A 55,727-nucleotide genomic window follows, 5' to 3' on the forward strand; every position below is an offset into this window, starting at 1 on the left:
CGGCATGGGCCTCGGCATGAACGCGCGTGCCGCGCTCATCACGCGCGGCCTTGCGGAAATCACCCGCCTTGGCATTGCGCTCGGTGGCCGCCTCGAAACCTTCATGGGACTGGCAGGCGTCGGCGACCTCATCCTGACCTGCACCGGCGACCTGTCGCGCAACCGGCAGGTCGGACTTGGCCTCGCACAAGGCAAGAAGCTCGATACCATCGTCGCTGAACTGGGCCACGTCGCGGAAGGTGTGCGCTGCGCGCAGGCGGTGCGTTCCCTCGCGCGCACTCACGGCATCGACATGCCGATCGCCGATGCCGTGGCCGCGGTACTGTTCGATGGCGATTCTCCGCGCGAAATGATGGAGCGGTTGCTGTCGCGCGATCCGCGCATCGAATCGGCCTGATCAGATGCCTGTTTGCGGCGGCTCTTCGCCCGGCTTGCGCAGGATCGTCATCAACAGACATGAATCCTCCAGCGCATTCAGCGCGTACGGCACATTGCCCTTGAGATAGAGCATCTCGGCCGCCGACAGGACTTGCGTCGCGTCGTGCGCCTGCACCTCTACCGAACCTTCAATGCACTGGATCGTGATTTCTCCCGCGATACGATGCTCGGGCACCGACCTTCCCTTCGGCAGCACAACGCGCATAACCTCGAGTTCATCGGTTCTGAGCAGCGCGGTGGACGGAGTCTGCGGCAGCTTGGCGCCGAGCGGACGGATGTCGATCTTTTCGCCGGAGGTGGCATGGTGCAGCGACATGGGCGGTCTCCTTGCTTCAGTATTTGCCAGACTGCGCCAGCACCATGTTTGTTCCACCGTTCATGGCCGGCATGCCCTTGAGAGGAATCCTTTTGTCGGTGGAAATTTCGCCGTCGACCATCAGCGACAGATAACGCAGGCAACATACCCGCAGGAACGAGGTGAAGTTGTCGACTTCGCCGCGGTATTCGACCAGTTCGTCGTACAGCTTCGTGATCAGCTGGTTGACGCTCATGCTGTCGCGTGAAGCGATTTCTTCCAGCGCATGCCAGAACAGGTTTTCCAGCCGGATCGAGGTCACCGCACCATGCAGGCGGATGGAGCGCGCGCGGCATTCGTACAAGTGGGGATCGGCCTTGACGAAGATTTCACACATGGGAGCTCCTGCGGGTAGTCATTGCCTCGTTATAGCACGATCTCCGTACCCAGCAATTTGAGGAATTGCGCAATCCATGCGGGATGTGCCGGCCAGGCCGGAGCACTGACGATATTGCCGTCGGTTATTGCTGCATCCACTGCGATGTCCGCGTAATGCCCGCCTGCCTGCTCGACTTCCGGCCGGCATGCCGGGTAGGCAGAACAGCGCTTGCCTTCGAGCACGCCTGCAGCGGCAAGGATCTGCGCGCCGTGGCAGATCGCAGCGATCGGCTTTTTCGCCTGGGCGAAATGGCGCACTGTCTCCAGCAGGGTGGGATTGAGTCTCAGGTATTCCGGGGCGCGACCGCCGGGGATCAGCAGCGCATCGTAGGACGCCGGTTGCACCGCCTCGAAATCATGCGTCAGCGTGAAGCGGTGTCCCGGTTTTTCGGAGTAGGTCTGGTGCCCCTCGAAATCGTGGATCGCGGTGATGACAAAATCGCCCGCCTTCTTGTCCGGGCAAACTGCGTGGACCTCGTGGCCCACGGCCCGCAAGGCCTGGAACGGCACCATGATCTCGTAATCTTCACCGAAATCGCCGACCAGCATCAGGATGTTTTTTGCAGCCATGATCTTTTGCCTCCTTCAGATTGTAAGGAGAGCCATTGTTCGCCTTGCGGCGCGCAAACGGGTAATCGCCGGTTACTACAGGAACGCGGCATCCGCATGAGACATGGATAATGCGTCCTTCGCCACCACATTAACCAAAGCGACCCGAATGCATGAGCCCTGCAATGATGCGCATCGGGAAATATTTCCTCCTATCTACACGGAAACATCGGCTATCTTCGACGAAATTTTGTGCCGTGCAGCACTTTTTCCGTGCGGTGCTGTCGTACCCGCTTTGACTATCCGGATGTAAGCAGCTTGCGCTGGGGCAAGCCGCCACCGTCCCTTGGCCTTATACTAATGTTCATTTGTCATTCTCGAAAAGAAACTTCCATGACTGCACATCTTGCCTTTTCGCCACGTCGCAAGCTTGCCAAGGCCGTCAGCCGCGGCTTTACCCTGATTGAAATCATGGTGGTCGTTGTCATCATGGGTATTCTTGCTGCACTGGTGGTGCCCAAGCTGATGGGTCGCGCTGACGACGCGCGCATTACCGCTGCAAAGCAGGACATCGCGACGCTGATGCAGGCGCTCAAGCTCTACAAGCTGGACAACCAGCGTTATCCGACGACCGAGCAGGGCTTGCAGGCACTGGTCGCCAAGCCGACTTCCGGGCCTGCCGCCAACGGCTGGAAGAGCGGCGGCTATATCGACAAGCTGCCGAAGGATCCGTGGGGCAATTCGTACCAGTACCTGTCCCCCGGCGTAAAAGGCGAGGTCGATATTTTCTCCTATGGTGCCGACGGACAGCCGGGCGGTACCGGCAACGACGCAGATATCGGTTCGTGGGATCTCTAATCCAGGTTTCTTTCTCCAGTACCAGGCCTGCGAGCCGCGTCGGCAGGGCGCGCGGTTTCACATTGCTTGAATTGCTGGTGGTCCTCGTGATCGTCGGCATCCTGATGGGCGTGGTCGCGTTCAATGCCATGCCTGGGGAACACCAGGTCCTGCAGAATGACGCGCAACGCATCGCCCTGCTGATGCAGCTTGCGCGCGACGAAGCGATTGTGCGCAACCGGCCGATCGCCTTCGAGGCCGATACCGATCATTACCGTTTCCTGATCCGTGATGGCGAGAAATGGGAGCCGATGTCGCAGGATGAGCTGCTGCGCGAGCGGGAATTCAAGCGCGCGCCGATATCCCTGTCCATCAGTCCGCCGGTCGCGGCACAGACCAATCCGTTGCGCATCGTGTTCGGCCGCGAACCGGTCGACAAGCCCTTCGTGCTGACGCTGGCGACTGCCGATACCAGTGTTGCGGTGCGGGCCGACGGCATCGGTCATTTCACGGTGGAGTGACGCCATGCGCCGTTCATCCAAAGGATTCACCCTGCTTGAAGTGCTGGTGGCGCTGTTCATCGTCGGCACCGCGTTGGGAGCGAGCCTGCGCGCGGTGGGCAGCCTCACGCAGAACAGCAACGGCTTGCGCGCATCGATGATGGCGACCTGGTCGGCCGAGAACCGGCTGGCGCAGATTCGCCTGGCACATGAATACCCCGCCTTCGGCAAGCGCAGCTTCGATTGCTCGCAGGGCGATTTGCGCCTGACCTGCGAGGAAGAAGTGTTCGCCACGCCGAACCCGTTTTTCCGGCGCGTCGAGGTCAGCGTCTACGATGCCGACAACATGGAACGCCGCATCATCAAGCTCGCCCAGGTGGTGTCACAGGGATGATGATGAATGCAAAACGCAAAGGATTCACGCTGGTTGAACTGCTGGTCGCCATCAGCGTGCTCGCCATCGTCGCCGTGCTGGGATGGCGCGGCCTCGACAGCATCATTCGCGCCCGCGTCGCACTCAATGCCGAACTGGAGGAAACACGCGGCCTGCAGCTTGCCTTTGCGCAGATGCAGAGCGATTGCGGAAACATCGTGGCGCAAACCACCATCGGCGCGGGACGCCAGTTCCTCAACGTGCAGCCGGGACGGCTCACGCTGGTGCGTACCGTGTTTGCCGAAAACCAGCCGTCGCGCATCCAGGTCGTCAACTACCGGCTCGACAATGGCACGCTGACGCGGCGCGAGTCGCTCGCCACGCGCGATCTCAAGGAGCTGGACACCGCGTGGAAGGCGGCCACCAGTAATGGGGAGGTCGGCCCTCCGGTGGTGCTGAATTCCGACATCGGTGCCATGACGATCCGCGTCTGGAAGGCCGATACCGGATGGACGAACGATGCGAGCGTGCCCGCGCTGCCTGCTGCTGCAGCAGCACCGGGCGCGAGCCCGGCGCCCGCTGCACCGAGCGGCGTGGAAGTCTCGCTGCAATTGCGCGATCGCACTTCCAGGCTGGTCAAGATTTTCCTGCTGGGGCCGGCATGAGAAAACCGAAAAGGCGCCCGATCAAGCGCGAACGCGGCGTGGCCGTCATCACGGCACTTCTGCTGACGACGCTGGCCATCACGATCGTGGCCAGCCTGTTCTGGCAGCAGCAGGTGCAGGTGCGGTCGATCGAGAACCAGCGCCTGCAACTGCAGAAGCAGTGGATCCTGCGCGGCGCGCTGGACTGGACGCGATTGATCCTGCGCGAGGACAAGCGCATATCTCCGACCGTCGACCACCTGGGCGAACCGTGGGCTGTGCCGCTGGCGGAGACGCGACTGGACCAGTATGTGGAGAATGCCCAGTCGGCTGGCGATGTGCCCGACGCTGCATTGTCGGGTGGCATCATTGATGCGCAATCGCGCTTCAACCTGACCAATCTTTGCCCGCCCGGCGGGCCGGTCGATCAGGAAGAGGTGGCGACGTTTAGCAGGTTGCTCAGCAATGTCGGGCTGAATCCGGGACTTGCCCAGGCCACCGCAGATCTGATGCTGTCGGCTCTCGCGCCAGCGGCGGCGGGCTCGACGACGCAGGCGCAGCCGGTGACGATTGCCTATGTCGATGACTTGCTTGCAGTTCCCGGCTTCACGCCGGAGATGGTGGCGAAGCTGAAGGATTTCGTTGTCGTGCTGCCAAAGAAGACGGAGATCAATGTTAATACTGCTCCGCCCGAGGTATTGGCCGCCAGAATTGCTACACTGTCACTTTCGGAGGCGGCGACGCTGGTTTCCCGGCGGGAAAGCGCATGGTTCAAGACCCAGAATGAGTTCACCGAGCAGTTGCCGAAGCAGACGACCGTCAAGCCCGGGTCGATATCGGTCAATACGAACTATTTTCTCGTCAACGGCCGGGTCCGCCTGAGCCGCGCGACGATGGAAATGCAGGCCTTGATCGATCGCTCCGGCAGGAATCCCGAGATTCGCTGGATACGAGAAAACTAAGAAAGAGATATCTTGAGCACACTGTATATCCGCCTGCCGTCGCATGCCGCCGCAGAAAGCCTGCAGCCCGGCATGCCTTTGTACTGCGAGTATGCGTCGGCGAGCAACAGCGGTGCCGTCGAGCGCGAGGGCGTGGCGGCCTTGTCCGAACTGTCCGAGCCGGCAGGCAGGGCGCAGCGCGTCGTGCTGCTGCTGGCGGCCAGCGATGTCACGCTGCTGCGCGTGAAGATGCCGCCACTGACCGGCGCGCGCCTGAAGGCTGCCTTGCCCAACCTGGTGGAAGACCAGTTGATGAGCGATCCGTCGGAGTGCATCGTCGTCGCCGGCGACATGCATGAAGGCGTGCGCACCGTCGCGGTGGTGCAGCGTTCGTGGATGGAGATCCTGAACAGGACCCTGCAGGGGCTCGGCGCGCGCAACGTGTCGGCCCTGCCTGCGCAACTCTGCCTGCCGCTGCAGGGCGAAGCGGCGAGCGCGGCCGTGGCCGAGCGCGGCACCGATGCTGATATCGCCGTACGCCTGGCCGAGCAGGATGGCATCGGCCTGTCCATCGCCGCTGATCAGCCCGAATCCGTTGCCTTCGAGGTGCTGCAGGCGGTGAACGCCGTGGTGCCGCACGGGCCAGTCACCCTGTATGTGCCGCAGTCTCGCGTCGTCGATTACAAGGAATCGCTGAACATCGCTCCGCCGCTGCAGGAACGCATCGCCATCCATGCCGATAACTGGCAGCGCTGGATTGGCGGCGCCGCCAAGACCTCGATCAACCTGATGAGCGGCCTGGGCGCCACCGCCGGCCCCGGCTTCGACTGGCGGCCCTGGCGCTGGCCGCTGGTCTTGCTCGCGGCCGTGCTGCTGATCAATATCATTGGCCTGAACGTCGATTGGCTGCGCATGAAACGCGAGGCCGACGTGCTGCGCACCGGCATGATCCAGACTTACAGGTCGGCCTTTCCAAAGGAAACGGTCATCATCGATCCGCTGGCGCAATTGCGGCAGAAGCTGGCGGCTGCGCAACGCGAATCCGGGCAGGTTGCCCCGGATGATTTCCTCGCACTGGCCGCCGCCGTTGGAGAAGCGTTGACCAGCGCTGGAAAAAGCGGCACCGTCGTCGCCGGTCTCGAATACCACGACCGCGGCCTGACGGTGAAGCTCAAACCCGATGCCAACGTCTCGATCGACCAGGTCAAGGGCGCGCTTGCCGCGCGCAATCTATCGGTTTCGCAGTCAGGCACGGGCACGTGGCTGGTCAGGAGCGGCAAATGAACGCAACAAGCTCATTGAGCGGGCTGAAGCAGTCGCTGTCGTCATTCTGGAGCGAACGCAACAAGCGCGAGCAAAACATGCTCCTCGCGGGCATCATCGTGGTCGTGCTTGGCCTCGTTTACGCTTTGTTCATCGACCCCGCGCTCGGCGGGCGCAAGGACCTGGAAAAGAAACTGCCGGCGCTGCGCCAGCAGGCAGCGGAGGTGCAAACGCTCGCCAGGGAAGCATCGACCACAACGCCCAAGACCGGCGGCATCGTACCGGCGATGACCAAAGAAAGCATCGACGCATCCCTCGGACGCAACGGATTGAAAGCGCAGAATGTCGCGGTGACGGGTGAGATGGCCAAGCTTCAGCTGAACAATGCCTCGTTCGCCGGCGTGGTCGACTGGCTACTCGACATGCAGCGCACCGCGCGGGTGTCCGTGGTGGATGCCAACGTGGAAGCGCAGGCACAACCGGACACGGTCAACGCCAGCCTGACCTTGCGTCAGCAGAAAAGCGAGCAGTCGCAATGAGGCAAAATCGTCGTCAAGGCTGCGACAGGATGGAGATCCCGTGCGCCGCTTGCTGATATGGTTGCTCGCGGGCATTGCGACCGTCCTGCTGACGCTGGTCGTGTTTTGCCCCGCGGCATGGATGGCGTCGATCGTCGAGAAGCAGACCGGCGGTCGCTTGACGCTTGGGGATGCGCAGGGCACTCTATGGCGCGGCTCGGCTTTTATTGGCGGCGCGCCGAGTGGTGCCGATCCGGTGACGCCGCTGCTGCCGGGGCGGTTTGCATGGCGCCTGTCGCCGATGGTCTTGCTGGGGCAGGTTGATCTGCATCTCGAGAATCCGGCGGCGCTGTCGCAGCCGGTGACGATCGCAGGAAGCTGGTACCAGTGGCAGGTCAGTCCGTCGAGCGTGCTTCTGCCGGCGGAGCGACTGGCAGGGCTGGGTGCGCCGCTGAATACGATCCAGCCCTCGGGCGAGATGCATCTGTCGTGGACACCCTTGCAGGTGACGCGGCAGGGTGGGGCACTGGAAGTGAACGGATCGATGACCTTGTTGATGAATGACATCGCCTCGCGTCTGTCTCCGATCAAACCGCTGGGGAATTACCAACTGATAATGGATTGGCGCGGCCGGCAGGCGCAACTCGTATTGAAGACATTGCGTGGGCCCATGCTATTGAGCGGCACCGGTGCGCTGACGAACGGACGCTTGCAGTTTTCAGGAAAGGCAGAAGCAGAAGCAGGACAGGAAGACAGGTTGGCAAATCTCTTGAATTTGCTGGGACAACGCCGAAGAGAAGGCGATAAGAATGTTATCGCGCTAGAGTTCAAATGAAAAAAAATCAATCAGCAGAAACATTGGCAAGCCAGACAGGATGGCGCCGGCTCGGAGCAACCGCGCTGTTGTTGTGCGCGATCACCACCAGCGTGCCGCCCGTCCTTGCGCAGGATCCTTCGTCCAGCCAGGCGACCCTGAATTTCGTCGGCGCCGACATCGAATCAGTGATCAAGGCGATCGGCCACTACACCCGGACCACGTTCATCATCGATCCACGGGTCAAGGGCGCCATCAACCTGGTATCGGAGAAGCCGGTCACCAAGCCGCAGGCGCTGGAACTGCTGTCCTCGGCACTGCGCCTGCAGGGCTTCGCGATGGTCAAGATCGACGGCTATACCAAGGTCGTGCCGGAAGCCGACGCAAAGCTGCAGGCAGGCCCGACAAAGCCCTCTGAAGTGCGCGGTGACCAGATTGCGACGCAGATCTTCCATCTCAATTACGAATCGGCGAACAATCTCGTGCAGGTGCTGCGCCCGCTGATTTCGCCGAACAACACGATCAACGTCAATCCGGGCAACAACAGCATCGTCATCACCGACTATGCGGACAACCTGAAGCGGCTCGGGCGCATCATTGCCGCGCTCGACACGCCGGCGGTGGGCGACATGGATGTGATCCCGGTGAAATACGCGATCGCCACCGACCTCGCATCGACCGTCAATCGCCTGGTGGAGCAGACCGGCGTGGCGGTACCCGGCGGCGACGCAGGCCGCCTCGCAGTGCTGGCTGATCCTCGTACCAATACGCTGATCGTGCGTGCGCCAACCGTTGCGCGCGCCAACCTGGCGAAATCCCTGATTGCCAAGCTGGACCAGCCGACCGCACAACCCGGCAATGTGCACGTGGTCTACCTGAGGAATGCTGACGCGATCCGCCTGGCGCAGACCCTGCGCGCCGTGGTCGCTTCGGACACCGCCGCGCAGTCGGCGGGCACCACCACGCCGCAGCAGCAGCAACCGCAGCAGCCCGCGTTTGCTGCCGGCCAGCAGGGGCAGCAAGGTCAGCTCGGCCAGGGTGCGCTGTCGCCGTCGACGCCCACGCCGACCTCCCTGCCGACTGGCGGGCCGGCCGGCTTCATCCAGGCCGATCCGGCGACGAATGCGCTGATCATTACCGCCAACGAATCCGTCTATCGCAATTTGCGCGCCGTGATCGACCAGCTCGATGCGCGCCGCGCGCAGGTCTACATTGAATCGCTGATCGTCGAGGTAACGGCGGACAAGGCCGCCGAGTTCGGCGTCCAGTGGGCGGGCCTGAGCGGCGACGCGACCAGCAACTATCGCGTGGGCGTGGCCAGCGGATTCAACACGGGCGGGAACAATCTCATCAACCAGGCGATCTCAAAGGCGACCACCGGCAACCCGACAGCGCCCGGCAACGGCATCAACATCGGCATCTTCCGCCAGATCAATGGTTCGCTCACGCTGGGTGCGCTGGCCCGCGCGCTGGAATCGGAAGGCAATGCCAACATCCTATCCATGCCGAACCTGATTACGCTCGACAACGAAGAAGCACGCATCATTGTCGGCCAGAACGTGCCATTCATTACCGGCACGTTCACGACCGCCGCATCCGGCGCGCAGAATCCATTCCAGACCATCGAGCGCCGCGACGTCGGCCTGTCGCTGCGCGTGCGGCCGCAGGTGTCGGAAGGCGGCACCGTCAAGATGGCGATCTACCAGGAAACATCGGATATCCAGACCACCAGCAAGGCATCGGACATCGTGACCAACAAGCGTTCGATCGAAACCAATGTGCTGGTCGACGACGGCGAGATCGTCGTGCTCGGCGGCCTGATCGAGGACCGGGCCTCCGACAATGAGGAAAAGGTGCCGGGCCTGGGCGACATTCCGGTGGTCGGCAACCTGTTCAAGTATCGCAACCGCAGCGGCAAGAAGACCAATCTGATGGTGTTCCTGCGGCCGACTGTCATCCGCACCAGCGAGCAGAGCAATCTTGTCTCGGGGGACCGGTATGACTTCATCCGTAATGTGCAGATGAGCACGCAACAGGCGCCATCGGCCGTGCTGCCGACCGCCAAGGTGCCGGTCCTGCCGCCGCTCGAGAACGGCCGCCCCGTCGGCGGTTCCCTGCTGAGCGTGCCGCCGCGCCCCGAGCAGCCGCAACAGCAGATGCCGCAACAGGCGCCGCAAATGCCGCCCGCCGGCACGCCGGCAGCGCCGCCGCCCCTATCCCCTGACCAGAATCGAAACACACAGTAATGAGCAACACCATGACCGACGCCCGCCTCCTGCCCTACGCATTCGCCCGCGACCATGCGCTGCTTGCGCGCCGCAGCGAAACGGCCAGCAATGCCGTTGAGGTGTGGGTGTCGGACGCCACCGTTCCTTCCGCAATCGCGGAAGTCAGCCGCCGCTTTGGGCGCGTCAAGCTCAAGTCTTTGCCGCGTGAAGACCTTGAAGCCGCGATCGCCAAAGCCTATGCCAGTTCCGCCGGTGACGCGGCGCAGGTGGTCGACGAAGTCGAATCCGACCTCGACCTGAACAAGCTGATGCTCGACCTGCCGGCCATCGAAGACCTGCTGGAATCGGCCGACGACGCGCCGGTGATCCGCATGATCAACGCGCTGCTCACGCAGGCCGTGCGCGAAGGCGCATCGGACATCCATATCGAGCCTTTCGAGCAGGTTTCCGTCGTGCGCTTTCGCATCGACGGCGCACTGCGCGACATCGTGCGGCCGAAGAAGGCGATCCACGCATCGCTGATCTCGCGCATCAAGATTATGGCGCAGCTCGACATCGCCGAGAAGCGCCTGCCACAGGACGGCCGTATCACGCTGCGCATCGGCGGCAAGCCCGTCGACGTGCGCGTCTCGACCTTGCCCACCGGCCACGGCGAGCGAGCGGTGCTGCGTCTTCTCGACAAGGAAGGCGGACGGCTCGACCTGAGCCATCTCGGCATGAGCGCCGAGGTACAGGCGACATTCGACGAGCTGATCAGTCAGCCGCACGGCATCGTGCTGGTCACCGGGCCGACCGGCTCGGGCAAGACGACCACGCTGTACGCCGCGCTGTCGCAGCTGAATGCACCGCAGACCAATATCCTCACCGTGGAAGACCCGATCGAATACGAGTTGCCGGGCGTTGGCCAGACGCAGGTCAATCCGCGCATCGACATGACCTTCGCGAAGGCACTGCGCGCGATCCTGCGCCAGGACCCGGACATTATCATGATCGGTGAAATCCGCGACCTGGAAACCGCGCAGATCGCCGTGCAGGCCTCGCTCACCGGCCACCTCGTGCTGGCGACGCTGCACACCAACGACTCCGCATCGGCGGTCACGCGTCTGCTCGACATGGGCATCGAGCCTTTCTTGCTGTCATCCTCGCTGCTCGGCGTTGTCGCTCAGCGACTGGTGCGCAAGCTGTGCCCGGTGTGCCGCCGGCATGACGGGCATGAATGGCATGCGGTCGGTTGCGACAAATGCGGCCATACCGGTTACCAGGGGCGCGTTGGCGTGTACGAGTTGCTCGTGACCACCGACGAAATCCGCGCGCAGATCCACGATCGCACTTCGGAAGCGGACATCCGCGTCACGGCGCAGAAAAATGGCATGCGCACGATGCGCGAAGATGGCGAGCGCTGGCTTGCCGACGGCACCACCACGCAGGCCGAATTGCTGCGTGTCACGAAAGAGTAAGCCATGCCGGCATTCCGCTACGAAGCCGTCGATGCCGCAGGCGCCACCAAGAAGGGGGTGGTGAACGCCGACAGCGCGCGCGCCGCGCGCTCCGACCTGCGCTCGCAGGGTCTGGTGCCGATCATGGTGGATGCCATCGCCACCCAGGTCGATGAGCTTGGGCGGGCGAAGAGCCGCGCCTTTGGCGACCGCCTGTCGACCACGGAACTCGCGCTCTTCACGCGCCAGCTTGCCAGCCTGCTGGAAGCCAGCCTGCCGCTGGAGCAGGCCTTCACAGCCCTGCTGGAGCAGGCCGAGCGACCTTATGTGCGCGACCTCGTGGCATCGATCCGGTCGGAACTGATGGGCGGCTCGTCGCTGTCCGATGCGCTTTCACGGCATCCGCGCGATTTCGCCGACATCTACCGCGCGCTGGTCGCCTCCGGCGAGCAGATCGGCCAGTTGTCGCACGTCCTGTCGCGCCTGGCCGACTATATCGAGCGGCGCAATGCGCTGGTGCAAAAGGTGCGGCTCGCTTTCACCTATCCCGCCATCGTGACCGTCGTGGCGTTTTCGATCGTGATCTTCCTGCTTACCTACGTGGTGCCGCAGATCGTGTCGGTGTTCGCCAACACCAAGCAGAAGCTGCCGCTCCTCACGGTGATCATGCTCGCGATTTCCGATTTTGTGCGCAGCTACGGGTGGATCGTGCTGATCGCCGTGATTGGCGCCTTGTTCGCATGGCGCACCGCATTGAAGAATCCGGACGTCAAGTATCGCTGGCACCGCTGGCTGCTCAATGCACCGCTGTATGGCAAGTTCGAGCGCAGTCTGAACACCGCACGCTTCGCCAGCACCCTCGCCATCACGACCGGCTCAGGCGTGCCCATCCTGCGCGCGCTGCAGACCAGCCGCGACACGCTCTCGAATGTCGCCATGCGCGAGCAGGTCGAGGAGGCGACCAGCAGCGTGCGAGAAGGCGTAAGCCTGGCGCGGGCGCTGTCCGCGCACAAGCATTTTCCGCCGATGCTGATCCACATGATCCGCGCCGGCGAAGTGACCGGCGAATTGCCCCAGATGCTGGAACGCGCATCGAATGCGCAGGAACAGGACCTGGAACGGCGCGCGATGACAATCGCCGGCCTGCTTGAACCGGCATTGATCCTGGTGATGGGCGTGGTGGTGTTGCTGATTGTGCTGGCTGTGTTGATGCCGATTATCGAAATCAACCAGCTCGTGCGGTGATAAAACAATGAAAAAAGGAATGTGATGAAGCGCTTGCCGCTTGCTGCGAGTTTCCTGCTGTTCATCGCCTTGTGCGCATCGGCCGCGTATTGGGCGATGCAGCTGTTCAAACCGCCAGTGCGTCCGGTCGCGGCGCCGCCGCGCGCCGCCGTTGCCGATGTGCGTCCGGAAGCGGCGGCATCCCTGTTTGGCGGCCGTTCCGGGCCGACGGCGGTTGCCAGCAATTACCAGCTTCGTGGCGTCATCTTCTCCGGCAGTCCGCACGACAGCGTTGCGATCCTGAGCGTGGATGGCAAGCCGGCGCAGGCAGTGCGGGTCGATGCGGAAGTGGCGCCCGGCGTCAAGATCAAGGAAGTGCACCGCGAATATGTATTGCTGTCCGATGGCGGCGTCACCAAGCGCGTGGACTTGCCGGAAAACGCAAAAGGGCAGGGCGGTCTTGCGATGGCACCTGCACCCACACCTGGCAGGAACGGTGCCGCGCCGAACCAGTCGCCGGCCATCGGCCGTCCTCCGCAACTGACGCCACCTCCCGCAGCGACGCCGGCAGCGCCGGCACCAGCCACACCGACAACAGCGCCGCCGACGGTGGTAGTCAGCCCGCCGCCGTCCCAGGGTACGACGTCGAGTGGTGGTGTCACGGGAAATGCCGCCGCACCTGCCGCGATACCCACACCGGTGCCCGCTATCCCCGCGCAGCCCGTGCCCCAGGGCACCGCCGCTGCACCGGCGACGCCTGGCACAAGCAATCCGCTTCAGTCAGGCACGGCAGTGCCGCTTGCCCCGGCAACGCCGATGTCGCCGCCCCAAAGCTATACCCCCTTCACCGGCCAGGTACCTCCCGGTACTCCCGGCCCGAATACGCCGCTACAGAGTCGTTGATCGCCGTCCAGCCTCAAAGGACCGGCACGGCACACTGAGAGCGCCATCAGCCGACGACGGTGAACCAGCCTCAGTCGCCAGATTCGCCGATCACCTTTTTCAGCAAACGCTGATGCAGTTGACGTTGTGCCGAAGCTGATTTCCGGTGTGATCCGGCAACGCGCTGTTTCGCCGCCAGCGCAATCGGATTGCGCGGCTTGAGCGCCCGTTGCGAGGGTTCGACCCGGATGATCAGCTTCTGACGTTTCGAGAGTGCCTTGTTAGCCATGATGCGAGGTGCAAGGCCGACGGTCACGCCTGCCTTGCCTGGAGTTACAGCACGTAGCGCGACAAGTCTTCGTTGTCGGACAGCGCGCCGAGTTTGTCGTCAACATACGCGGTGTCGATCGCAATGGTCTTGCCCGAGGATTCGCTCGCCGAATACGAGACTTCTTCCAGCAGCTTTTCCATCACGGTATAGAGGCGCCGCGCGCCGATGTTTTCGGTTTTTTCATTCACCGAATAAGCGATTTCCGCCATGCGCTGGATGCCGTCCTGCGTGAACTCGATCTTCACGCCTTCCGTATCCAGCAGGGCTTCATACTGCCGCGTCAGGCAGGCGTCGGTGCTGGTCAGGATGCGCTCGAAGTCAGCGATCGACAGCGATTCCAGTTCGACCCGGATCGGGAAGCGGCCCTGCAGTTCGGGAATCAGGTCGGAGGGCTTCGCCAGGTGGAAGGCGCCCGATGCAATGAACAGGATGTGATCGGTCCTGATCATGCCGTACTTGGTATTGACGGTCGTGCCTTCCACCAGCGGCAGCAGGTCGCGCTGCACACCGGCACGCGAGACGTCGGCGCCGCCGACTTCCGAACGGCTGGCAATCTTGTCGATCTCGTCGAGGAACACGATGCCGTTCTGCTCGACGTTGGCGATCGCCTTCTGCTTCAGGTCGTCGTCATTGATCAGCTTGGCTGCCTCTTCCTCGATCAGCAGCTTCAGCGCCTCCTTGATCTTCACCTTGCGCTTCTTCTTGCGCGTCGCGCCCAGCCCCGAGAACATCGTCTTGATCTGCTCGGTCATTTCCTCCATGCCGGGCGGCGCCATGATTTCCATGTGTGGGCCGGCATCGGCCACTTCAATTTCGATCTCGCGATCATCGAGCGCGCCTTCGCGCAGGCGCTTGCGGAAGGTCTGGCGCGTGGTATTGCCGCTCTGCTCGCCTTCCGACGGGCTGGGCGTGGCGCTGAAGCCGAAGTCGCGCGCCGGCGGCAGCAGGGCGTCGAGGATGCGGTCTTCCGCCGCGTCTTCGGCGCGCGTGCGCACCTTGCGCATTTCCGACTCGCGCGTCTGCTTGATGCCGATGTCGATCAAGTCGCGAATGATGGTATCGACGTCGCGCCCGACATAGCCGACCTCGGTGAACTTGGTCGCTTCGATCTTGATGAAAGGTGCGTCGGCCAGCTTCGCCAGGCGTCGCGCGATTTCGGTCTTGCCCACGCCGGTCGGGCCGATCATCAGAATGTTCTTCGGCGTGATCTCATGGCGCAGCGGTTCCGCCACCTGCTGGCGCCGCCAGCGGTTGCGCAGGGCGATCGCGACCGCGCGCTTGGCGCGCGCCTGGCCGACCACGTGCTTGTCCAGTTCGGAGACAATCTCTTGGGGAGTCATGTTCATGATGGATGGTGGACGCGTCGCGGCGCGTCAGTCGAGGGTTTCGATGGTATGCGACAGATTGGTGTAGATGCACAGTTCGCCGGCAATCGTGAGCGCTTTCTTCACGATCTCGACCGGCGACATCTCGGTGTTTTCCTGCAGGGCCTTGGCAGCGGATTGCGCGTATGCACCGCCGGAGCCAATGGCGCCAATGCCGCTTTCAGGTTCCAGCACGTCGCCGTTGCCCGTGATGATCAGCGTTGATTCACGGTCGGCCACGAGCAGCATTGCCTCGAGGCGGCGCAGGATACGGTCGGTGCGCCAGTCCTTGGCCAGTTCCACCGAGGCGCGCATCAGGTTGCCCTGGTGTTTCTCCAGCTTGGCTTCGAAGCGCTCGATGAGGGTGAATGCATCGGCCGTGCCGCCGGCAAATCCCGCGAGCACCTTGCCTTGGTACAGCTTGCGCACTTTGCGCGCCGTACCTTTCATCACGATATTGCCGAGCGTCACCTGCCCGTCGCCGCCGAGTGCAACGACGTTGCCGCGCCGGACGGACAGGATGGTCGTACCGTGGAATTGTTCCATGCTTGCCTCTGAAGTGAAAGTTGTTGTGCAATCTCACTGCAAATAAGGGCTGGGTGCCGGATTACAAGTAGTGTAGCTGACAGATCGATAATCGCCAGCTTGCGGGAGCGAAACGTCACGTGGGGCCCGGCGCATCTGCGACTGGGCTGACATCTGGATGGAAGGGGATCAGTTCTTGCGCGGGTGGACGCGTACCGCGCCGTTGAGGCCGATCACGCTGAAGAGTTCGGCGACCAGGTGGTTGACCTGATGGAATTCGATGGCCTTGCCGTTGCCGCAGAACGGCGCGAGCCCGGTCAGCAAGCGTCCGGCTGCATTGAAATCGACGCGCGTCACGCGCGAGCAGTCGACAATGGCAGGGCTGTGCTCGTCCGAAAAGGCTGCAATCGCCAGGATCAGGTTATCGATCTTTCCCTGGACCAGCGCCGGCATCATGAAGACATCCGCAGTCCCGGCGGCGCCGGACGGCGCCTCCGCTGCTGCTGTTGTGACCTTGTTGCGCGGCGCGACAAAGGCAGGCGGCGATACTTCGAAGGTGACGCAGTAATCGATGCTGGTTTCCTCGAAATCCTTTTCGCGGTTCAGCAGGCGCAAGATCTCCAGCAGCAGCAGCCAGGAGTCCTCGGTGTCGTCGCGGCGCCCCACTTCCAGAATCGCCCGGATCTTGTCGGCCAGCTCCGGCGCACCGACGAGAATCAGTTCGTGCCCGGATTTCTGCAACCTGTTCAGCGCGCCGAGCAGCAGGCGGCAGCCGGCGGAATCGACTTCGCTCACGCGTGCGAATTCGAGGCGCAATGCGCGATTGCTTTCCGCGAGCTTCTGTATGCGGTCGATCAGTTTGGTGCAGCCTTCGTCGAGTTTGCCGGAGAAGCTGACCATCGGCGTCGACTTCGACGGCGCTGCCGTGTCATGCGCATCCTGTTTGCCAGTGCTGACCCAGGCCGGAGGCGAGGTCTCGAACTTGTTCGCATATTCGATCGACAGCTGTTCGAATTCCATTTGCCTGCCGAGGATCTGGTAGAGGTCGAACAGCATCCACCATGCATTGCGCGTGACGCTGCCGAGATTGTCCTCGGCCACCGCGGCGCGCAACATCTGCTCGACCATGTCCGACTGGCCGTTGGCATACAGGATGGCGGCTTCCTCGACGACTGCCGTGGCTTCGGAAGCAGGTGCGGCGACGTTGTCGACCGCGGTTTCGCCGCCCAGCAGGAATTCAGTGGTCGTGCCGAATTCGTCGGGAGCCGGCTTCGGCGCAGGGGAGGGAGTCGGACTGGCACTTGGCTTCGCTTGACCACGCTGCTTCTGTTGCACTGGCGCTACGGGCTGGGTTCGGGGTGCAACGGTGTGCGGACCGGGAATGGTCGTTTTGCCGAGTTGGGTCGTCGTCACGTTGACGAACTCGGAGGACATTTCCGATTCGATCGCGTCGATTTTCTGCGCAGTCGCCAGTGCGGCCTGCGCATCGCGCCTGGCAGCCTGTGAGCGCCCGGTCGTCTTGCCCGTGTCCGGGCGCGACGAGCTTGCCTGGCGTTTTGCGCGAGAAGCGTCCTTCTCGGCTGGATTTGCCGGCTGCGCCCCCTTCTTGCCGAAAAGCGAAAAAATCCCCACGTTTTCCCTGAGCTGATTATTGTTGGGTTCGCCCGGTGACAGCAGCGGAGCCCGTTTTGTATTTAGACCGTCTATCAAATACTACTGCACCACCAGTCTCGGAACCGCGATGCTCGTCGCCCTTGCAGGACGCGCACTGTCCAATGCGCTGTGTCGTATCACCGTCGAACCGCAAGCTGTTCGATACCTCGGCTACCCCCTCACGTACGACTGCACTTCTTCGTTCGGCCTTGGGCCGCTCGCTGCGTAGGTTGATAGGCGCTTTTAAAGGTAACACAAATCTCGCACGGACTTGTCATTACAACGGCTGGGTGAGGGTTTGTCAAACGTTGTGGATTTTTCCACTACAGGGAAGGACGAATTGTGTGTCGCAGGCTGCCGCGCGGAACGCGGATTACGTGCCCGTAAAAGCAAACAAGCGTACGTTGCGATGCATCGTACGCTTGTTTCGAATGGGACAAGCCCGGCTGCCCGGGCCTCGGAGGATCAATCCCCGTACAGCTTCTGCTTGAGTTCGCGGCGTTGCTGCGCTTCTAGCGACAAGGTCGCGGTCGGACGTGCCAGCAGGCGCGGAATGCCGATCGGTTCGCCGGTTTCTTCGCACCAGCCATATTCGCCGGCGTCGATGCTGGCAATCGACTGTTGCACCTTCTTCAGCAGCTTGCGTTCGCGGTCACGCGTGCGCAGTTCCAGTGCATGCTCTTCCTCAATCGTGGCGCGGTCGGCAGGATCGGGCACCAGCACGGTTTCGCGCAGATGCTCGGTCGTTTCACCTGCGTTCTTCAGCAGTTCCCGCTCCAGCGCTTGCAGTCGCGCCTTGAAGAAGGCCAGCTGCGCTTCATTCATGTAGTCCTTGTCGCTCATCTTGAGGATTTCCTCTTCGGTCAACAAGGTGCCGTCAGCAGGTGCGGCAGGGGTCGGTTTGGTTGTTTTGGTAGCCACTTCGCTTACTTTCGAAACTACGGATTTTTCCATTTTATCCATTAATCCGGCACTTGCATTGTTACCGCTCATAGAAGGACCGGATGCCTCCTTGGAACCCGGAGCCGAGGCTGTAGTGCGTGATGCCGGCTTCGACTCCGCTGCTCCCCTGGCCGCCGTCGGGGGGGTGCTTTCGAAGGTTGCGCGTACTGGTGCAGCTGCCGCTTCCTTCGTCACCGTATCCCGCGAGGCGGATTTTTCCGCCGGCGTGGCGGCGGATTTTACACTGCTTTTTACCGTAGGTTTGCCCGGTTTGGCAATCGGCTTTGTTGCAGCCGTGGTGGTCTTCGAAACTGTCTCGGACGCGTTAGTGGTGGTTTTCGGTTTGCTGGCAGCCGTTTTGGTCGCAGGCTTGCTGGTGGAGGCAGTGGAGCTCTTGCTCTTTGTCGCGGCAGTTCCCGCTGCTCCCTTGGCGCTCTTGGCCGCTGCGCTTTTTGTGGTGGACCTTGTACCGGTTGCGCTCATGGTTTCCTCGTAAAAAAAACCGCTCGACCTCTCGACCACCCGCCTGAAATCCGCTCAACACCCCCGCTTTCGTGCGGGCTCGAATCGTGTCGGGCGGTGCGTGCGACAATTTTTCACGCATATTGCCAAACGACTACCTCCGCTGCTTGAACCTGGATCAAACATTAGTTTATACCAAACACTGTTCCAGTCCGCGAATAAAAGTTTCGGCTGGAAGATTTTTCCCGATGAACACCATTTTGCTGCCGCGCGGCTCGTCTTCCGGCCATTTCGCGCCGATATCGGTCCCCATCATCTGGTGCACGCCCTGGAACAGAACCTTGCGATCCGCGCCATCCATCCACAGCACACCCTTGTAGCGCATCATGCGCGGGCCGAACACCTGCACCAGTCCGCCGAGGAATTCATCCAGCCTGGCGGTATCGAACGGCCGGTCGCTCCTGAACACGAAAGCCGCGATATCGTCAGAGTGGCGCGAATGATGGTGGTCGTGATGCTCGTGGTGGCCATGCTCATGGCCGCAATGTTCGCCGCATTCGTGATGACCGTGCTCATGCTCTTCGGCAGCGAGGAAGTCCGGATCGATTTCGAGCTTGTCGTTCAGGTTGAAGCCGCGCAGGTCGAACACTTCGCCAATCGGCACCTGGCCGAAATCGGCCTTGCTGACCGGCGCGCGCGGATTGATGCGCTTCAGGCGCGCCACCAGCGTATCGACTTCATCGCTGCTGACGAGATCGGTTTTCGACAGCAACAGTTTGTCTGCAAATCCGACCTGCCGCTGCGCTTCCTCATGTTCGTCCAGTTGCTGCATCGCGTGGCGGGCATCGACGACGGTGATGATGGCATCGAGCATGTAATGCGATGCGACTTCGTCGTCCATGAAAAAGGTCTGCGCTACGGGGCCGGGGTTGGCCAGGCCGGTGGTTTCGATGACGATATGGTCGAAGCTCAGCTCACCCGCATCGCGCTTTTGCGCCAGTGCGCCGAGCGCGAGGATCAGGTCGCCGCGCACGGTACAGCAGACGCAGCCGTTGCTCATCTCGACGATCTGTTCGTTGCTTTCCTGGACTAGGATCTCGTTGTCGATGTTCTCTTGCCCGAATTCGTTCTCGATCACCGCGATCTTGTGGCCGTGCGGCTCGCGCAGGATGCGGTTGAGCAGGGTGGTTTTCCCGGCGCCGAGGAAGCCGGTCAGTATGGTGGCGGGTACCAGTTTCATGTGCTTGCTTGTCTATCAATGGGCGCACTCGGCGCACCATCCTTTAATGGTGAATTCAATATCGTGGCTCTGGAAGCCTTTTCCAAGTGTCTCGTGTAAGGCATCCTGCAGCATCCCCGCCTGGCCGATGCTGTCCAGGCAGAACACCTTCGCGCAGCGGGTGCATTTGAAGTGGCCGTGCTGGACATGCTTGTCCTGTTGCGTCGTGCCATGCTCGGCGCCCGCGCTATAGCGGAACACACGGTCGTCGCTGGCGATCTTGTGCGCCAGCCCGGCGTCGGTCAGGCAGTCGAGTGCGCGGTACAGCGTGACGCGGTCCATGTCGGCGAAGGCGTCCTGCACGTCTTGATGGCTGACGGCGCGCTGCGCGTCGAGCAAGGCCGCCAGCACCTTCACCCGGGCAGCGGTAATGCGTACCGCCGCGCCACGCAGTTGGGCTTCCGCGAGCGCCATGGAATCCGGCATGTTTTTTCTGGATGCCGCCGCGCTTTGTGCGGCCGGCCTGGCTTTGCTGCTCATTGAAACGATGCAATGAAAAACATGAGCCGGAGATTATGACCCAGTTTCGTAATCCAGCTGAAAAAATTGACGATGATGCAATTTAAATGCTGTCAGGGTTTGTGCAACATCAAACCCTTCAGATACTCGCCCTCGGGGAAACTGGTCGTCATGGGATGATCTGCGCCGGCGGACAGGCGCTTGAGGATGTGGGCATCCACCTTTGCATCGTTGGCAGCGCCAGCCACGATCTTCTGGAACAGGTCGGCGCTGATCGCGCCCGAGCAGGAATAGGTGAACAGGTAGCCGCCCTCGCGCAGCAGCTGGAAGCCGAGCAGGTTGATGTCCTTGTAGGCGCGCGCGGCGCGATCAACATGATCCGGCGACGATGCGAACTTCGGCGGATCGAGCACGATCAGGTCGAAGGACTTGCCTTGCTCGCGCAAGGAGCGCAGCGTCTTGAAGACATCGGCGTCCCACCATTCGGCCCGGGACGTGTCGAAGCCGTTGAGCTCCATGTTGCGCTTCCCGACCGCCAGCGCCTCGCCCGAGGAATCGATCGAGATCACGCTCTTTGCTCCGCCCTTCAGCGCTGCCAGCGAGAAGCCGCCGGTGTAGCAGAAACAGTTCAGCACGTCGCGCCCCGCGGCATGCTCCATGACCAGCCTGCGGTTGTCGCGCTGGTCGATATAGAAGCCGGTCTTGTGACCGGTCTTGATGTCGACCGCATAGCGCACGCCGTTTTCCGTTACCGGCGTTTCCGCACCGGGCTCGTCGCCGGCCAGCACGCCGGTCACCAGCGGCAGTCCCTCGCGTTCGCGCACCGACGCGTCCGAGCGTTCGTAGACATTCGGGCAGCCGGTTTCTGTGACCAGCGCCTGCACGATCGCAACTTTCCACGCCTCGACGCCGGCCGACTGGAACTGGCAGACCAGCCAGCCCTGCTTTCCGCCGTACCAGTCGACGACGAGCCCGGGAAATCCATCCGCCTCGCCGAAGATGACACGGATCGCATCCGTGTCGCGCACGCTCGCCATGCGATAGACAATCGCCTTCTTCACGCGGCGCTTGATCAGCGCATGGTCGATCGGTTCATTCTCGTTGAAGCTCCAGACGCGTGCCCGGATCTGCGATTTCGGGCTGAATGCGGCGCGCGCCAGGAATTGCCCGGATGAAGATTGCACCAGCGCCGTCGCGCCAGGCTTGTTCTTTTCTTCCGGTTTGCCCTCGATGCGGTCGATCGCGGTCGGAAAGATCCAAGGATGACGGCGCAACAGGCTTTTTTCCTTGCCGGGCTTGAGGGTGATGGTAAGCATGAGGTAAGTCCAGGATAGAGGATGTCCACGGAAAACACGGAAGGCGCGGAAATTTTCATAGAATCATTTTTCCGTGTCTTCCGTGCTTTCCGAGGATTACTAAGTTTTTTTCTTCGCGCGCGGATGGGCGGCATCATACACCTCCGCGAGACGCTGGAAGTCGAGCGAGGTGTAGATCTGCGTGGCGGCAATCGACGCATGGCCGAGCATTTCCTGCACCGCGCGCAGGTCGCCGGAGGATTGCAGCACATGCGATGCAAAGGAATGGCGCAGCACGTGCGGATGCACGTGGGTCGGGATGCCGAGTGCCTGCGCGTGCGACCTTAGCCTCAGCTGGATGATGCGCGACGACACGCGCGTGCCGCGTCCGGTCAGGAACAGCGGATGCGGATCCGCTTTGACGAGCGTGTCGCGCACCGCCAGCCAGGCCGCGATTGCCTGCAGCGCGGGCTGGCCGACCGGCACCTTGCGCTGCTTGCCGCCCTTGCCGGTGACGCTCACTTCCGCTTCGTCGAAGTCGATCCAGCCAGCCGATGCGTAATTGCCTTCCTTGACGAAGCGCACATCGAGGCCGGTCAGCTCTGACACGCGCAGGCCGCTCGAATAGAGCAATTCGAACATCGCACGGTTGCAGAGCTGGTCGGGCGAGTTGGCATCGCGGCCGGGGCTGCCTTCCGCCACGACGCGCACTGCGTCATCTGCCGAGAGCGCTTTGGGAAGTGGCTTGCTGCGCTTCGGCGCCTTCACGCCTTCCACGGGGTTGGCTGGCAGGATTTCCTGTTCGGACAGCCACTCGAAGAATCCGCGCCAGGCGGACAATTTGCGCGCAATGGAGCGCGCATTCAGGCCTTTAGCATGAAGCTGCGCAGCGAATTTGCGGACATGAAAATGCGAGAGGGTGGCGAGCGCAGGCTTGTCGGAAAGCGCGTCCGTCATTGCGACCAGTTCCAGCAGGTCGCGCCGGTAATTGCTGACGGTGTGCGGCGAAAGCTTGCGCTGCGTTTCCAGGCTATCGAGATAGCTTGCAATGCGGGCGTGATTGGTTGCGGCGGTCACGCTGGGGATGCTGTTTAGTCAAGCAGGCAGGTCATCGCTGCGCTGGCGGTCTCGCCGATCTTCGAGAGGTAGTCGGTTGCCATGTCGGCCGTAAAACGATGGGGCTCAGGTGAGCCCAGCACCAGCAGGCCGAAAGCTTGTGGAGCATCGATGGTGCGCAGCGGCAGCATGGCGATCGACTGGATGGATTCGGCATCGTCGATCCAGGACGCCGCTTCGAAAGCCTGGTTCGGGCCGCAGTAGGGCGCCGTCAATCCGTTGCAGAAAATCCTGGCATCCTCGGAGACTTCCGAAGCGAACCAGGTATGGGAATATTCCTCGGCCACGCCCCAGATGCGCACGGTGGCATGCGGCACCGCGAAGATCGTCCGCAGGCCGTTGATCAGGGTGTGCGGCATGTCGACATCATTGCGCGCCAGCAGCAGCGAACGCGTCCACTGCAGGAACTTCTGCGTGATGGCGTCGTTTTCCTGTGCGATGCGCAGCAGTTCCGCCAGCCGCAGTTCCAGCGACTTGATCTTGTCGCGCAGGACTTCCATCTGCCGCTCCTGCAGCGAAACGGTGCGTCCGGCCACGGGGCTGGTGAGTTTCACCCGTGCCAGCAGCTCGCTGTGTTCCTCGAAAAATTCAGGATTGTCCGACAGGTAGTCGGCGATGGCGGCGGAGTCCAGATATTGGGTCATGTGTGTCGGTGAATGATGGCGGGCACAATCAGCCGTGATTTTAACCGACAACCTTCCGCGTGCGTCGCCAATATTGATGCGCTGCAAATACTGCAAAAAAACAGGGCCGCATGGGCGGCCCTGCGATGAGTCGTCGGCAAGCCGTCCGCGGCATGCCGCGGACGGCGCTTCTACTCAGAACAAGTGGCGAATGCCGATGTTGAATGCCTTGTCGCCGGTACCGGCCTCGGTCGCGTTGCCAACTGTGAACGCGGCGCCGTTGTCGTTCGTGATCCGCGCGTACGAGGTGTACAGATTGGTACGCTTGGAAACCGCATGCGTGTAGCCGAGCGCCCACTGACGCGCGTCGCGGTTCAGGGCCGACCTGTCATCGCGGCGGATGTAGGACGCGAGAACCTTGCCCGGGCCGATCGGTGCGCTGGCGCCGATCATGTACTCGCGATTGTCGGCAGCGCCGAAACCGCGATCCTTCTGGAACGCTGCATGGACCGCCGCAACACCGAAGTCCCATTTGCCGCCGATCATCGAATTGCGCTGGTTGTCGGCTCCGGTCGGGTCTTCCGAGCGCTGGTGGACCAGTTTGATGACTGCCGGGCCGTTGGCATAGCCGATTGCCGCGCCCCACTGGCGATTTGCCTTGTTATTGCCAGGAACTTCACCGAATCCGTAAGCGAGCTCGCCGTTGAATCCGCTCCAGTCGGGCGAGGTGTACTTGATCGCGTTGTTCATGCGAATGCCGCTCGGACTACCGGCGGGGCCACCTGCCGGTCCGCCTGGGAACAGGTTTTCGATATTGCCGGCGAGACCGGTGCCGAACGGGTCCACCTGATCGAGGGCGGTGTGCAAAGGCGTGTATTGGCGGCCGAACAGCAGGTTCCCCCAATGGCTGCCCACGCCGACATACGCCTGGCGTCCGAACAGGACTCCGCCCTGGCCGGACGTCCCCGAGTCAACATTGAAGCCCGCCTCCAGCACGAACTTCGCGGACAACCCGCCGCCCAGGTCTTCATTGCCTTTGAATCCCAGCCGCGAACCGTTCTGCACGCCACTGGTCAATTTCGTCACGTTTCCCGCCGGGCCACCACGCTCGTTCACAATGCCGGCATCGACGATACCGTAAATGGTGGTGGACGTCTGAGCGGAAGCGGCGCTCGCAATGGCGCCAAGTACAGCAAGTACGATGAGTGACTTTTTCATTTTGCTCTGTCCTTTTTAAAAAGTTTGCTGAATATCCGCATGAACCGGATAAGCCAACAGTAAGTGCTAGTCCAAGCAAAGTGGACAGAGTGGTTACAGAGCTTGCAACTGCTTGACCAAAACGGGAAAAGCCGTGGTTGATTGTGGTTTTTTTGTTACGTTTTTCGCTGGAAATTCAATTATCTTCAGGCAATTTCTTTCAATTTACATCAATTATCGAGAAGAACATCTATTTTGTGTTTTGGCTATCGGGGTTTGACCTGCCTCAGCCGTTAACTGCCTTTTCTACGGAATACTGGGTAAGGGTAGTTTCAAAATTGACAATGTCACATGGCGAATCGCGAGGAATTATTGATTATCCGCGCCGCGCGCGCCGGTCAGGCGGCGGCACAGTTGAAGTTGGGAAAGCGTTACCTTTTCGGCGGTTCGGGGCTGCCCAAGAGCCTCGCGACGGCGCTCTACTGGCTGGATCGTGCCGCGCAGCAAGATGAGCAGGATGCATGGCTCCTGATCGGGCGCCACGTTCCCTACGAGACTGTCCGGCAGGCAACGCATCCGTCCAAGCTCTACGTCTGGTACGAACGGGCCTTTGATGCCGGGGTGGCACAAGCCGGCCTGGTGCTCGCCAAGCTGGTGCTGGGGCAAGTTGATGGAGCGGTCAGTGAGGCGATGCGCGAAAAGGCGATGCGCGCATTGCATGCGGCGGCGCAGGCCGGGATCGCCGAGGCGCAGTGGCTGCTTGCGCAATCGATCGGCCATGGCGATGGGGTTGCCATGGATCAGGCGAGGCCCGAGGATGACACGCATCGTGCAGCCGATGACAAGGCCATGCGCGAATGGGCGGTGCGTGCGGCCAATAGCGGCGTGGTCGACGCGCAATATGCGCTGGCCGAACACGCGTGGGCAAGCGGAAATCGCGACGAGTTTCTGCGCTGGGCGCATCCGCTTGCCGAGCGTGTTGTCGATCGTGCCGACGCGGCGACGCTCGCATCCAGGAACGACATCAGCATCGTGACGCGCTGTGCCCAGGCGCTATTCGATTCCGGTGCGTTCAGGGCCGACATTCCGCGTTTCCTGGAGTTCGCCTCACAGGCCGGCGACAGCGGCGCGCAACGTTCGCTGGGGCTCTGGATGGCCCGCATGGATGTGAGCGGCAAGCGCATGGACGCCATTCCCGGGCCGGCGAATTACAAGAAGGCAATCCGTTGGCTGCAAGCGGCTGGCCAGCAGGGCGAGGCCGATGCCTGGTTCGCGCTTTCGCGGATTTTTCTCAAACCGGAATGCTCGCAGCGCAACCTGACGGATGCACGACGCTACCTGGAACGGGCCGCTCAGGCGGGATGCGGCGCGGCGCAGATGGAGTTGGGGCTCCAGTTGTGGCGTCATCGGCGCGAGGATGGCTTGAACGATGTGCAGGCTTTGGCATGGTTGCAGAAGGCTCAGTCGCAAGGCATCGCGGAAGCGCAGCCACTGATCGACAGGATCGCAACCCGCCCGGAACCCGAGCCATGGGCTCAGACCCTCCTGGGCAGCCTTACGCGCGAGATGTCCGACCTGTATCCGCAGCTTGCCGCACGTATTGAACTGGCCGCGCTATTCGGACTGTCGCGCACGGAGGCGCTGCTGATCGACCCGAAAACCGCAGACCATGGACATTGCCTCGTGGTGGATATCCGCGCCCAGCATCCGCACAGCAAGCGCAGGCTGATCCAGGTTCGGAATGCCGGCGACCGCCGGGCGCTGGATCGGCTCGTCGCGATATTCGAGCATGTCGCCAGCGGCCCTGACGGACCGGAGGGAAATTACCGGCAGCGTCTCTATCGCTTGAAGATGCTTGAACACCGCTGACTGCGGCCATCTACCCAAGACCGAAAGCAGGGGGAGCGGCAGCGCCATGCCGCGTTGGTGCCGTATTGGTGTTTATGCCCGACGGCCGGACATCAGACCGTGCGTCAGATCTCGCATCAAATCTCGCATCAAATCTCGATTTCGCCCTCGAATACGCTGACGGCCGGACCGGTCATCATTACCGGTGAGCCATTGCCGGCCCAGGCAATCGAAAGTTCGCCGCCGCGCGTCGTTACCTTGACCGGGGAATCGAGCAGGCCGCGGCGAATGCCGGCGACGACAGCCGCGCAGGCACCGGTGCCGCAGGCGAGCGTTTCGCCGGCGCCGCGTTCGAAGACCCGCAACTTGATCTGCCGACGATCGATGATCTGCATGAAGCCCGCATTGACCCGCTTCGGAAAGCGCGGATGATGCTCGATCACGGGGCCGTCGCGCTCCACCGGCGCGCCGTCGGCATCGTCGACCACCTGTACCGCGTGCGGATTGCCCATCGAGACGACCGAAACCCAGATGGTGTTCCCGTTGATGTCCAGCGGCCAAAGGGTGTCCTCGCCTTCGCGCCAGCCTTGCACGCCGGTCGCGTCGAAGGGCACGCGTTCCGGTTCGAGTACGGGAGCGCCCATGTCGACGGTAATACGGCCATCCGCTTCCAGCGTCGGTTCGATCACGCCTGCCATGGTCTCGACCCGGATCGCGCGCTTGCTGGTCAGGCCCTTGTCCGTGACGAACTTGACGAAGGCGCGCGCACCGTTGCCGCATTGCTCGACTTCGCCGCCGTCCGCGTTATAGATGCGATAGCGGAAATCCACGCCGGCCGTGCGCGGTTTCTCCACCACCAGCATCTGGTCCGCGCCCACGCCGAAGCGGCGGTCGGCAAGCAGCTTCCATTGCGCCGGCGTGAAGTCGATGTGCTGATTGATGGCATCGATGACGACGAAATCATTGCCGGCACCGTGCATTTTGGTGAATTTGAGTTTCATGCGGAAATTATATCGGTTCAACCATAAAAGCCCGGTTCGCCTTCTGGCCTGGTCTTGAATCGTTTGTGCGCCCAGAAATATTCTTCGGGGTTTTCGAGGACGCGCTCTTCAATGAAGGCGTTCACGCGGCGCGTCGCGGCGCCAATGTCTTTGCCGGGGAAATCTTCCCAGGCCGGATAGAACCGGATCTTCCAGCCCTTGTAGTTCGGCAGAAAGGTTGCAATGACGGGAATGACCTTGGCGCTGGTGGCAGCGGCAAGCCGTGCCGGCGCCGTCAGCGTGGCGGCCGGTACGCCGAAAAAGGGCACGAATTCCGCGTCCTTCGCGCCGAAATCCATATCGGGCAGCATGAAGAACGGCAGCCCCTCACGCATGGCGCGGATGATCGGCTTGACGCCTTCGCCGCGCGAGAAGATCTTGACCGGACGAAAACGCGAGCGTCCCTTGCGCAGCGCTTCGTCGAACGCCTTGTTTTGCTGCTTCGTATAGATCGAGCACGCCGATGTTTCCATTGCGATCGACACGCCGGCCACGTCGAGGCAAACGAAATGTGGGCAGAGCAGGATGGTCGGGCCGGCGTGCATGGCTGCCAGCGGCATCTCGGGCTCGACGCGGATGAGGCGTTTCAGCCGCGCCTCCGACGCCCACCACAGCACGGAACGCTCGAGCACGCTGCGGGCATAGGCCTGGAAATGCTTTTTTGCGATCCGCGCCCGCTCTGCTTCGGAAAGATGCGGCAGGCACAGGCGCAGGTTGGTCAGCGCGATCTTGCGCCGGGAGGAGACAAGCGCGAACAGCAGCGATCCGACGGCCTCACCGAGTCGGCCGAGTAGCGGCAATGGCAGCCAATGCAGCAGCCACATGAATCCAAGAACGAATCTCATTTGCTTCCTGTAGGGACGGGCGGCGCGGCGACGCCTTCCGGCACCTTGTAGCGGTTATAGCTCCAGAAGTACTGGGCAGGGCAGCGCGCAATCAGTTTTTCCATGGCGGTGTTGATGGCACGCGCCTGTTGTTCGGGTGTTTCGCCCATCGGTTCTTCGAACGGGATGAAACGTATCAGGAAACCCGCGCCGTGCGGCAGGCGTTCGGCGTAGGTCAGGAGGATGGGCGCGCCGGACAGCTGGTGCATCTTGGCCGGCAGGGTCATGGTATAGGCAGGTTTGCCGAAGAAATCGGCCCACACGCCTTCGCCATTCTGCGGCACCTGGTCGGGCAGCACGCCGATCGGCCCGCCCGCGCGCAGGACCTTCAGCAGGGTGCGCACGCCGGACAGCGTCGCCGGTGCCAGTCGCAGATCGCCGCGGGCGCGCGCGCCCTCGATCAGCGGCTTCAATGCGCTCTTGCGCGGCGGGCGATACATGACCGTCAGGGGTGTTTTTGTCGCCACATACTGCGCGGTGATTTCAAAGCATCCGAGATGCGGCGTGAGGAACACGATGCCGAGCTTGGCATCGATGGCATCCTGTACCAGTTGCCAGTTCTCGATCCGGACGGACTTGAGAACGCGGTCCTGCGGCGCGCACCAGATGAATGGCAGCTCGAGGATGTTTTTCCCCGCCTCGCAAATTGCCGACGATAAATGGTTGCCAAAACCCGCACGGGTCATGTTGTCTTTGAGCCGGCGGCGATAGGAAGGGGCGGCGAGGTAGACCAGCCAGCCCAGCGCCGACCCAAGAGCATGCAATGCTGACAATGGCAGGACTGACAGCAGGCGGAAAAGAGTGACGAGCATCAAAAAGCGATGAGAAATTTGGCGATTTTTTTCCAGACGCGTAAAATAACACAACGTGCGGTATCCCAGAGATACAACACGATTATCCGCCGAGTTAACAGACAACTTGCGAGGCGGTCTACAAATATCGCTAAAGCGTCGCAGGCTCATGGATTGGCCGCGACACGGTCAACAATAATTTTCAAAGGAGCCTGCGATGTCAAACGAATACCTCTTTACCTCGGAATCCGTTTCCGAAGGCCATCCGGACAAAGTCGCCGACCAGATTTCCGACGCGATCCTCGACGCCATCCTTACGCAAGATCCGAAAGCGCGCGTCGCCGCCGAAACCCTGTGCAATACCGGCCTGGTTGTGCTCGCCGGCGAGATCACCGCAAATGCGAACGTCGACTACATCGGCGTCGCGCGCGACACCCTCAAACGCATCGGTTACGACAATGCCGACTTCGGCATCGACTACAAGAGCTGCGCGGTCATGGTCTGTTACGACAAGCAATCTCCGGACATCGCACAAGGGGTGGATGAAGGCCGTGGCCTCGACCTCGACCAGGGCGCCGGCGACCAGGGCCTGATGTTCGGCTATGCGTGCGACGAGACGCCGGAACTGATGCCGGCCGCCATCTATTATTCGCATCGCATCGTCGAGCGCCAGTCGCAACTGCGCAAGGACGGCCGCCTGCCCTGGCTGCGCCCGGATGCGAAATCGCAGGTCACGCTGAAGTATGTGGACGGCGTGCCGGTTGCCATCGATACCGTGGTGCTGTCGACCCAGCACAGCCCGGAAATGACACACAAGCAGATCGAGGAAGCGGCGATTGAAGAAATCATCAAGCCGGTCGTGCCGCAGGAGTGGCTGAAGAATACCCGCTACCTGGTGAATCCGACCGGACGCTTCGTCATCGGCGGCCCGCAGGGCGACTGCGGCCTGACCGGCCGCAAGATCATCGTCGATACCTACGGCGGCGCAGCACCGCACGGTGGCGGCGCGTTCTCCGGCAAGGATCCTTCCAAGGTCGATCGTTCGGCAGCCTATGCCGGCCGTTACGTCGCCAAGAACATCGTCGCCGCCGGCCTGGCCAAGCGCTGCCAGATCCAGGTGTCTTATGCGATTGGCATCGCCAAGCCGACTTCGGTCATGGTCACCACCTTCGGCACCGGCAAGGTCAGCGACGAACAACTGGCGGAACTGGTCAAGGAGTTGTTTGATTTGCGTCCGAAAGGTATCGTACAGATGCTTGACCTGTTGCGCCCGATTTATGCGAAGACGGCGGCTTACGGTCATTTCGGCCGTGAGGAGCCGGAATTCAGCTGGGAGCGTACCGACAAGGCGGCTGCACTGCGCGCTGCGGCGGGGGTGTAGAAGGGCCCGGAACGCCGTGGCTCTTTCAATAAGGTTTTTGATGACGAAGTTTCTACGCCACGCCACAGCGTTCCTCGCAGCGGCAATCAGCTTTTCCGCACTTGCGAATACACCGAGCGTCAGTCCGGCGAAACCGGCTGACTGGTGCAAGCTGCTGACGCCGCGCCTGCCAGGCGTCTCCCTCGCTGCCTGCCAGCGCAGCGCTCTGATCCCGACCGGCGCGCATTCGCGCAATGGAATTCCCATCCTGATGCGTTCGATTCCCGCTGCCAGAAAGGGCAAGCATGGCGAGCCGGTTCGCGTCCTGCTTCTCGGCGGGATTCATGGCGACGAACTGACCGCGTCGGCCATCGTGTTCCAGTGGACGCAGTGGATGCAGTCACAACCCGCCCAGGAGTTCAGCTGGCATATCGCTCCGGTCGTCAATCCGGACGGTTTGCTGGCTCGCAAACCCCAGCGGGTCAATGCCAATGGCGTTGATCTCAATCGTAATTTTCCAACACCCGGCTGGGAAAAGGATGCGCAGCGCTACTGGGCCAAGGTGACCGGCAGCGACCCTCGCCGTTTCCCCGGCCAGTCGCCCTTGTCCGAACCGGAAACCCGCTGGCTGAACGACGAAATGGAGCGTTTTCGCCCGGACGTGATCATTTCGGTGCATGCGCCGTTCGGCGTGCTGGACATGGATGGCCCGGCCAAGGCTCCGCACCGGTTCGGCCGGCTGTATTTCAGTCGAGTGGGCGTCTATCCGGGCTCGCTCGGCAACTACGGCGGCCTGCACAAGAACGTGCCGGTGATCACGATCGAACTGCCGAATGCCCTGGCCATGCCGCCACAGGCCGAAGTGCAGCGTATCTGGCAGGACATGCTCGTCTGGATCGGGCGCAGCGTGTCGCCGCAATCGAAAAAGACGGCCGCGTTATCAGTCCAGCGGACTGCCGCAACTGCCGCGCTGGCGGCGCATTAAGATATAATTACCCGTTCCAAGGAGCGTTGCAGCACGGTTTTCCCATGACCGTGTCAGGCTTGGATGATGTACGCAACGGCGCTCACGTTACTTTTTTCTATTTTTTCAAGGAAAGGAGGGCGTGATGAGCGCCGTTATCTCTCAAACTTCCCAGGACTTCTTTGTCGCCGATCTCAGCCTGGCCGATTGGGGCCGCAAAGAGATCAAGATTGCCGAAACCGAAATGCCCGGCCTGATGGCCATCCGCGAGGAATTTTCTGCCTTGCAGCCGCTCAAGGGCGCGCGCATCACCGGTTCGCTGCACATGACCATCCAGACCGCCGTGCTGATCCAGACGCTGGAAGCACTGGGCGCGCAAGTGCGCTGGGCCTCCTGCAACATCTACTCCACGCAAGACCACGCCGCCGCCGCGATCGCTGCCAATGGCACGCCGGTCTTCGCCTTCAAGGGCGAATCGCTCGACGAGTACTGGGATTTCACGCATCGCATCTTCGAATGGCCGGACGGCGGTTATTCCAACATGATCCTCGACGACGGCGGCGACGCGACCCTGCTGCTGCATCTCGGCGCGCGCGCTGAAAAGGACATCAGCGTGCTGGCCAATCCGGATTCCGATGAGGCGACCTGCCTGTTCAATGCGATCCGGAAGAAGCTGTCGACCGACCCGACGTGGTACTCGAAGCGCCTCGCACAGATCAAGGGCGTAACCGAGGAAACCACGACCGGCGTGCATCGCCTCTACCAGATGCACAAGGAAGGCAAGCTGGCCTTCCCGGCGATCAACGTCAACGACTCCGTCACCAAATCCAAGTTCGACAACCTGTACGGCTGCCGCGAATCGCTGGTCGACGGCATCAAGCGTGCCACCGACGTGATGATCGCCGGCAAGGTCGCCATCGTCGCCGGCTATGGCGACGTGGGCAAAGGCTCGGCGCAAGCCCTGCGTGCCTTGTCGGCACAAGTGTGGGTGACGGAAATCGATCCGATCTGCGCCTTGCAGGCGGCGATGGAAGGCTATCGCGTGGTGACCATGGAGTACGCCGCGGAGCATGGCGACATCTTCGTCACCTGCACCGGCAATTACCACGTGATCACGCACGAACACATGAAGCGGATGAAGGACCAGGCCATCGTCTGCAACATCGGCCACTTTGACAACGAGATCGAAGTCGCTGCGCTGCGCCAGTACACCTGGGAGAACATCAAGCCGCAGGTCGACCATGTCATTTTCCCCGACGGCAAGCGTCTCATCCTGCTGGCGGAAGGCCGCCTGGTCAACCTCGGCTGCGCCACCGGCCATCCGTCCTACGTGATGAGCTCTTCCTTCGCCAACCAGACGATCGCGCAGATCGAGCTGTACACCAATACCAGTGCTTATCCGGTCGGTGTCTACACGCTGCCCAAGCACCTCGATGAAAAAGTCGCGCGCCTGCAGCTGAAGAAGCTGAATGCGCAGCTCACCGAGCTGACCGACGAGCAGGCCGCGTACATCGGCGTGAAGAAGGACGGCCCGTACAAGGCTGACCACTATCGTTACTAATCCGACGGCGCCTCCCATGTGGAGGCGTTTTGCGTCGCGAAGCAAGGCTGGCAGGATGTGAAACGAGGCGTTCGCGCGCCTCGTGGTGTGCGCATACTCTGATGAACCGAAGGGAGGCTGACCATGCGTTTACTCATTACCTGGCTGATCAACGCCGCTGCGCTGTTTGCATTGCCCTACCTGATGCAGTCGATCCGTGTCGAGAGCTTCGGCACCGCGCTGGTCGCCGCGCTCGTGCTCGGGCTGGTGAACACGCTGATCCGTCCGATCCTGGTGCTGCTGACCTTGCCGGTCACGGTGCTGACGCTCGGTCTGTTCATCTTCGTGATCAATGGCCTGCTGTTCTGGGCCGTCGCCAATTTCATCAGCGGATTCCAGGTTGCCGGCTTCTGGTCGGCGGTCGGCGGCGCGATCCTGTACAGCCTGATTTCGTGGGCGCTGTCTTCGCTCCTACTTAAATAAAATGAAGCAAAACAATTTCAGTATCGAGTTTTTTCCGCCCAAGACACCCGAGGGTGTGGAAAAGCTGCGTGCGACCCGCACCAAGCTGGCGGAACTGAAGCCGAAGTATTTTTCCGTGACCTTCGGTGCCGGCGGTTCGACGCAAAAGGGTACGCTGGAAACCGTCCTCGACATCCGGCGTGAAGGCTTTGAGGCCGCACCGCACCTGTCCTGCATCGGCAGCTCGCGCGACAGCCTGCGCGCCATCCTGAACGACTACAAGTCGCACGGTATCCGCCGGCTGGTGGCGCTGCGCGGCGACCTGCCGAGCGGTTACGGCGCAATGGGCTATTCATCCGGCGAATTCGTCCATGCAAACGAACTGGTGGAATTCATCCGCGCCGAAACCGGCGACTGGTTCCACATCGAAGTGGCGGCCTATCCGGAAATGCATCCGCAGGCAAAGTCGCCACAGGACGACGTGCAGAACTTCGTGCGCAAGGTGAAGGCCGGCGCAAACGGAGCGATCACGCAGTATTTCTACAACGCGGACGCCTACTTCCGTTTCGTGGAAGAAGCGCGCAAGGCCGGTGCCGACGTGCCCGTCGTTGCAGGCATCATGCCGATCACGAATTACTCGCAGCTGATGCGTTTCTCGGAAATGTGCGGCGCCGAGATTCCACGCTGGGTGCGCCTGAAGCTGGCCAGCTTTGGCGACGACACCGCCTCCATCAAGGCCTTCGGGCTGGACGTGGTTACTGCCTTGTGTGAACGCCTGCTTGCCGGCGGCGCGCCAGGTTTGCATTTCTACACGCTCAATCAGGCCGTTGCCACGACCGAGATCTGGCGCCGGCTGGAAGCCTCATCCGCGCGCTGATCTGCGCTATCGTCCAGGGCGTTCGGCGCTACCTCGCCAAACGTCCTGGCTTTCTGCTCAATCCGTAATCATCCTGTCCATCGGCACATCGTAGGGATCTGCTTCGAAGCGTGTCCGCTGGCAGGCATAGGCAATGCCGACGGCGAGCGGGCGCGGATCTTCCGCCAGCGTACGGTCATAAAATCCGCCGCCATAGCCGAGGCGGTAGCGGTTTGCGTCGAAGCCGACGCAGGGAATCAGCAGCGCCTCCGGACGCACTACCTCGCCAGACACGGGTACTGGCACGCCGAAATCATCCTTCGTCAGCGTATCGCCCGGCGCCCAAGCGATGAACGTAAGCGGCGCATTCTTCGCGGTGACGATCGGAAGGGCGAATTTCGCGCCGAGCGCGTTCAGTTCAGCGTAGGCGTCACGCAAGTCAGGTTCCGCGCGCAGCGGCATGTAGATACCCAGACAAGACGGCCTGTCCTGTTTCCACCACGCGATGACCCGCCCGGCAATCACCTGGTCGCGGCTGCGGCGAACTTCCGCATCAATTGCTTGTCTGCATGCAAGCAGTTCACGCCGCAGGTCGGCTTTTTGCACAGTGTTGTCAGGCATGGTTTTATCGCGATGTTCTCGACTTCACATGCTATCCTACAAATGTAAAGTCAGTGTCAGTCCGTATCAGATAAGGCGTTATAGATGTTTCCCGTGAAATGGATTGCCGGTATTGCGCTCGCAGCAGCTTCGGTGGTTCTGGTTGTGCCCGTTGCCGAGGCGAAAAAGAGGGCTGTTGCCGTTTATGCCACCGATGACGATGTGTTCGTTGCATTACGCGAAGCCGCGCGAAACGGCGACGCTGCGCGCGCGGAGGAGCTTGCTTCCCGACTTGGCAATTATGCCATTCCTTCCTATGTCGAATACTTCCGTTTGCGGCCCCGCATCAATAGCGCGCCCGAACAGGAGATCCGCGGATTCCTGAGTCGATGGGAAGGTACGGCAATCGCCGATCGGCTGCGCAACGACTGGCTGCTGGAACTGGGCCGCGCGCGCAACTGGGCGCTGTTCGATGAACAATATCCGCAGTTCGTGCTGAACGACGACACACAGGTGAAGTGCTATGCCTTGCTGTCCAAGGTGGAGAAGGGGCAGAACGTCGCCGACGAGGCGCGCGCACTGCTGGTCGCGCCGCAGAACTATGGCGAAGCCTGTGCATCGCTGATCTCCACGCTGGTGCAAAACAACCAGTTCACCGCGGATGATCTCTGGGCCCAGGTGCGCCTGGTGGCGGAATCCGGTTTCGGCGGCACGATCCGCCGCATCGCGCCGGTGACGGAAGTGAGTGAAAAGCTGCTGATGCAGGCGCTGGACAAGCCTGACGCGGTGCTGGCGAACGGCCCCGGCAACGGACGCCCTTCGCATGAAGTGTTTCTGGTTGCACTGGGGCGTAGCGCGAAGAACAATCCCGATCATGCGGTCAAGGCGCTGGTTGCCGCTTCGGATCGCTTGAGCGAACGCGAACGCGCATTGGGCTGGGCGCAGATCGCCTTGCCGACCTCGTTCAAGCTCGCGCCGGATGCGGTCGTGTACTGGCATCGCACCGAGGGCGCGCCGCTGTCGATCGACGGCTATCAGTGGAAGGCGCGCATCGCGCTGCGGGCGGGCGAGTGGAAACTCGTCAAGTCCGCCATCGAGTCCATGCCGGCCTCCTTGCGCAAGGATCCCGCGTGGGTCTACTGGCTGGGCCGCGCGCAGCTTGCGGAGGGTAGCAAGGAAGAGGCGCAGCCGCTGTTCCAGTCGATCGCCAATCAGACCAATTTCTACGGCCAGCTCGCGCTGGAAGAGCTGGATCAGAAAATCGCCATTCCGCCGCGGGCCCAGCCGGTGACGGCGGAGGAAATCGCGCCGATGGCGGATAACCAGGGCTTCCGCCGCGCGCTCAAGTTCTTCGACCTGAACATGCGCTTCGAAGGCTATCGCGAATGGAACTGGGAACTGCGCAAGATGAACGAACGCCAGCACCTCGCCGCCGCCGAGTTCGCACGGCAGAAGAATGTGCTGGACCGCATGGTGAACACGTCCGACCGCACGAAAACGGAGTTCGACTTCACGCAGCGTTTCCCGTCGCCGTTCCGTGACGTGATGGTGGCCGCGACGCAGAAGCTCGGCCTCGACATGGCCTGGGTTTACGGCCTGATCCGGCAGGAGTCGCGCTTCATCATGACCGCGAGATCGCAAGTCGGTGCGTCAGGCTTGATGCAGATCATGCCGGGCACCGCGCGCTTTGTTGCACGCAAGATCGGTATGGGGGATTATTCACATGGACAGGTGAATGACATCAATACCAACATCACCCTGGGCACGAACTACCTGAACATGGTGTTGCACGATCTGGATGATTCGGAGGCGCTGGCAACGGCTGCCTACAACGCCGGACCGTCACGTTCGCGCGCATGGCGTTCGACGCTGACGCGCGCGGTGGAAGGAGCGATCTTTGCGGAGTCGATTCCGTTCAATGAGACCCGCGATTATGTGAAAAAAGTGCTGTCGAACGCGACCTATTACGCGGCGCTGTTCGAGAGCAAACCGCAGTCGTTGAAGGCGCGTCTGGGAATGGTGGCGCCCAAGGGATTTTCTGCAAGCGATCTGCCTTGACGCGAGCAGCGACGGAGCGGAGCTGATTCTGCAAGCATCCGATGATGCGCGGGCGTGCGGCCTGCGCATTGCCGGACGCATTAATCAAGAAAGGCTCTGGCAATGGAAATCCAATCCGTTCTGATCCTCGGTGGCACCGGTTTCATCGGCAGCCACATCGTCGCCAAACTCGCGGAAACCGAATGCCGCGTGACGGTGCCGACACGACGAGAATCTCACGCGCAGCATCTGCTCCTCCTGCCCGACGTGGAGCAGGTCGTCGAAGCCAACGTGCATGACGACAAGCAGTTGCGCGACCTGATCCGCGGTCAGGATGCGGTGATCAACCTGGTGGGCATTCTGCACGGGCGGCCGGGCAATTCCGGAAGTTCGTACGGGCCTGACTTCGCACAGGCCCATGTTGAATTGCCGAAGCGGATCATCGCAGCCTGCGCCGAACTCGGTGTGCAGCGTTTCCTGCACATGAGCGCGCTCGGCGCCGACCACAACGCACCCTCGATGTACCTGCGCTCCAAGGCAGACGGCGAAGCAGCGGCATTGTCCAATCCCGCCGTGAAGACGACCGTGTTCCGGCCGTCGGTGGTGTTCGGTGACCAGGACCATTTCCTCAACATGTTCGCCTCGCTGCAAAAGCTGCTGCCCTTCATGCCACTCGCCAGTCCGGATGCGAAATTCCAGCCGGTGTATGTCGAGGACGTGGCGCAGGCGTTCGTCACCGCGCTGTACGACGAGCACACAGCCGGCAAGGTCTATGAGCTGGCAGGGCCGAAGGTCTACACCCTGCGCGAACTGGTGGAGATCGCCGGCAACTATGCCGGCCATCCGCGTCCGGTCGTGGGCATGCCGCATTCGCTGGCACGCCTGCAGGCGTGGATCCTGGAACATCTGTCGGGCGATCCGGCCATTTCGCGCGACAACCTTGATTCGATGAAAGTCGACAATGTCGCGCACGGACCGATGGCGGCAGAGCTCGGCATCGAGCCCACGCCCCTGGAAGCCGTGGCGCCCTATTACCTGCGCGGCCTGCAGCCGCACCTCCCGGTGCACGCCACGCACGTGTCGCACTGACCCTTCCGTTGCCGCAATACCTGCGTGACTTTGCCGGTTTGGCAAAGTCACGCAAAAGCTTTATCCTCAAACGTTTCCGTGCGACGCTGCACGGCGCGGCCCGGCTTCGCCTGGAGTGAAGCCGCGCCAATCCATTCCCGGTCTGCAGGTTCATGAGAGATGACCAGGCGGACAACATTCAAACGACAGGATGAAGCATGCAAAGCACAGAACTCGATCCGACCCTCTCCCAGACCCTCGACGCCGCGAAGAAATCCGGCCTCAAGCTCGTCATCGGCAACAAGAATTACTCGTCCTGGTCGATGCGCCCCTGGGTGGCGATGACAGCGTTCGGCATTCCTTTTGAGGAAATCCGGGTCGGCCTCGACCGGCCGGATACCTCGGCGCGCATTGCGCAGTATTCCGCCGCGGGACGCGTCCCGGTACTGATCGACGGGGAGACGACGGTGTGGGATTCCCTGGCGATCTGCGAGTATCTCGCCGAACAGTTTCCGGACAAGGGCTTGTGGCCGCATGACGTAGCGGCACGCGCCACGGCGCGCTCGATCTGTGCCGAAATGCATGCCGGCTTCACGGGCCTGCGCACGGCGATGTGGATGAACATCAAGGCAAGCTTCCCCGGCAAGGGCCGGACGCCGGCGGCACAGTCGGACATCGCCCGCGTGTGCGAGATCTGGGAGGAATGCCTGACGCGCTCTGGTCGGCATCAGTTCCTGTTCGGCGATTTCTCGATTGCCGATGCCTATTACGCTCCCGTCGTGATGCGTTTCCGCACTTATGGCGTGTGGATGGCGCCGGCGGTGCAGGCCTATGTCGACCGCGTCATCGCCCATCCCGCCGTGGCGCAGTGGATGCGCGAGGCGCTCGCGGAAGAGGAAAGTCTGGGCAAGTACGACGTCTACCCGGATTGATGGATGGCACCATGAAAACCTACGTGGTCGGGGGCGCCGTGCGCGATGTCTTGCTCGGCCTGCCGGTGCAGGACCATGACCATGTGGTGGTCGGTGCGACGCCAGATGAGATGATCGCGTGCGGATTCACGCCGGTCGGGAAGGATTTTCCGGTATTCCTGCATCCCGAAACGCATGAGGAATATGCGCTGGCGCGCACCGAGCGCAAGACCGCGCCTGGCTACAAGGGCTTCGTGTTCCATGCCGAGCCTGACGTGACGCTGGAGCAGGACCTGGTCCGCCGCGACCTGACGATCAACGCGATGGCGCAGGGCGAGGACGGCGTCATCATCGATCCGTTCGGCGGGCAGAAGGATCTGCAGGCTCGCATTTTTCGGCACGTATCGGATGCCTTCGCGGAAGACCCGGTGCGCATCCTGCGTGTGGCGCGCTTTGCGGCGCGCTTCACCGATTTTACGGTCGCGCCCGAGACCAACGACCTCATGCGCAGGATGGTGGAAGCCGGCGAGGTCGATGCGCTGGTGCCGGAGCGCGTCTGGCAGGAATTGGCGCGCGGCCTGATGGAGTCGAAGCCGTCGCGCATGTTCGAGGTGCTGCGCGCATGCGGCGCATTGGCGCGGATCCTGCCCGAGCTGGACGCCCTGTGGGGCGTGCCGCAGCCGGAACAGCATCATCCGGAAATCGATACCGGCGTGCATGTGATGATGGTGGTCGACTATGCGGCGCAGCGGCAGCACAGCCTGCCGATCCGTTGCGCCGCATTGATGCATGACCTGGGCAAGGGCGCTACGCCAAAAGAGGAATGGCCGAAGCACCATGGCCACGAAGCGCGCAGCGTGCGCCTCGTCGAGCAGGTGTGCAAGCGGCTGAAGATCCCCAATGATTGCCGCGACCTCGCGGTGATGACGGCGCGCGAGCACGGCAATGTCGGCCGCGCGCTGGAGCTGCGCGCCAATACCATTGTGAGCCTGCTGGAGCGCTGCGACGGTTTCCGCAAGCCGGAGCGCTTCATCGACATGCTGCATGCGTCCGAATGCGACTTCCGCGGACGCGCGGGATTCGCCGACAGGCCATTCCCGCAATTGGCGCACCTGCAATCCGCGCTGGCGGCTGCGCGCTCCGTGAACGCTGGCGAAATCGCCGCCCGCCATGCCGGGCAACCGACAAATATTCCGCAGGCGATCCATGCCGCGCGCGTGCAGGCGGTGAGCAAGGTCATTGATTAGGCAAGTCACGCACGGATGCTGTGTGAGCTCAAGCGGCTGGACCGTGGGATGCGCGCGCAACGGTGACCAATCTTCTCAATCGTGATGCGCGAGAGCCGACCCTGGCGCCGGGAAATGTTTCATTTGATATCCCATTGCCTGGTTGAGCGTTTTACGTCCAGATGCAGAGCGGCAGGCGTCGCGACCATGTGGGTCGCAGTCAACGTGTCGGTCAATCAGCTGCTGCAGAAGAATTTCGCCGAGATCGTGGAGCGCGCGCTGTCCGATACCGGACTGCCGCCGCACCTGCTGGAACTCGAGATCACCGAGAGCACCTTGATGGAGCATGCGCAGGATACGCTGGAGGCCTTGCACCGGCTGCGTAGCCTCGGCGTGCGCCTGTCGATTGACAATTTCGGCACCGGCTATTCCTCGCTGGCCTATCTGAAGCGCTTCCCGGTCGACATCATCAAGATCGACCGTTCTTTCGTGCGCGACGTGCCGGGCGATTCGGACGATGCCTCGATCGTCACCAGCATCATCGCGCTGGCGCACAGCCTGCGGCTTGAAGTGGTGGCGGAAGGTGTGGAGACCGAAGCGCAGCTTGCCCTTCTGCGCGAGCGGTCCTGTGACATCCTGCAAGGCGTTTATCTGAGCAAGCCGGTCCCCGCTGAGCAACTTGCGCGAAACTTCATCGAGAATGCGCAGCAGCGCTGGGAAGGGCGGAGCAAGACGCTGCCCGGCATCTGGGCGGCGCATGTCCATTGCTGTTGCCCATTGCCTAGCCAACGCCGGGCAATGGGCATGTTCACGTCTTCATCTCGTCAGCCGATGAGTTGAATCCATCCGGCTGATGACGGCGCATTAGCGCACGAACTTGCCATTCTTCCCGATCATCGTCAGCTCGACGAATTCGCTGCCAGTGTGGTCATGCGGGCCGTAGCTCACCATCAGTCCGCCGAAATCCACGCGCTGCATGGATTCCATCGCATGGATGAATCCTTCCCGCGTGAGGTTGCGCCCGGCGCGCCGCAGGCCTTCGACCAGCACCTTGGCATTGACGAAGCCTTCCATTGCCGCATAGGACACGGTGATCTTCGAGGCCTTCGAGGCCGTGAGGAATTCCTGTCCGAGCGGCGTCGTGAGCAGGTTGGGCGCGGGTGTGATCTGCGAAACGATCACCCCGTAGCCGGCCGCGCCGAGGTCTTTCACGAACGCTTCCGAGGAATTGTTCGACATGGTCATGATGAGCATGTGCCCGCCTTGTGCGCGGATGGCCTTGATCACCTCCACCGTGTTCTTTGCGGAGCTAACGATGATCAGCGCGCCAGGGTTGGGCTTGATGACTTCCGCTGCGGTAGCGTTGTAGTCCGGGTTCACGCGGGCAAACTTCGTGATTGCCACCGGCGTCAGCTTGCGCGCCGCCATCCCCTTCTTGAAGCCTGTCAATCCGTCTTCGCCGAACGCATCATCCACATGCAGGATGCTGATCGACTTCACGCCGATGGTGGCGAAATGCTCCACGGCCCTGATCACTTCGTCCTGGTACTTCGCACGGATATTGAACAGCAGGTGATTCACCGGATCGTGGAAGGCCGATGCGCCGGTGCTCGGCGCCACCAGCGGGACATTGTTGGCCTCCAGCAGCGGCAGGATGCCTTGCGTATGCGGCGTACCGCGTCCTCCGAACAGAAGGAACACATGGTCTTTCTTGATCAGGGTTTCCGCATTGGCCAATGTGAGCTTGGGATCGAACTTGTCGTCCAGCATGTGCATCTCGATCTTCCGGCCATGCACGCCGCCCTGTTTGTTGACGAGATTGAAGTACGCCGTTGCGCCTTCATTCAATTCTTTCACCGGCCCGGCCACTGTGCCGGTCAGTCCGACGGTCTGTCCGATGAGGATGCTATTGTCGGTCACGCCGGTTTCTGCCGCTGCCGTGGCCACTGTGCCGACTGTGCCGATAAACAACAGCGAGGCCATCCAATTACGCAGAACAGCAGTCATCATGAGATCCTTTTTCAAAGCTCGCAGTCGTCCATTGCCGAGTTCCGGCAATCGACCCTGCAGTTGTGGGTTTTACGTAACAGGCAAGGCTGCCTGATTCATATCCTACATTGATTTGAGTCAAGCCCATCGCTTTAATAAAGCTGCTTCCGCCACCGTTTTCCGGTTTCGCTTAGAATGGTATTGTGCGCTGCACAAATCTGGTAATTGACAGGGCTGCAAGATGAAAACGACCGATCTGGCTGGACTGACAGCCACCACGCCGAAGACCGACGATCAGCACGGTTCGGAAAAGCCGACGATCCGGGTCAAGGAGCTCTCCGAACGCGACCGCCGCCGTTTGCTGATGCACTTCCTCGCACTGGACGACAGCGACCGCCTGCTGCGTTTTGGCACCGTGCTGCCGGATGAACTGGTGACGCGCTACGTGCAGATGCTCGACTTCTCGCGCGATACGATATTCGGTGTCTACGACGACAATCTTCGGCTGGTGGGTGTCGGCCACATCGCCTTCGCGCCGCGCGAAGCGTTGCCGACGCTGAGTGAAGCGACGTCGAAAGCACGCATCGCGGAATTCGGCGTCTCCGTGTCCGCCACGGCGCGCGGCCAGGGCATCGGCTCAAGGCTGTTTGAGCGCGCCGCCATCCATTGCCGCAACGAGGATGTCGACACGCTCTACATGCACTGTCTCTCGTCAAATCAGACGATGATCCACATCGCGGCCAAGGCCGGCATGGAAATTCACCGTGACTACGGCGAAGCGGACGCCTACCTCAAGCTCACGCCTGCAAACCCCGGCACCATGCTCGCCGAAGCCATGGAAGAGCAGTTCGCCTCATTCGACTACACCATCAAGGCTAACGCCAAGGCCGCCGCCAAACTGTTGAAGAAACTGCCGGGGATGAAGAAGGGGTGATTTTTTTGTCCACGGAAAACACCGAAGGCACGGAAAAATTCTTGTGTCTGTTGTCGCTCTTCAGAAGGATTCCGAGGGCATGATTGACGGGCGGCTTATTTAGGTCAGAAATATACAAAAAGCACAAAAATTGCGTTTCACGCTAGTCTTCGATGCCACGCGACGTGGCAGCTTCGAGGCTTTTATTTTCGTGCTTTTCGTGTTTTCCGTGGAGACTGATTTTCTTTGCGCCTACACCAGCGGCAACGCCGTCGTATCCTTGATCTTTTGCAACGCGAAGCTGGATTTCACATCCAGTACCGCCGGATGCTTGAGCAGGGTTTCCATCATGAAGCGCGAGAAGTGTTCCATGTCTTCCACATGCACGCGCAGCAGGTAATCCATTTCTCCCGTCATCGCATAGCAGGCGACGACTTCCGGCCAGTTGTCGACGGAAGCGGCAAAGTTCGCGCGCGGTGAATGGATGCCGGCGCCCGGCGAGTCGCTGTGCTTTGCCAGGCGCACGTTCACGTAGGCAAGCAGGCCGAGGCCGATCTTGTCGGGATCGAGCAGCGCGACGTACTGACGGATCACGCCGGACTCTTCGAGGTTCTTGATGCGCCGCAGGCAGGGCGAGGGTGACAGGTTGACGCGGTCCGCCACTTCCTGGTTCGTCAGTCGCCCGTTGGACTGCAGGATAGAAAGAATCTTCAGGTCCGTCTTGTCCAGGTTTATTCTTGACATGGATCACCAATTTCAAAAAATTATTGGCAATATTATTGCCAACTTTTTGAAATCATGCGCACATTTTAAAATTTTATGCCGCGACTGCTTGCCTATACTTGAAACAGACATTTGCCAAAAGCAGACGAGGAGACAGGTATGGAATTCCAACCTTGGGACAACCCCATGGGCACCGACGGCTTCGAATTCATCGAATATGCCGCCCCCGATCCCAAAGCGCTCGGCGCGCTGTTCGAGCAGATGGGATTCACCGCCATTGCTCGCCATCGCCACAAGGACGTGACGCTGTACCGCCAAGGCTACATCAACTTCATCATCAATGCGGAAAAGGATTCGTTTGCGCAACGTTTTGCGCGGCAGCACGGGCCGTCGATCTGCGCCATCGCCTTCCGTGTGAAGGACGCGGCTTTCGCCTACCAGCGCGCGCTGGAACTGGGCGCATGGGGATTCGATAACAAGACCGGCCCGATGGAGTTGAACATTCCGGCGATCAAGGGCATAGGCGATTCACTCATCTATTTCGTCGATCGCTGGCGCGGCAAGGAAGGCGGCGTAGGATCGATCGGTGACATCAGCATCTACGACGTCGACTTCGTTGCCATTCCCGGCGCCGAGGCGTATCCGAAAGGAAACGGCCTGACTTACATCGACCATCTGACGCATAACGTGCATCGCGGGCGCATGAAGGAATGGGCCGAGTTCTATGAACGGCTGTTCAGCTTCCGCGAGATCCGCTATTTCGACATTGAAGGCAAGCTGACCGGACTGAAGTCCAAGGCCATGACTTCGCCCTGCGGCAAGATCCGCATCCCGATCAACGAATCATCGGACGACAAGTCCCAGATCGCCGAATATCTCGACCTCTATCATGGCGAAGGTATCCAGCACGTTGCCTTGGGCACGGGCGACATCTATGCAACCGTCGAATCGATGAAGGAAAACCATGTCGCCTTTCAGGACACCATCGACACCTATTACGACCTGGTCGACAAGCGCCTCCCCGGGCACGGCGAACGCCTCGAAGACCTGCGCCGCCTGCGCATTCTGCTCGACGGCAACAGCAATGCCAGCCAGCGTGAACTTCTGCTGCAGATCTTCACGCAGACTGTGATCGGACCGATCTTCTTCGAGATCATCCAGCGCAAGGGCGACCAGGGATTTGGCGAGGGTAATTTCCGCGCCCTGTTCGAATCCATTGAACTGGATCAGATCCGGCGCGGTGTCCTGAAGCCGGCTGGTGTTTCCGCTTGAGGAGCAAGATCATGGACACCATGGTCGACCAGGCAGACTTCTTCAAGACGCTGGAAGAAAAATCCGACGGCGGCACGCTACGCGGCGATTACAGCAAGTGCGATGCGCGCTATGTGGTCATGCAGGATTGCGCAAGCTACACGAGCGAACAGCACGCCCTGTGGCGCAAGCTGTACCAGCGCCAGGCAAGGCTGTTGCCGGGGCGCGCCTGCGAACTCTTCATCGAAAGCCTGTCGAGGCTCGATGCCGCCGACGCCATCCCTCGCCTCGGGCGCACCAATGAAGCGCTGCGCAGGGCGACCGGCTGGGAGCTCGTTGCGGTGCCGGGGCTGATTCCCGACCTGACCTTCTTCGAGCATCTCGCCGAGCGGCGCTTCCCCGTGACGGTGTGGCTGCGTGAGCCGCATGAGTTCGACTACATCGTCGAGCCCGACATCTTCCACGATTTTTTCGGACATGTGCCGCTGCTGTTCAATCCGGTGTTTGCGGATCATCTGCAGCAATTCGGGAAGGGTGGGCTGAAAGCACTGCGGCTGGATGCGCTGAAGTATCTGGCGCGCCTGTACTGGTACACGGTGGAGTTCGGACTGATCCAGAGTCCGCAAGGCTTGCGTGCCTACGGTGCCGGGATCATGTCCTCCGGCGGCGAGATCGCGTATTGCCTGACCAGCCCGAAACCGCGCCGTATCGCGCTCGATGCGGAACGTGCGATGCGCACGCTCTACAAGATCGATTCGTTCCAGGAAACCTATTTCGTGATCCGCGATTACCAGCATCTGTTCGACGTCACCGCGCCGGATTTCACGCCGATCTACGAGAGGCTGCGAACACAGGAAGCGTTGCCGGCCAACAGCCTGTTGCCCGGCGAGGTGAATATGCCGCCGAACAGGATCTCAGCTTGAGATCCGGCTGCGCAGCAGCGCCCGGATTTCGTCGGGCGTGACCTTGCCATCCTTGTTGGTGTCGAGACGATCGAAATTGTCACTGATATTGCGCAGTCCGGCATTCTCGGCTTCTTCCCTCGTCAGGGCGCCGTCGCCGTCCTTGTCTGCGTTGCGGAACTGCGCGTCGAACCTGGCGAGGAAGTGCGGTTTGCGAGGAGCAACCGGTTCGGTTGCAGACTGGGCGATTGCCATGCTTGCGCCGAACACTGCTGCTCCTACCATCAGCAGAAAAGTTGAATGCATGTTACCCTCTGAAACCCGTTTTTCCGACGGATTTACTGTACGAACCGCGCCGTTATTTCACCATGGCATTTACCACTTGTTACACCTCGCGCCGCTGCTGAAGTGTTGCAGTGTGCATTGAGCGGCGTACGGCACTATGCTAATGTGCGCGTGTCAAAACAACAAAGCGGCAAGCCCACAAGGCATGCATGTTTGACAGCGAAACCATCGCACCCAAGAACACGATTTTTGGCCAGGAGACCCAATGAATGCACCCCTGACTTCCGGGCAGCGTCAGCTGCTGGAAAACATTTCCCTTGACGACAAGTTCACGCTGGAGCGCGGCCGCGCTTTCATCACCGGCACGCAGGCGCTGATTCGCTTGCCCATGCTGCAGCATCAGCGCGACGTGCGCGCGGGACTGAACACCGCCGGTTACATCACCGGCTATCGCGGATCGCCGCTCGGTAATGTCGACATGACGGCGATGAAGGCGAAGAAATACCTCGAAGCGCACCAGGTCAAGTTCCACCCCGGGATGAACGAAGACCTCGCCGCGACCGCGGTGTGGGGCACGCAGCAGGTCAATCTTTTCCCCGGCGCGAAGGTCGATGGCGTGTTCGCCATGTGGTACGGCAAGGGGCCCGGCGTCGATCGCTGCGGCGACGTCTTCAAGCATGCCAACATGGCAGGCACCGACAAGAATGGCGGTGTGCTGGTGCTGGCCGGCGACGATCACGCGGCGAAATCGTCCACGGCGGCGCATCAGAGTGAGCATATCCTGAAGGCTTGCGGCATTCCGGTCCTGTATCCCTCCTCGGTGCAGGAATACCTCGACTATGGCCTGCACGGCTGGGCGATCAGTCGTTACACAGGACTATGGGTGGCGATGAAATGCGTGACGGACATCGTCGAATCCGGCGCGTCTGTCGAGCTCGATCCGGAGCGCGTGCAGATCGCCTTGCCGACCGATTTCGAACTGCCTCCCGGCGGGCTCAATATCCGCTATCCCGACGCTGTGCTGGAGCAGGAAGCGCGCATGAACCACTACAAGTGGTACGCCGCGCTCGCCTACGTCCGCGCCAACCGGCTCAACCAGATCATCTGGGACAGCCCGCATGCGCGCATCGGCATCATTACCGCCGGCAAGTCGTATCTCGATACCCGTCAGGCGCTGTACGACCTCGGCATCGATGAAGCGGTGGCCAAGGACATCGGCATCCGCCTGTACAAGATCGGCATGACCTGGCCGCTCGAAGCAGAGGGCGTACGCGCCTTTGCGCAGGGCCTCGAGGAAATCATCGTGGTGGAAGAGAAGCGCCAGATCCTCGAATACCAGCTCAAGGAGGAACTCTACAACTGGCGCGACGATGTGCGCCCGCGCGTGGTCGGCAAGTTCGACGACACCGGCGAATGGAGCGGCAACCATCGCGACGGGCACGGCAACTGGCTGTTGCCCGCCACGTATGAACTGAGCCCGGCGCAGATCGCGCGCGCGATTGCCACGCGCATTTCGAAATATTTTGCCGGTCATCCGATCGAACAGCGCGTGAAGGAACGCATCGCTTACCTGGAAGCGAAGGAGTCCGTGCTCAAGGTCGGCAGCACCAGGCCCGATCCGGCCAAGGACCGCATTCCGCATTTCTGCTCCGGCTGTCCGCACAACACCTCGACCAATGTGCCGGAAGGCAGCCGCGCGCTGGCCGGCATCGGCTGTCATTACATGGTGCTGTGGATGGATCGCCGCACGGCGACCTTCACGCACATGGGCGCGGAAGGCGTGACCTGGGTGGGCCATGCGCCGTTCACCAGCGAGCAGCATGTGTTCGCCAACCTGGGCGACGGCACCTATTTCCATTCCGGCCTGCTGGCGATCCGTGCAGCGGTGGCAGGCAAGGTCAACATGACCTACAAGATCCTGTACAACGATGCGGTGGCGATGACCGGCGGACAACAGTTCGACGGTCCGCTCGACCCGGCGATGATTTCGCGCCAGATCGCAGCCGAGGGCGTGAATCCGATCATGGTGGTGACCGACGATCCGGGCAAGTATCCGGCCGGCGTGAACTGGGCGCCGGGCGTGACGATCCGACATCGCGACGAGCTCGACGCAGTGCAGAAGGAATTGCGCGAAGTGAAGGGCGTGTCGGCGATCATCTACGACCAGACCTGCGCTTCCGAAAAGCGTCGCCGCCGCAAGCGTAACGAGTATCCGGACCCGGCCAAGCGCGTCGTGATCAATGAAGCCGTGTGCGAAGGTTGCGGTGATTGCAGCGTGCAGTCGAACTGCCTCTCGGTCGAGCCGCTGGAGACCGAATTCGGGCGCAAGCGCCAGATCAATCAGTCCTCCTGCAACAAGGACTTCTCTTGCGTGAAAGGCTTCTGCCCGAGCTTCGTGACGGTCGAAGGCGGCCAGCTCCGCAAGCCGAAGAAGGCCACGGTCAGTGACGATGCCGGCGCGAAGAAGCTGCCCATCCTGCAGGGCAGCAACTTGCCGATGCCGAGCCTGCCGACCACGGAAAAGCCCTACGGCATCCTCGTCACCGGCGTGGGCGGCACCGGCGTGATCACTATCGGCCAGATCTTGGCGATGGCGGCCCATGCGGAAGGCAAGGGATGCTCGGTGCTCGACATGAGCGGCCTCGCGCAGAAGGGCGGGCCAGTGATGTCGCATGTGCGGCTGGCCGACCATCCGGATGAAATCCATTCGACGCGTGTTGGCACCGGCGCGGCCGACCTCGTCATCGGCTGCGACGTGATCGTCACCGCCAGCCGCGATGCCCTGTCGCGCATGGGCGAGGGACGCACACATGCAGCAGTGAATTCCACCGGCACGCCGACGGCCGCCTTCGTGAAGAATCCCGACTGGAAGCATCCGGGTGCGGTGGCGGAGAACGATATCCGCGGCGCCTGCGGCAATGGGAACGCCGACTTCATCGACGCCGCGAAGATCGCTACCGCATTGATGGGCGACAGCATCGCGACCAACATGTTCATGCTCGGCTACGTGTGGCAGAAGGGCTGGGTACCGCTGTCCGAGGCCGCCGTGATGAAGGCGATCGAACTGAATGGGGTATCGGTCGAGTTCAACAAGCAGGCGTTCGTCTGGGGCCGCAATGCGGCACATGACCTGGCCGCGGTCGAACGACTGGCGAAGCAGAACGATACGGCCGCGCAGGTGATCGAGTTCAAGCGTGCGACTTCGCTCGACGCAGTCATCGACACGCGCGCCGCCTTCCTCACGAAGTACCAGGATGCCGCTTATGCGCGGCAATACCGGGATTTCGTCGAAAAGGTGCGCGCTGCCGAGCGCGAAGTGGCCGGCCAGAAGGCCTTGCGCCTGACCGAAGCGGTGGCGCGCTACCTGTTCAAGCTGATGGCCTACAAGGATGAGTACGAGGTCGCACGCCTGCATGCGGATACGGCCTTCCAGGCCAAGATCGAGGGCATGTTCGAGGGCGACTACAAGCTCAAGTTCCATCTTGCGCCGCCGCTGTTCGCCAAGCGTGATGCGAACGGGCACCTGGTCAAGAAGGAGTATGGTCCGTGGATGCTGAAGGCATTCGGTCTGCTGGCGAAATTCAAATTCCTGCGTGGCGGAGCGTTCGACGTTTTCGGTCATACGGCGGAACGCAAGACGGAGCGTGCGCTGATCGGGCAGTACAGGGAAACCATCCTCAGCCTGCTGCCGAAGCTCACTGAAGGCAACCTGGCGAAAGCAGTGCAGATCGCCGGCATTCCGGAAGAGATCCGTGGATTTGGCCACGTGAAGGAAAAGAACCTGAAGGCGGCGAAGGAAAAGGAAGCAGCATTGCTGAAGGCCTTTGGTGCGCCGGCAGCCTCGGCAACGCCGGCCACGCCAGCCACTTCCTCGCAACAGGTAGCCTGACAAGGTTCTTGTCAGCCTCACGCCATCCCAGCGTTGACCGGGATGGCGTTTTTTCTTTGACGGCGATCAGATGCAGGAACAACGACTAAGGGAATGGATCGCTGCTGATCCGCTGCGCATGCGCGCACTGCACATCGCGCGCGAACTCGACTTGCCCGACTGGTGCATCGCCGCCGGCTTCGTGCGCAATCTCGCCTGGGACAAGCTGCACCGTTTTGACACGCCAACGCCGCTGACCGACATCGATCTCATCCATTTCGATCCTGTGCGAAGCGATCCGGAGCATGATTTCGCACTGGAGGCAAGGCTTGCCGCAGTCGACAACGACTTGCCCTGGTCGGTGCGCAACCAGGCGCGCATGCATCTGCGCAATGAAGATGCGCCCTATCAGTCCACGCTGGATGCGATGACGTATTGGGTCGAACTCGAAACGGCGACCGGCGTGCGGCTCGATGAAAGCGGGCAGATCGAGATCGTTGCACCGTTCGGGCTCGACAGCCTGTTCGCGAAAAAGGTCACGCCCAACCGGAAGCGCTACAAGCCCGCCGCGTTCTCGGAGCGGTTGGCGAAAAAGAACTGGTTGTGGATATGGCCGGAGCTACAGATTGATGTGTGAACGCACCGCGCCATGCTCATGCATGGCGTGGTGCAGGATTGTGATGTATCGCGCCTCGCATCAGGCGTCTTCCAGCTGATAGCGCAGGGCGGACAGTTCGATGTGCGTGAGGATGACGGCGCTCTTGACTTCGTAATTCATGCCGTCGGAAGGATGGATCTTGTTCTGCGCCTGGTCGCTGATGCGGGCGAGGTCGTCCACGCTCTGGCGCACGCCGTGTTCGTCGCGTGATTGCAGTGCGCGCCGCGCCTGGCAGGAACGCTGGCCGAGCTGGTGCACATAGTCTTTCAATTCGTCCGGCACGTTGCTGTCGGAATGGCAGGCACGCATGGCGTGGCCGATGGTGCGCTCGATGAAACCGAGCCGCTGTTGAAGATCTTCACTTTGCACGTTCATTCAAGACTCCTGTTCGAACCTTGTACAAGGATCTGTCGGTCCGCTCCAACGAAGTCTGAAATCGGTTCGGTCAAGGTCCGAGGAATCAGATGCACAGTGATGGCTTCGTCAGAGCGCTAGTTTGATGATTTGGTAACAGCGAAGTTCCGGTTGTAAAAAATGTTCATTTTTTCGGACGTCACAACGTCTATCCTCTCCCGGTCTGCAGCGATTCAGTCCCCGCATTGAAAACGCGGGGAGTCTATTCTGCACCCGGCTTCGGCAGGGATCAATTCGCACTGCACAATGTCTAACGACCAATTGAAGCAAGGGAAATTGATGCGCTGCGCAATGCGAATTGCCATACTGCGCTACGGGAGCGGGTGCATGGATCGAGACGTCATGACGGAAGGCGATGCGTCGCCCTTGCCTGATGCGCCTGCGAGCGGGCCGTTCATCGGTTGTGCGGGATGGAACCTGTCGAGCGCCGCGCAGGCATTCTTTCCGGAAGAGGGCAGTCACCTCGAGCGTTATGCCGCGGTCTTGCCTGCGGTCGAGATCAACACCTCGTTCTATCGCCCGCATCGGCCGGTCACGTATGCGCGCTGGAGTGCGAGCGTGCCTGATGACTTCCGCTTTGCAGCAAAAATACCAAAGGAGATCACGCATGAAATGCGCTTACGCAATGCCGCTCCAGCACTGCGGAAATTCTTCTCCGAAGCGAGCCATCTCGGCGAGAAGCTGGATTGCCTGCTGGTGCAGCTCCCTCCGCGGCTGCAATTCGATGCATCAACAGCCGCACAATTTTTCCATGCCTTGCGCGAGCTGACGTCCGTCACCGTGGCCTGCGAGCCGCGCCATCCATCGTGGTTCACGGACGCGGCAGCCAACGTGCTTGCGCATGCCGAAGTGATCTATGTCGAGGCCGATCCGCCCGTGGCGCCGTTGCCCGCGGCAGTGCATGCTGCACGAAGTGTTTACCTCCGTCTGCACGGTTCGCCGCATGTCTATCACTCGACATATTCCGAGAGCGATCTGGATCGCCTGGCGGAACGTATCGAACAGGATATGCTCGCGGGCAAGGATGTCTGGTGCATCTTCGACAACACCGCCGAAGGCGCAGCGGTACCGAACGCGCTGGGCCTGCTGGCACGCTTGCGCGAGGTCGAATCAGGCGTTGCCGGCGTTCGCGCCGCTGCCCGCGCTCTTGACGACCGTCACGGTGCAGTCCGCCTGCGCCACGACCTGCGATGACACGCTGCCGAGATAGCGCCGCAGTGCCGAGCTGCCACGCGAGCCGATCACGATGTGGTCGACATCATTGACCTTGGCGTAGTCGACGAGCGCAGTGGCCGGGTCGGGCGCTTCCAGCACATGGAAGGTGATCTTGTCCGGTGGAATGGCAAGTGGTCGCGCCCAGTGCTTGAGGCCGACCAAGTGCTTCACATGCAGGTTGTGCCCATGCCTGTCGACCACTTCATCCATGCCGATGCGATTGGTTTTCTGCACCGTCACGCAGGCCAGGCGCGCGCCGGGCTCGGTCTGCAGCACGCGCCGTGCGGCCACGCGCAAGGCATCGGCCAGCGCGTCTGAATTGTAGTTGAGGTCGATCGCGACCATGATGATGGGCGCACGCATGAGCTGCTGCGAGGCCGACTGCTGTGGCACCGGCTCCATCCCGACGGCATGGAACCAGCGCCGCGTGACAGTGAGGAAACCATCGCGCGCGCGCTTCCGGGCGCGCTCGGTCAGTTGCACCTGTTCAGGGTTCTGCAAGTCGAACGCCAGCAGGGCCGCGGTGTCGTGGCGCGCCGAGGGATCGACTTCGAGGCAGCGCAGGATGATTTCCTGCAGCCAGAGCGGGATCTTGTCGTTGATCGCGCGCGGCGGAACAGCGTCGCGATACAAGCGGCGCCGCAGGCCGGACACCGAGGTCGGATTGCCGTGCGGACGCTCGCCGGTTGCGAGGTGATACATCAGCACGCCGAGCGCGAACAGGTCGCTGCGCGGGTCGTTGCGGATGTGCAGCACCTGCTCCGGCGAGATATATGGGCCGGTGCCCATGGGCAGGCGGAATTCTTCGGCCAGCAGATCCGGCAGCTTGTCATGGCGCGACAGGCCGTAGTCGATCAGGATCGCCTCGCCGGTTTCGCGGAACATGATGTTGCTCGGCTTGACGTCGAGGTGGATCACGTTTTGCCGATGCAGGTCGTGCAGCGCGTACGCCACCTTGATACCGATGTCCACCACTTCCTCGATCGGCAGCGGCGCTTCGTCGAAGCGCGCGCGCAAGGACTTTCCGCCGATCAGTTCCATGACGATATACGGCTGGCCGGTGAAGTCGCCGGCGGAGACGTAACGTGGCACATGGATGCCCTTGAGCTTGGGCATGATCATCTGCTCGACTTCGAAGCCGACTATCGCGGCGGGATCGTTGTGATCGCCGAGAATCGGAATTTTCATCAGCAGCGGTTCGGGCGGCGCACCCGGGTCCGCATCGACGCGCACGACCCGCCACAACGTTGCCATGCCACCCTTGTGCAGCTTTTCCTCGAGGCGGAAGCCGTCGATCACCATGCCGGCTTCAAGACGGTGCGGCGTCATGTTCAGCGCCCGATCTCGAGCCGGTTGCCGATGCTCTGCGGCAGTCCCGCGCCGCGGATTTTCGCCGCCGTGGTTTCGTAATCGTAGGGCACGCGGAAATAGATCAGCTCGTGCGTGACGTCGTCGAACAGCGCATAGCAGGCGGCCGGATTGCCGTCGCGCGGTTGACCGACCGAGCCGGGAATCACCAGCCAGCGGCGCTGCGTGCCGAGCGGAATGCTGCTGTCGCCGGTCGGCACGAAGGACGAGACCTTGCCAGTCGGCGAGAGGTTGTAGAGGGCCGGTTCATGCACGTGGCCGACGAAGGTGATGCGGCAACGCGTCGCATACATGCTCTTGACGGCTTCCAGCGTGCCGGTGATGTATTCCCAGTTGCGCGGTTCGGCGGCGGATGCATGCACGAACAGGCAGTTGTTCCACTCATGCGTAAGCGGCAGCCATTCGAGGAATTTCAGTTGCTTCTCGTTGAGTTGCGCGCGCGTCCATTCGACCACTTCGCGCGCCTGCGGATTCATGTGCTTGCTCGGCGCCTGGGTGACGGCGGCGTCGTGGTTGCCCAGCACGGCGAAGGCGCCGTGCTCGACATATTCCGACACGGTGTCAACCACCCAGCCCGGATCGGCGCCGTAGCCGACCAGGTCGCCCAGGAAGGCGAAGCGCTGCACATTGCGCTCTTCGGCATGGGCGAGACAGGCAGCGAGGGCCTCGCGGTTGGCGTGGATGTCGGTCAGGATGGCGATCAGCATGGAAGTAATTGTCGTGTAATGTCTTTTTTGCAAGCACACTGAAGACGCTTGCGAGCCACTGCCATCCTACTCCTTGATTCTTTGATTTAACTTACACAGGGCAGAACGTCCGGGCATAGCTGGCGAGTACGAATGTGCTGATCCGCGGCTTGCAAACCCCTTGCCCACGGAAAACACGAAAAACACGGAAAACCATGCTGATTTCCGTGTTTTTCGTGTTTTCCGTGGACATCCATAACGCTCCAGGCACATCCGCGGCGTGCGCCAGGACGCACCCGCAAACAGATTCGCCTGAATGATCTACTAACCCAGCGTCATGATCTCGTTGGCGTAGCGCAGACGCTTGGACAGCAGCACCGCGATGTTGCGATACAGCTTGGATGAAATGTCGGGCAGGACGGCGATCTGGTCGCCGTCGAGTCGCAGCACACGGCAATGCTGGATGGCCTTGACCGAGGCGGAGCGGCTGCGGCATTCGATCAGCGACATTTCGCCGAAACATTCGCCGGGGCCGAGTTCCTGCAGCAGTTTCTGCACGCCGGAGGAGCGCTTGTAGATGCCAGCCTTTCCGGAGAGCAGGACGAACAGGTGCCGGTCCTGCTCGCCTTCGCGGATCGGGTATTCACCGGCGCGACATTCGACCAGTTCCGCCCGGGAGAGCAGACGTTCGAGTTCATTCTGTTCAAGGCCACGGAACAGATCGAGCTTGAGCAGGAGCAGGTAGGTCTCGGGCGCGCAGTGGACGGACATGTCTCCCTTTCCTTGTTCTGTTGTCAGGCCGGCTTCGCCACGAATTCGCGATAGCCGCGCGCGCGCAGTTCGCAGGCGGGGCAGGTGCCGCAGCCATAGCCCCAGTCATGCAGTGCGCCGCGCTCGCCAAGGTAGCAGGTATGCGTGTCGCTGCGGATGAGGTCGACCAGCGCCTGTCCGCCAAGCTGACTGGCCAGCCGCCAGGTGGCGGCCTTGTCGATCCACATCAAGGGCGTCTCCACTTTGAGCCGCGTCGCCATGCCGAGATTGAGTGCAACCTGTAGGGCTTTCATCGTATCGTCGCGGCAATCGGGATAGCCGGAGAAGTCGGTTTCGCACATGCCGCCCACCAGCACGTCGAGACCGCGCCGATAGGCGAGCGTGGCGGCCACCATCATGAACAGCAGGTTGCGGCCGGGCACGAAGGTGTTCGGCAAGCCGTTGTCCTGCATGGCGATCTCGACATCGCGC

General features: G+C 61.6%; 57 protein-coding genes and 1 riboswitch (2 of these 58 only partly in view). Of the genes, 31 read left to right on the plus strand and 26 right to left on the minus strand.

The window, feature by feature from the left end; genetic code table 11:
* Positions 1-397 carry the 3' end of an NAD(P)H-dependent glycerol-3-phosphate dehydrogenase gene (locus VJ698_RS17275; protein WP_324104102.1) on the plus strand. It extends 605 nt beyond the left edge of the window, so the window shows 397 of its 1,002 coding nt (coding positions 606-1,002); the start codon falls outside the window, past its left edge; it ends in the stop codon at positions 395-397.
* On the opposite strand, the gene VJ698_RS17280 is transcribed toward VJ698_RS17275, so the two are convergent.
* From VJ698_RS17280 to VJ698_RS17290, 3 genes are read right to left on the minus strand one after another with little or no spacing between them, the layout of a single operon-like run.
* On the minus strand, positions 398-754 hold the full coding sequence (locus VJ698_RS17280) for a cupin (RefSeq protein ID WP_324104032.1): 357 nt from the start codon (positions 752-754) through the stop codon (positions 398-400).
* Between the two features lie 16 nt (positions 755-770).
* Complete coding sequence (locus VJ698_RS17285; protein WP_324104033.1) at positions 771-1,130, minus strand: ribbon-helix-helix domain-containing protein; 360 nt, start codon at positions 1,128-1,130, stop codon at positions 771-773.
* Positions 1,131-1,159: 29 nt separating this feature from the next.
* Complete coding sequence (locus tag VJ698_RS17290; protein WP_324104034.1) at positions 1,160-1,741, minus strand: DJ-1/PfpI family protein; 582 nt, start codon at positions 1,739-1,741, stop codon at positions 1,160-1,162.
* A gap of 372 nt (positions 1,742-2,113) precedes the next feature.
* Between VJ698_RS17290 and gspG the strand changes: the two genes are divergently transcribed.
* Genes gspG through VJ698_RS17350 form a run of 12 tightly spaced genes read left to right on the plus strand, consistent with a single transcriptional unit; the run spans position 2,114 to position 13,401 of the window.
* The gene (gspG, locus tag VJ698_RS17295; protein WP_324104035.1) at positions 2,114-2,578 is read left to right on the plus strand and encodes a type II secretion system major pseudopilin GspG; all 465 of its coding nucleotides are present in this window, start codon (positions 2,114-2,116) and stop codon (positions 2,576-2,578) included.
* The gene (locus VJ698_RS17300; protein WP_324104036.1) at positions 2,566-3,078 is read left to right on the plus strand and encodes a GspH/FimT family pseudopilin; all 513 of its coding nucleotides are present in this window, start codon (positions 2,566-2,568) and stop codon (positions 3,076-3,078) included. The genes gspG and VJ698_RS17300 overlap by 13 nt, the downstream gene beginning before the upstream one ends.
* A 4-nt stretch (positions 3,079-3,082) precedes the next feature.
* A complete protein-coding gene (gspI, locus tag VJ698_RS17305) occupies positions 3,083-3,451 on the plus strand; it encodes a type II secretion system minor pseudopilin GspI (RefSeq protein ID WP_324104037.1) in 369 nt (122 codons plus the stop codon).
* Positions 3,448-4,095 (plus strand): PulJ/GspJ family protein, encoded by a 648-nt coding sequence (locus tag VJ698_RS17310; protein ID WP_324104038.1) that lies wholly within the window; start codon positions 3,448-3,450, stop codon positions 4,093-4,095. The genes gspI and VJ698_RS17310 overlap by 4 nt, the downstream gene beginning before the upstream one ends.
* Positions 4,092-5,036: a type II secretion system minor pseudopilin GspK gene (gene gspK, locus VJ698_RS17315; protein WP_324104039.1), complete on the plus strand. Its 945-nt coding sequence runs from the start codon at positions 4,092-4,094 to the stop codon at positions 5,034-5,036. The genes VJ698_RS17310 and gspK overlap by 4 nt, the downstream gene beginning before the upstream one ends.
* Positions 5,037-5,048: 12 nt before the next feature.
* On the plus strand, positions 5,049-6,299 hold the full coding sequence (gspL, locus tag VJ698_RS17320; protein WP_324104040.1) for a type II secretion system protein GspL: 1,251 nt from the start codon (positions 5,049-5,051) through the stop codon (positions 6,297-6,299).
* Positions 6,296-6,817, plus strand: a complete 522-nt coding sequence (gene gspM / locus VJ698_RS17325) for a type II secretion system protein GspM (protein ID WP_324104041.1) — start codon at positions 6,296-6,298, stop codon at positions 6,815-6,817. Before gspL ends, gspM begins: the two co-directional genes overlap by 4 nt.
* A 40-nt stretch (positions 6,818-6,857) precedes the next feature.
* Entirely contained in the window at positions 6,858-7,631 is a 774-nt protein-coding gene (locus VJ698_RS17330; protein WP_324104042.1) for a type II secretion system protein N, read from the plus strand.
* Positions 7,628-9,856 carry a type II secretion system secretin GspD gene (gene gspD / locus VJ698_RS17335; protein ID WP_324104043.1) on the plus strand — a complete coding sequence of 743 codons (2,229 nt, stop codon included), beginning with the start codon at positions 7,628-7,630 and terminating at the stop codon, positions 9,854-9,856. Before VJ698_RS17330 ends, gspD begins: the two co-directional genes overlap by 4 nt.
* 11 nt (positions 9,857-9,867) lie before the next feature.
* On the plus strand, positions 9,868-11,295 hold the full coding sequence (gene gspE, locus VJ698_RS17340) for a type II secretion system ATPase GspE (RefSeq protein WP_414691182.1): 1,428 nt from the start codon (positions 9,868-9,870) through the stop codon (positions 11,293-11,295).
* Between the two features lie 3 nt (positions 11,296-11,298).
* Positions 11,299-12,519 carry a type II secretion system inner membrane protein GspF gene (gene gspF, locus VJ698_RS17345; RefSeq protein WP_324104045.1) on the plus strand — a complete coding sequence of 407 codons (1,221 nt, stop codon included), beginning with the start codon at positions 11,299-11,301 and terminating at the stop codon, positions 12,517-12,519.
* 24 nt (positions 12,520-12,543) lie between these two features.
* Positions 12,544-13,401, plus strand: a complete 858-nt coding sequence (locus tag VJ698_RS17350; RefSeq protein WP_324104046.1) for a type II secretion system protein N — start codon at positions 12,544-12,546, stop codon at positions 13,399-13,401.
* A gap of 70 nt (positions 13,402-13,471) precedes the next feature.
* On the opposite strand, the gene VJ698_RS17355 is transcribed toward VJ698_RS17350, so the two are convergent.
* From VJ698_RS17355 to dksA, 5 genes are all read right to left on the minus strand, one after another.
* The gene (locus VJ698_RS17355) at positions 13,472-13,669 is read right to left on the minus strand and encodes a hypothetical protein (protein WP_324104047.1); all 198 of its coding nucleotides are present in this window, start codon (positions 13,667-13,669) and stop codon (positions 13,472-13,474) included.
* A gap of 44 nt (positions 13,670-13,713) precedes the next feature.
* Positions 13,714-15,057, minus strand: a complete 1,344-nt coding sequence (gene hslU, locus VJ698_RS17360; RefSeq protein WP_324104048.1) for an ATP-dependent protease ATPase subunit HslU — start codon at positions 15,055-15,057, stop codon at positions 13,714-13,716.
* A gap of 27 nt (positions 15,058-15,084) precedes the next feature.
* The gene (gene hslV / locus VJ698_RS17365) at positions 15,085-15,621 is read right to left on the minus strand and encodes an ATP-dependent protease subunit HslV (RefSeq protein WP_324104049.1); all 537 of its coding nucleotides are present in this window, start codon (positions 15,619-15,621) and stop codon (positions 15,085-15,087) included.
* Between the two features lie 168 nt (positions 15,622-15,789).
* The gene (locus VJ698_RS17370; RefSeq protein ID WP_324104050.1) at positions 15,790-17,232 is read right to left on the minus strand and encodes an STAS domain-containing protein; all 1,443 of its coding nucleotides are present in this window, start codon (positions 17,230-17,232) and stop codon (positions 15,790-15,792) included.
* Between the two features lie 486 nt (positions 17,233-17,718).
* Positions 17,719-18,216: an RNA polymerase-binding protein DksA gene (gene dksA / locus VJ698_RS17375; protein WP_324104051.1), complete on the minus strand. Its 498-nt coding sequence runs from the start codon at positions 18,214-18,216 to the stop codon at positions 17,719-17,721.
* Here dksA and VJ698_RS17380 point away from each other — a divergent pair.
* Positions 18,155-18,691 carry a hypothetical protein gene (locus tag VJ698_RS17380; RefSeq protein WP_324104104.1) on the plus strand — a complete coding sequence of 179 codons (537 nt, stop codon included), beginning with the start codon at positions 18,155-18,157 and terminating at the stop codon, positions 18,689-18,691. The genes dksA and VJ698_RS17380 overlap by 62 nt on opposite strands.
* A gap of 156 nt (positions 18,692-18,847) precedes the next feature.
* Here the strand turns inward: VJ698_RS17380 and VJ698_RS17385 are convergent, their stop codons facing one another.
* The 6 genes from VJ698_RS17385 to VJ698_RS17410 form a co-directional block, all read right to left on the minus strand.
* Positions 18,848-19,897, minus strand: a complete 1,050-nt coding sequence (locus tag VJ698_RS17385; RefSeq protein WP_324104052.1) for a GTP-binding protein — start codon at positions 19,895-19,897, stop codon at positions 18,848-18,850.
* A gap of 15 nt (positions 19,898-19,912) precedes the next feature.
* A complete protein-coding gene (locus VJ698_RS17390) occupies positions 19,913-20,362 on the minus strand; it encodes a Fur family transcriptional regulator (RefSeq protein ID WP_324104053.1) in 450 nt (149 codons plus the stop codon).
* A gap of 146 nt (positions 20,363-20,508) precedes the next feature.
* Positions 20,509-21,711: a class I SAM-dependent rRNA methyltransferase gene (locus VJ698_RS17395; RefSeq protein WP_324104054.1), complete on the minus strand. Its 1,203-nt coding sequence runs from the start codon at positions 21,709-21,711 to the stop codon at positions 20,509-20,511.
* A gap of 99 nt (positions 21,712-21,810) precedes the next feature.
* Positions 21,811-22,767 (minus strand): tyrosine recombinase XerC, encoded by a 957-nt coding sequence (xerC, locus tag VJ698_RS17400; RefSeq protein ID WP_324104055.1) that lies wholly within the window; start codon positions 22,765-22,767, stop codon positions 21,811-21,813.
* 14 nt (positions 22,768-22,781) lie between these two features.
* Positions 22,782-23,450 (minus strand): DUF484 family protein, encoded by a 669-nt coding sequence (locus tag VJ698_RS17405; RefSeq protein ID WP_324104056.1) that lies wholly within the window; start codon positions 23,448-23,450, stop codon positions 22,782-22,784.
* Between the two features lie 174 nt (positions 23,451-23,624).
* A complete protein-coding gene (locus VJ698_RS17410; RefSeq protein ID WP_324104057.1) occupies positions 23,625-24,647 on the minus strand; it encodes a porin in 1,023 nt (340 codons plus the stop codon).
* Between the two features lie 330 nt (positions 24,648-24,977).
* Between VJ698_RS17410 and VJ698_RS17415 the strand changes: the two genes are divergently transcribed.
* Entirely contained in the window at positions 24,978-26,495 is a 1,518-nt protein-coding gene (locus VJ698_RS17415; RefSeq protein ID WP_324104058.1) for a hypothetical protein, read from the plus strand.
* 128 nt (positions 26,496-26,623) lie between these two features.
* On the opposite strand, the gene dapF is transcribed toward VJ698_RS17415, so the two are convergent.
* Genes dapF through VJ698_RS17430 form a run of 3 tightly spaced genes read right to left on the minus strand, consistent with a single transcriptional unit; the run spans position 26,624 to position 29,210 of the window.
* Positions 26,624-27,475 (minus strand): diaminopimelate epimerase, encoded by an 852-nt coding sequence (dapF, locus tag VJ698_RS17420; RefSeq protein ID WP_324104059.1) that lies wholly within the window; start codon positions 27,473-27,475, stop codon positions 26,624-26,626.
* Between the two features lie 17 nt (positions 27,476-27,492).
* On the minus strand, positions 27,493-28,359 hold the full coding sequence (locus VJ698_RS17425; protein ID WP_324104060.1) for a lipid A biosynthesis acyltransferase: 867 nt from the start codon (positions 28,357-28,359) through the stop codon (positions 27,493-27,495).
* Positions 28,356-29,210 carry a lysophospholipid acyltransferase family protein gene (locus VJ698_RS17430; RefSeq protein WP_324104103.1) on the minus strand — a complete coding sequence of 285 codons (855 nt, stop codon included), beginning with the start codon at positions 29,208-29,210 and terminating at the stop codon, positions 28,356-28,358. Before VJ698_RS17430 ends, VJ698_RS17425 begins: the two co-directional genes overlap by 4 nt.
* 196 nt (positions 29,211-29,406) lie before the next feature.
* Between VJ698_RS17430 and metK the strand changes: the two genes are divergently transcribed.
* The 5 genes from metK to metF all read left to right on the plus strand — a co-directional run bounded on the left by metK (position 29,407) and on the right by metF (position 34,392).
* Positions 29,407-30,570, plus strand: a complete 1,164-nt coding sequence (gene metK, locus VJ698_RS17435) for a methionine adenosyltransferase (protein WP_324104061.1) — start codon at positions 29,407-29,409, stop codon at positions 30,568-30,570.
* Between the two features lie 40 nt (positions 30,571-30,610).
* On the plus strand, positions 30,611-31,534 hold the full coding sequence (locus VJ698_RS17440; RefSeq protein ID WP_324104062.1) for a M14 family zinc carboxypeptidase: 924 nt from the start codon (positions 30,611-30,613) through the stop codon (positions 31,532-31,534).
* 12 nt (positions 31,535-31,546) lie between these two features.
* Positions 31,547-31,625, plus strand: a riboswitch (S-adenosyl-L-homocysteine riboswitch).
* A 33-nt stretch (positions 31,626-31,658) separates the two neighbouring features.
* Positions 31,659-33,074 (plus strand): adenosylhomocysteinase, encoded by a 1,416-nt coding sequence (gene ahcY / locus VJ698_RS17445; protein WP_324104063.1) that lies wholly within the window; start codon positions 31,659-31,661, stop codon positions 33,072-33,074.
* Between the two features lie 123 nt (positions 33,075-33,197).
* The gene (locus tag VJ698_RS17450) at positions 33,198-33,536 is read left to right on the plus strand and encodes a phage holin family protein (protein ID WP_324104064.1); all 339 of its coding nucleotides are present in this window, start codon (positions 33,198-33,200) and stop codon (positions 33,534-33,536) included.
* Position 33,537: 1 nt separating this feature from the next.
* A complete protein-coding gene (gene metF, locus VJ698_RS17455; protein WP_324104065.1) occupies positions 33,538-34,392 on the plus strand; it encodes a methylenetetrahydrofolate reductase [NAD(P)H] in 855 nt (284 codons plus the stop codon).
* Between the two features lie 57 nt (positions 34,393-34,449).
* Here the strand turns inward: metF and VJ698_RS17460 are convergent, their stop codons facing one another.
* Positions 34,450-34,992 carry a 5-formyltetrahydrofolate cyclo-ligase gene (locus VJ698_RS17460; RefSeq protein ID WP_324104066.1) on the minus strand — a complete coding sequence of 181 codons (543 nt, stop codon included), beginning with the start codon at positions 34,990-34,992 and terminating at the stop codon, positions 34,450-34,452.
* Positions 34,993-35,076: 84 nt separating this feature from the next.
* Between VJ698_RS17460 and VJ698_RS17465 the strand changes: the two genes are divergently transcribed.
* The 5 genes from VJ698_RS17465 to VJ698_RS17485 all read left to right on the plus strand — a co-directional run bounded on the left by VJ698_RS17465 (position 35,077) and on the right by VJ698_RS17485 (position 41,053).
* Positions 35,077-37,029 (plus strand): lytic transglycosylase domain-containing protein, encoded by a 1,953-nt coding sequence (locus tag VJ698_RS17465; RefSeq protein ID WP_324104067.1) that lies wholly within the window; start codon positions 35,077-35,079, stop codon positions 37,027-37,029.
* A gap of 102 nt (positions 37,030-37,131) precedes the next feature.
* The gene (locus VJ698_RS17470) at positions 37,132-38,097 is read left to right on the plus strand and encodes a complex I NDUFA9 subunit family protein (RefSeq protein WP_324104068.1); all 966 of its coding nucleotides are present in this window, start codon (positions 37,132-37,134) and stop codon (positions 38,095-38,097) included.
* Between the two features lie 197 nt (positions 38,098-38,294).
* On the plus strand, positions 38,295-39,008 hold the full coding sequence (locus tag VJ698_RS17475; RefSeq protein ID WP_324104069.1) for a glutathione S-transferase family protein: 714 nt from the start codon (positions 38,295-38,297) through the stop codon (positions 39,006-39,008).
* Positions 39,009-39,019: 11 nt separating this feature from the next.
* A complete protein-coding gene (locus tag VJ698_RS17480; RefSeq protein WP_324104070.1) occupies positions 39,020-40,234 on the plus strand; it encodes a multifunctional CCA addition/repair protein in 1,215 nt (404 codons plus the stop codon).
* Between the two features lie 114 nt (positions 40,235-40,348).
* Entirely contained in the window at positions 40,349-41,053 is a 705-nt protein-coding gene (locus VJ698_RS17485) for an EAL domain-containing protein (RefSeq protein ID WP_324104071.1), read from the plus strand.
* 24 nt (positions 41,054-41,077) lie between these two features.
* On the opposite strand, the gene VJ698_RS17490 is transcribed toward VJ698_RS17485, so the two are convergent.
* A complete protein-coding gene (locus VJ698_RS17490) occupies positions 41,078-42,223 on the minus strand; it encodes an ABC transporter substrate-binding protein (RefSeq protein ID WP_324104072.1) in 1,146 nt (381 codons plus the stop codon).
* A 220-nt stretch (positions 42,224-42,443) separates the two neighbouring features.
* Here VJ698_RS17490 and VJ698_RS17495 point away from each other — a divergent pair, with 220 nt between their 5' ends.
* Positions 42,444-43,136, plus strand: a complete 693-nt coding sequence (locus VJ698_RS17495; protein WP_324104073.1) for a GNAT family N-acetyltransferase — start codon at positions 42,444-42,446, stop codon at positions 43,134-43,136.
* A 231-nt stretch (positions 43,137-43,367) separates the two neighbouring features.
* Here the strand turns inward: VJ698_RS17495 and VJ698_RS17500 are convergent, their stop codons facing one another.
* Positions 43,368-43,859: an Lrp/AsnC family transcriptional regulator gene (locus tag VJ698_RS17500; protein ID WP_324104074.1), complete on the minus strand. Its 492-nt coding sequence runs from the start codon at positions 43,857-43,859 to the stop codon at positions 43,368-43,370.
* A gap of 138 nt (positions 43,860-43,997) precedes the next feature.
* On the opposite strand from VJ698_RS17500, the gene hppD reads away from it, so the two are divergent.
* A complete protein-coding gene (gene hppD, locus VJ698_RS17505; RefSeq protein ID WP_324104075.1) occupies positions 43,998-45,110 on the plus strand; it encodes a 4-hydroxyphenylpyruvate dioxygenase in 1,113 nt (370 codons plus the stop codon).
* Between the two features lie 11 nt (positions 45,111-45,121).
* On the plus strand, positions 45,122-46,012 hold the full coding sequence (phhA, locus tag VJ698_RS17510) for a phenylalanine 4-monooxygenase (protein ID WP_324104076.1): 891 nt from the start codon (positions 45,122-45,124) through the stop codon (positions 46,010-46,012).
* Here phhA and VJ698_RS17515 read toward each other — a convergent pair.
* Positions 46,004-46,297: a hypothetical protein gene (locus VJ698_RS17515; protein ID WP_324104077.1), complete on the minus strand. Its 294-nt coding sequence runs from the start codon at positions 46,295-46,297 to the stop codon at positions 46,004-46,006. The two genes, phhA and VJ698_RS17515, sit on opposite strands and share 9 nt — an antisense overlap.
* A 244-nt stretch (positions 46,298-46,541) precedes the next feature.
* On the opposite strand from VJ698_RS17515, the gene VJ698_RS17520 reads away from it, so the two are divergent.
* Positions 46,542-50,165, plus strand: a complete 3,624-nt coding sequence (locus tag VJ698_RS17520; RefSeq protein WP_324104078.1) for an indolepyruvate ferredoxin oxidoreductase family protein — start codon at positions 46,542-46,544, stop codon at positions 50,163-50,165.
* Between the two features lie 70 nt (positions 50,166-50,235).
* Positions 50,236-50,781 (plus strand): nucleotidyltransferase family protein, encoded by a 546-nt coding sequence (locus VJ698_RS17525; RefSeq protein WP_324104079.1) that lies wholly within the window; start codon positions 50,236-50,238, stop codon positions 50,779-50,781.
* Positions 50,782-50,841: 60 nt separating this feature from the next.
* On the opposite strand, the gene VJ698_RS17530 is transcribed toward VJ698_RS17525, so the two are convergent.
* Positions 50,842-51,177, minus strand: a complete 336-nt coding sequence (locus VJ698_RS17530) for a hypothetical protein (protein WP_324104080.1) — start codon at positions 51,175-51,177, stop codon at positions 50,842-50,844.
* Between the two features lie 366 nt (positions 51,178-51,543).
* Here VJ698_RS17530 and VJ698_RS17535 point away from each other — a divergent pair, with 366 nt between their 5' ends.
* Complete coding sequence (locus VJ698_RS17535) at positions 51,544-52,410, plus strand: DUF72 domain-containing protein (RefSeq protein WP_324104081.1); 867 nt, start codon at positions 51,544-51,546, stop codon at positions 52,408-52,410.
* Here VJ698_RS17535 and VJ698_RS17540 read toward each other — a convergent pair.
* From VJ698_RS17540 to queC, 4 genes are all read right to left on the minus strand, one after another.
* A complete protein-coding gene (locus tag VJ698_RS17540) occupies positions 52,327-53,760 on the minus strand; it encodes a bifunctional serine/threonine-protein kinase/universal stress protein (protein WP_324104082.1) in 1,434 nt (477 codons plus the stop codon). The genes VJ698_RS17535 and VJ698_RS17540 overlap by 84 nt on opposite strands.
* 2 nt (positions 53,761-53,762) lie before the next feature.
* Positions 53,763-54,506 (minus strand): metallophosphoesterase family protein, encoded by a 744-nt coding sequence (locus VJ698_RS17545; RefSeq protein WP_324104083.1) that lies wholly within the window; start codon positions 54,504-54,506, stop codon positions 53,763-53,765.
* A gap of 303 nt (positions 54,507-54,809) precedes the next feature.
* The gene (locus tag VJ698_RS17550) at positions 54,810-55,256 is read right to left on the minus strand and encodes a cyclic nucleotide-binding domain-containing protein (protein ID WP_324104084.1); all 447 of its coding nucleotides are present in this window, start codon (positions 55,254-55,256) and stop codon (positions 54,810-54,812) included.
* Between the two features lie 23 nt (positions 55,257-55,279).
* Positions 55,280-55,727, minus strand: partial view of a 7-cyano-7-deazaguanine synthase QueC gene (queC, locus tag VJ698_RS17555; RefSeq protein ID WP_324104085.1) — the 3' portion only. It continues 260 nt past the right edge of the window; only the last 448 of its 708 coding nucleotides appear in the window; its start codon lies beyond the right edge, outside the window — the gene reads right to left on this strand; the stop codon is at positions 55,280-55,282.

Source organism: Noviherbaspirillum sp., assembly GCF_035254685.1.
In the GTDB taxonomy this organism is placed as follows: domain Bacteria; phylum Pseudomonadota; class Gammaproteobacteria; order Burkholderiales; family Burkholderiaceae_D; genus Noviherbaspirillum.

What these genes read in the sequence shown, in the direction of transcription:
- VJ698_RS17450 (WP_324104064.1), top strand. Translation starts at nt 33,198, where the DNA reads ATGCGTTTACTCATTACCTGGCTGATCAACGCCGCTGCGCTGTTTGCA.
- VJ698_RS17525 (WP_324104079.1), top strand. Translation starts at nt 50,236, where the DNA reads ATGCAGGAACAACGACTAAGGGAATGGATCGCTGCTGATCCGCTGCGC.
- VJ698_RS17500 (WP_324104074.1), bottom strand. Translation starts at nt 43,859, where the DNA reads ATGTCAAGAATAAACCTGGACAAGACGGACCTGAAGATTCTTTCTATC.
- VJ698_RS17440 (WP_324104062.1), top strand. Translation starts at nt 30,611, where the DNA reads ATGACGAAGTTTCTACGCCACGCCACAGCGTTCCTCGCAGCGGCAATC.
- VJ698_RS17475 (WP_324104069.1), top strand. Translation starts at nt 38,295, where the DNA reads ATGCAAAGCACAGAACTCGATCCGACCCTCTCCCAGACCCTCGACGCC.
- VJ698_RS17485 (WP_324104071.1), top strand. Translation starts at nt 40,349, where the DNA reads ATGTTTCATTTGATATCCCATTGCCTGGTTGAGCGTTTTACGTCCAGA.
- VJ698_RS17495 (WP_324104073.1), top strand. Translation starts at nt 42,444, where the DNA reads ATGAAAACGACCGATCTGGCTGGACTGACAGCCACCACGCCGAAGACC.
- hslV (WP_324104049.1), bottom strand. Translation starts at nt 15,621, where the DNA reads ATGGAACAATTCCACGGTACGACCATCCTGTCCGTCCGGCGCGGCAAC.
- VJ698_RS17540 (WP_324104082.1), bottom strand. Translation starts at nt 53,760, where the DNA reads ATGACGCCGCACCGTCTTGAAGCCGGCATGGTGATCGACGGCTTCCGC.
- gspF (WP_324104045.1), top strand. Translation starts at nt 11,299, where the DNA reads ATGCCGGCATTCCGCTACGAAGCCGTCGATGCCGCAGGCGCCACCAAG.
- phhA (WP_324104076.1), top strand. Translation starts at nt 45,122, where the DNA reads ATGGACACCATGGTCGACCAGGCAGACTTCTTCAAGACGCTGGAAGAA.
- ahcY (WP_324104063.1), top strand. Translation starts at nt 31,659, where the DNA reads ATGAGCGCCGTTATCTCTCAAACTTCCCAGGACTTCTTTGTCGCCGAT.
- VJ698_RS17465 (WP_324104067.1), top strand. Translation starts at nt 35,077, where the DNA reads ATGTTTCCCGTGAAATGGATTGCCGGTATTGCGCTCGCAGCAGCTTCG.
- VJ698_RS17425 (WP_324104060.1), bottom strand. Translation starts at nt 28,359, where the DNA reads ATGAGATTCGTTCTTGGATTCATGTGGCTGCTGCATTGGCTGCCATTG.
- VJ698_RS17290 (WP_324104034.1), bottom strand. Translation starts at nt 1,741, where the DNA reads ATGGCTGCAAAAAACATCCTGATGCTGGTCGGCGATTTCGGTGAAGAT.
- gspG (WP_324104035.1), top strand. Translation starts at nt 2,114, where the DNA reads ATGACTGCACATCTTGCCTTTTCGCCACGTCGCAAGCTTGCCAAGGCC.
- VJ698_RS17355 (WP_324104047.1), bottom strand. Translation starts at nt 13,669, where the DNA reads ATGGCTAACAAGGCACTCTCGAAACGTCAGAAGCTGATCATCCGGGTC.
- VJ698_RS17470 (WP_324104068.1), top strand. Translation starts at nt 37,132, where the DNA reads ATGGAAATCCAATCCGTTCTGATCCTCGGTGGCACCGGTTTCATCGGC.
- VJ698_RS17535 (WP_324104081.1), top strand. Translation starts at nt 51,544, where the DNA reads ATGGATCGAGACGTCATGACGGAAGGCGATGCGTCGCCCTTGCCTGAT.
- dksA (WP_324104051.1), bottom strand. Translation starts at nt 18,216, where the DNA reads ATGGATAAAATGGAAAAATCCGTAGTTTCGAAAGTAAGCGAAGTGGCT.
- VJ698_RS17430 (WP_324104103.1), bottom strand. Translation starts at nt 29,210, where the DNA reads ATGCTCGTCACTCTTTTCCGCCTGCTGTCAGTCCTGCCATTGTCAGCA.
- VJ698_RS17280 (WP_324104032.1), bottom strand. Translation starts at nt 754, where the DNA reads ATGTCGCTGCACCATGCCACCTCCGGCGAAAAGATCGACATCCGTCCG.
- gspK (WP_324104039.1), top strand. Translation starts at nt 4,092, where the DNA reads ATGAGAAAACCGAAAAGGCGCCCGATCAAGCGCGAACGCGGCGTGGCC.
- gspM (WP_324104041.1), top strand. Translation starts at nt 6,296, where the DNA reads ATGAACGCAACAAGCTCATTGAGCGGGCTGAAGCAGTCGCTGTCGTCA.
- gspI (WP_324104037.1), top strand. Translation starts at nt 3,083, where the DNA reads ATGCGCCGTTCATCCAAAGGATTCACCCTGCTTGAAGTGCTGGTGGCG.
- VJ698_RS17545 (WP_324104083.1), bottom strand. Translation starts at nt 54,506, where the DNA reads ATGCTGATCGCCATCCTGACCGACATCCACGCCAACCGCGAGGCCCTC.
- VJ698_RS17395 (WP_324104054.1), bottom strand. Translation starts at nt 21,711, where the DNA reads ATGCTTACCATCACCCTCAAGCCCGGCAAGGAAAAAAGCCTGTTGCGC.
- VJ698_RS17405 (WP_324104056.1), bottom strand. Translation starts at nt 23,450, where the DNA reads ATGACCCAATATCTGGACTCCGCCGCCATCGCCGACTACCTGTCGGAC.
- VJ698_RS17530 (WP_324104080.1), bottom strand. Translation starts at nt 51,177, where the DNA reads ATGAACGTGCAAAGTGAAGATCTTCAACAGCGGCTCGGTTTCATCGAG.
- VJ698_RS17310 (WP_324104038.1), top strand. Translation starts at nt 3,448, where the DNA reads ATGATGATGAATGCAAAACGCAAAGGATTCACGCTGGTTGAACTGCTG.
- gspE (WP_414691182.1), top strand. Translation starts at nt 9,868, where the DNA reads ATGACCGACGCCCGCCTCCTGCCCTACGCATTCGCCCGCGACCATGCG.
- VJ698_RS17385 (WP_324104052.1), bottom strand. Translation starts at nt 19,897, where the DNA reads ATGAAACTGGTACCCGCCACCATACTGACCGGCTTCCTCGGCGCCGGG.
- VJ698_RS17415 (WP_324104058.1), top strand. Translation starts at nt 24,978, where the DNA reads ATGGCGAATCGCGAGGAATTATTGATTATCCGCGCCGCGCGCGCCGGT.
- dapF (WP_324104059.1), bottom strand. Translation starts at nt 27,475, where the DNA reads ATGAAACTCAAATTCACCAAAATGCACGGTGCCGGCAATGATTTCGTC.
- VJ698_RS17490 (WP_324104072.1), bottom strand. Translation starts at nt 42,223, where the DNA reads ATGATGACTGCTGTTCTGCGTAATTGGATGGCCTCGCTGTTGTTTATC.
- gspD (WP_324104043.1), top strand. Translation starts at nt 7,628, where the DNA reads ATGAAAAAAAATCAATCAGCAGAAACATTGGCAAGCCAGACAGGATGG.
- metF (WP_324104065.1), top strand. Translation starts at nt 33,538, where the DNA reads ATGAAGCAAAACAATTTCAGTATCGAGTTTTTTCCGCCCAAGACACCC.
- hppD (WP_324104075.1), top strand. Translation starts at nt 43,998, where the DNA reads ATGGAATTCCAACCTTGGGACAACCCCATGGGCACCGACGGCTTCGAA.
- metK (WP_324104061.1), top strand. Translation starts at nt 29,407, where the DNA reads ATGTCAAACGAATACCTCTTTACCTCGGAATCCGTTTCCGAAGGCCAT.
- VJ698_RS17550 (WP_324104084.1), bottom strand. Translation starts at nt 55,256, where the DNA reads ATGTCCGTCCACTGCGCGCCCGAGACCTACCTGCTCCTGCTCAAGCTC.
- VJ698_RS17410 (WP_324104057.1), bottom strand. Translation starts at nt 24,647, where the DNA reads ATGAAAAAGTCACTCATCGTACTTGCTGTACTTGGCGCCATTGCGAGC.
- VJ698_RS17460 (WP_324104066.1), bottom strand. Translation starts at nt 34,992, where the DNA reads ATGCCTGACAACACTGTGCAAAAAGCCGACCTGCGGCGTGAACTGCTT.
- VJ698_RS17390 (WP_324104053.1), bottom strand. Translation starts at nt 20,362, where the DNA reads ATGCCGGATTCCATGGCGCTCGCGGAAGCCCAACTGCGTGGCGCGGCG.
- VJ698_RS17515 (WP_324104077.1), bottom strand. Translation starts at nt 46,297, where the DNA reads ATGCATTCAACTTTTCTGCTGATGGTAGGAGCAGCAGTGTTCGGCGCA.
- VJ698_RS17285 (WP_324104033.1), bottom strand. Translation starts at nt 1,130, where the DNA reads ATGTGTGAAATCTTCGTCAAGGCCGATCCCCACTTGTACGAATGCCGC.
- hslU (WP_324104048.1), bottom strand. Translation starts at nt 15,057, where the DNA reads ATGAACATGACTCCCCAAGAGATTGTCTCCGAACTGGACAAGCACGTG.
- VJ698_RS17520 (WP_324104078.1), top strand. Translation starts at nt 46,542, where the DNA reads ATGAATGCACCCCTGACTTCCGGGCAGCGTCAGCTGCTGGAAAACATT.
- VJ698_RS17480 (WP_324104070.1), top strand. Translation starts at nt 39,020, where the DNA reads ATGAAAACCTACGTGGTCGGGGGCGCCGTGCGCGATGTCTTGCTCGGC.
- VJ698_RS17350 (WP_324104046.1), top strand. Translation starts at nt 12,544, where the DNA reads ATGAAGCGCTTGCCGCTTGCTGCGAGTTTCCTGCTGTTCATCGCCTTG.